This window comes from Catenuloplanes sp. NPDC051500 (assembly GCF_044454585.1).
Lineage (GTDB): Bacteria > Actinomycetota > Actinomycetes > Mycobacteriales > Micromonosporaceae > Catenuloplanes.
Window position 1 is genome coordinate 161,697 of the sequence record NZ_JBITDX010000007.1, and the last position, 57,198, is coordinate 218,894.

Consider the following 57,198-nt stretch of genomic DNA (forward strand, 5'->3'; position numbering starts at 1 on the left):
GCTTTTGGGGTTGGTTGTGGGTGTTGGGGGCGGGGGGGGGGGGGGGGTTGGGGGGGGGGGGGGGCGGGGCCGGCCCCCCCCCCCCCCGACACTGCCGACAGCGGGCAGAGCTCGGTCGGTGGCAGGCCGATCAGCAGGTTATGCGGCCCGAGCCGGTGGTGCAGCAGCACGATCGCCATCACGGGTGACATCCTTGAGCGTTATTGACATCGAGTAGCCCTTATGCAGCAATCGATCGATTGCATTTTCCATACGCGGCTATTCCACTCGCAACCCGGCACGCTGGCACACGGAACGGGGTCGGCCGTTCGCACGCCTTTTCGGAATGAATGAAAGTTTCACGTTTTACGCGAAAGTCGATTTGCATGAGTGTGCTCTTATCCCCTTATGCGAATCGTCCATGAGGCGGCTCACGCAACCTTTACATCGGCCGGTCTCTGCCTACCCGCAGTAGAGATCGACTGGGGAACGGTGAGCGAGATCGGCCAAAGCATCGGCGCACTCGGCACGGTGATCTCCGCGCTCGCGCTGCTCGGCGTGGTGCGCTCCCTGCAGCTGCAGCGGCGCCAGACGCAGGCCTCCGAGGAGGAGGTCGTCCGCGTGATGCGGAACGACCTCATGCTCGTCGCGCTGAAGAACAGAGAATACCTTCCGCTGTGGGGGCTCCCGCCCTCGCCATCCGGCAGGGAGATGGCACTGCGCGCCTATCTCGGGATGGAGTTCAGCTACTTCGAGACCGCGTTGAGGCACGGGCGCATGACCGAGCTGGAGCTGGAGAAGACCTGCGCCAACATATTCCACATCGAGATCGTCCGGGAGTTCTGGCAAGACGCCCGCGTGGTCTACCTGGAGTCCGGAGACGAGTCCGCCGCCATCCTCGCGCGCATCGCGGAGCGGCACTATCGCAACGCGGCGGAGCTGGCGGCGATCGAAGCCTCACCGGCCGCACCGGTAAGGCTTCGCACCAGTCCATATCTGGACTTCGACACCCTGGACGTGGCCGGACTACTTCCCGCACGGCGGCGGCAACGCGTGTTTTCGACCTGCCTCCAGCTGATGCGGATCGCCATCTGGCTGATGTCCAGTGCCGGGCTCAGACGCGGCCCGCTCCGCCGGCCTCTTTCCGGAGGCTCCCGATGAATGCCTGCCAAGACTCAGTCGCGAAACTGAGAACCGCTCCGCGCTCCTCATCCTTGGCGTCTCGGACCAGCATGCCAGCCGGAGAGGTCGCGACCTCCACGCAGTAGCCATCCCTGCATCCGGACGCCCGAAACCACATAGCACGATTGTCTTTCATGTACCGGAACCCTTGCTGTTGAGCCATCACCCCGACGGGCATCGCGCAATTCAAGCATCCGCCCGTGTGACCGCTCCCGTTTGCGAACTCTCAAAAAAACGTGTCGTCAGCCGACCGGGACCGGAGCCTGGCGGGCGCGCTCGTGGTCCGTGTGTTCCGCGACAAGCGGGCCCACATCGAGGATCAGTGCCACGTCGCCGTTGCCCAGGATCGTCGAGCCGCTGACGCACTTCAGGTTGCTGAACAGCGGGCCCAGCGGCTTGATGACAGTCTGGAACTCGCCCATCAGCGCGTCCACCACCAAACCGGTACGCTGCCCGGACTGCTCGACCACCACGACATTCTGGCGGCGCGCCGATTCGCCGGGGACGCCGAAGACCTGGCGGAGGCGGATGAACGGGAGCACCTCGCCGCGGAGGTTCATGCAGTCGCGGCCGCGGGGGCCGGGCGGCAGTTCCACGCACTCGGTCACCCGGTCGAGTGGCACCACGTACGACGACGCTCCCACGCCGACCAGGAAGCCGTCGATGATGGCGAGCGTCAGCGGCAGCCGGATGCGGATCACGGCGCCGTGGCCGCGGACCGACTCGACCTCGATGCTGCCGCGCAGCGCCGCCACGTTCCGGCGGACGACGTCCATGCCCACGCCGCGGCCGGACAGGTTCGACACCGCGTCGGCGGTCGAGAAGCCCGGCTCGAAGATCAGGTCGTAGATCTCCGCGTCCGACAGTGACGCGGACGCCGAAACCAGGCCACGGTCCACCGCTTTGGCCAGGATCTTGTCGCGGTCCAGGCCGCGCCCGTCGTCCGCCACCTCGATCACGATGTTTCCGGCGTCGTGGTAGGCGTGCAGCCGCAGCGTGCCCTGAGCCGGCTTACCGGCCCGTGCGCGTTCGGTGGGCGGCTCGATGCCATGGTCGAGCGAGTTCCGGACGAGGTGCAGCAACGGGTCGCTGATCCGCTCGACGAGCGCCTTGTCCATCTCCGCCTCGCCGCCGGTGATCGTCAGCTGGACCTCTTTGCCGAGGTCCATGCAGACGTCCCGGACGACGCGCTCGAACCGGCGCAGCGTCATGCCGATCGGGACCATGCGCAGCGACAGCGCGCTGTGCCGGACCTCGTCGATCAGGCGGGTGACCTCGCTCTGCGCCTCCGCGCCGTCGCCGGACATGGTGGTGCTGGCCTGGGCGATCACCAGCTCGCCGACCAGGTCGATGAGCCGGTCGAGGCGGGAGGCGTCGATGCGGATGGTCTGGGTGTCGGCGGAGCGGCTGTCCGCGACCTTGCGCTGCCGGCTCAGCGCGGCCTCGACAACTGCCGGGTCCGCCAGACCCTCTTCGATCAAGACCTGGCCGATGGGTACGGTGAGCGACCGCTCCCGCTGGATCCGCAGTGCCTGGTCGATCTCGGACGAGGTGACCGCGCCGCTCTCCAGCAGCACGTCGCCGATCCTGTCCCGTTGCGGCATCGCCTCGATGTAGTCCACGTAGGAGGCGGCGGCCAGCGGTGCGATCCGGATGTCGCTCTCGTCGCGGACGAACTCGAAGACCGACTCGACCTCGGGTTTGGGCGCGTCGGTGATCAGGTCGACCTCGAACGCGAGGTAGCTCGTCTCCGGGTCCAGGTCCGCGGCCTCGGGCAGCCCGGAGTCGTCGACGGTAATCCGGTCGAGCGTGCCGAGCGTGCCCAGGTAGCGCAGGAACGACATCGGGTCCATGCCGTTGCGCAGGCAGTCCGGGCCGAAGCGGAGGTGGAGCCGCCAGCCGCGGGCATCGCCGAGTTCGTCCTCGACGACGGCGGGGGCGGCCACCACGAACGCGCCGGGCAGGAACGGCGCCAGCCGGTCGAGCAGCAGGGCGCCGGCGGTCTCCTCCTCGGGTGAGGCGACGAGGCGCCCGGCCGCCACTCCCTCCACCACCCGCGCGATGTGGTCCGCGCACGGCAGCAGCGCGCTGATCAGCTCCGGTGTGGCCCGCACCTCGCCCTCGCGGACGTGCCCGAGCAGCGTCTCCACCACGTGTGTGAAGCTGACCAGGTGGTTCAGGCCGAACAGCCCGGCCGATCCCTTGAGCGTGTGCGCGGACCGGAAGACCGCGTTCACCGTCTCCGACTCGGAGGGGTCGGCCTCAAGCGACAGCAGGCCCTCCTCGAGCGCTTCGAGCAGTTCCCTGGCCTCGGTGATGAAGATGTCCATCGCCTCGGCGGCATCGTCCTCGAAACTCACGCCAACGCCTCCAACGCCCCGTCCAGGTGTACGACAGCCAGCGCGGCCCGTACCTCCGCGCTCGCGTCCCGGAACTCCACTGTGGTCCCGAGGCGCAGTCCCTCCTGCCTGGCGAGCAGCAGCAACTGCAGGCCGGCCGTGTCCAGCTCGGTGACGCCTGCCAGGCGTACCCGCAGAGTGCTTTTCTCCTCGAGCGCGCCGAGCAGGTGCGGGGCCTGCGACGCCGCGGTGTGGATGGTCAGCTCACCCTCGAGATCGACGCTGCTCATGGCGCGATCAGCTTGCTGACTGCCGCGAGCATCTGCTCCGGCTGGAACGGTTTGGTCACCCACGCCTTCGCCCCCGCGGCCTGCGCCTGGCGCTTCTTGTCCTCCTGGGACTCCGTGGTGAGCATGATGATCGGCGTGAACTTGTACGCGGCAAGCTTCTTCGCCTCGGTCACGAACGTGATGCCGTCCATGTTGGGCATGTTCACGTCCGAGATGATCAGGTGGATGCGGCGGCCGTCCAGCTTCGTGAGCGCGTCCTTGCCGTCCGTGCCGACGAGCACGTCGTATCCGGCGCCCTTGAGCGCGATGCTGACGACCTGGCGCACGGAGGCGGAGTCGTCGACCACGAGAATCGTCTTGCCCATGAGAACCTCCTTTGAACCTAGAAGAACGTGATCTCCGATTCGCGTACCGTGGCGGCCGACTTGGACCTGTGGGACTGGAGTTCCTCGGCCATCGTGTAGCTGGCCTCCATCTCGCCGAGCACCGCGTCCGGGTCGATCGGCGGCGCGTCGGTGCGGGACCGCTCGTTCGCCTCCTCGACCACGACCGGGAGCCGGTCGATGCTGGCCTGCAGGTGTTCCAGGACCTGGCAGACCCGGTCCTGGAACTGCAGGTTGACGAGTGAGTCGGAGATGTCGCCGCGGATGCCGACGGCCGCGCGCTCCAGGTCGGCGGAGGAGTTGCGGAACCCGCTGACAACTGTCTGCAGGTCGTCGAGCACGGCCTGGACCTCCGCGTTCGCGCCGGCGACCGCCTCGTTCTCGTGTTCGGCGGTCTGTTCGGCGTGGTCGAGCAGCGTGTTGATCGTGGAGTCGATCCGGCCGACCTTCTCGGCCATCCGCTCGCTGGTCCCGGCGGACCGGTCGGCGAGTTGCCGCACCTCGTCCGCGACCACGCCGAACGCGGCGCCGGCCCGCCCGATCCTGGCCGCCTCGATCGAGGCGTTGAGCGCGAGCAGGTTGGTCATCGCCGCGATCGCGGTCACCTCACCTGACATCTGGCGCAGTTCGTCGTTGAAGGCGAGCAGCGTGCGGAGTTCCGCGACGGTCTCGCGTTTGGTGGCGAGCGCGTCGTCGAGCGTGCCGACGACGCCGCCGAGCCGTTCCCGGCTCCTGTCGAACGTGCCGGACCCGCCTTCCCGGAGCGCGCCGGCCGACGAGGCGAGCACGGTGTCCAGGTTCTCGACGATCTCGCCGAACCGTTCGGTGAGCGTGCCGACCGCGGTTTCCATCTGGGCGCGGGACGACACGATCTGCGCGGACCAGACCGGCGCGAGCGACCCGGTGAGCCGGCTGACGCTGTGCAGATGCGGGTCGCCGGTGGCGTGGTGGGATGGAGCGACGATCGCACGCCGCCGGCCGAGGCCGAACCCGGCCCCACCGCCCACGACGATCCCGAGCAGAATCCAGAGCACCTCAGCCATACCTGTGGATCACCTCCGCGATGGACCCGAGCGGCGCCTCCCGGTCGACGGCGCCGAGCTGGACGGCCTCGTGCGGCATGCCGTGCACGACGCAGGTCGCCTCGTCCTGGGCGATTGTGAACGCGCCGGCCGTCCGCATCTCCAGCAGTCCGCGCGCGCCGTCGTCACCCATGCCCGTCATGATCACGCCGAGCGCGGCCGCGCCGGCCGCCTTGGCGACGGACCGGAACAGCACGTCGACCGAGGGCCGGTGCCGGTTGACCGGCGGCCCGTCGAAGACGCGCACCCGGTACCCGTTACCCATTTTGATCAACTCCATGTGCCGTCCCCCCGGCGCGACGAGCACGTTTCCGGGCAGCACCTCGTCGCCGTCCGCCGCCTCGGTGACGTGCATCCGGCACATGGCGTCCAGTCGCTGCGCGAACGCGGCGGTGAACCGCTCCGGCATGTGCTGCACGATCACCACGCCGGGCGTGGAGCGTGGCAGCGCCGGCAGCACCACCTCGAGCGCGCGGGTGCCGCCGGTCGACGTGCCGATCGCGACCACCCGTTCCGCGCTGACGACCGCGCGGTTCGGCTTCTGGCCCACGGCGTCGGGCGGGCGGTGGTCCCGGGACCGCCCGGACGGCACCGCCGGTCCGGGCACCCTGGCCGGTCCGGGGACGGTGAGCAGCCCCGCCGGCACCACCCGCAAATCAAGATCAAGATCAGGGGCCCTCGACGGTACGGGTACCCGCGCCCGCATCCCGGCCGAGGCCGCCGACCGCACCGCCGCCACGATGTCCGAGGCCTGCGTCTCGACGAACTCCCGCAGCCCGGTAAGCGGCCGCGGGATCACCGTCACCGCGCCGGCCGCGAGCGCTTCCATGGCGGTCTCCGCACCTCGCCCGGTGAGCGCCGAGCAGACGACGACAGGCGTCGGGCGTACCGCCATCAGCTTCTTGAGGAACGTCAGCCCGTCCATCCGGGGCATCTCCAGGTCGAGCACCACCACGTCCGGCCAGACCTTGTTCATGTGCTGCATGGCGAAGATCGGGTCGGCGACCGCGCCGATCACCTCGATTCCCGCGCTGTCCCTCAGCCGCGCGGTCAGCACCTGCCGCACCACCGCGGAGTCGTCCACGATGAGCACGCCGATCATGCCGCCGGTCATGACACCTGCTGCGCGGCCGAGTGGAGCGCCACGTCGCCGGTGGCGATGTCGAACGTGAGCCGCCTTGCACCGCGCCCGCCCAGGTGCGTCTCGGCCAGGTGGAAGCCGTGCCGGTCGAGCAGCGCCAGCCCGGCCGCGATGTTGTCGCGTGCGATGTCCGGCGCGCGGCCTCTGCGCTGTGCGGGTGGAAACTGGTTGCCGCCGCCGAACATCCTGGCCACGTACTCGGAGGGGCGGGTGCCCTGCCTCTCGATCTCGTGGAGGAACATCCGGACCGCGTGGTCCGCGTAGCGCCCGTCGAGCCGGTGCAGCGTGCCGGGCAGCCGCCGTGTCGGGAGCATGTAGTGGCACATCCCGCCGACCTGCCGGCGCGGGTGCCAGAGCGTGATCGACACGCACGACCCCAGCAGCGTGTGGATGCGGGTGTCGGCGCCGCCGAAGTAGAACTCCCCGGGGTTGAGCACCACCTCTGCGACACTAGCCACGCTGCTGCCCGGGGATCCGGTAAATCGAGGGTTCGACCATGACCAGCCGTGACGGGATCGCGTTGAGCGACTCGGAGCGGCCGACGATGAAGAATCCGCCCGGGTGCAGCATCTCCTGCAGCCGGCCGACGAGCTGCCGCTTGGTCTCCGGATCAAAGTAGATCATGACGTTGCGCAGCATGATCACGTCGAATCTGCCCAGGTGCCCGAGGTTCTCCATCAGGTTGTGCCGGAGGAAGTTCACCCGCTGCCGCAGCGGCCGGCCGACCGCCATGCTGCCGTCGAACTCGTCGCGTCCGCGCAGGCAGTACTTGCGCAGCAGCTGACGCGGGATCTTGTCCGCCGCGGTGAGCGGGTAGATGCCGAGCTGCGCGCCCTCGACGACGCGGGAGGAGATGTCGGTGCCGACGATCTCCCAGCGGTCGTCCGGCAGCGCCTCGGAGAGCACCATCGCTGCGGTGTACGCCTCCTCGCCGGTCGAGCTGGCCGCGCTCCACAGCCGGAACAGCCGGGTGCGCTCGCGGGCCGGCAGCACCGTGTCGCGGAGGAAGTCGAAGTGCTGCTGCTCGCGGAAGAAGAACGTCTCGTTCGTGGTGAGCAGGTTGATCAGCTGGCGCAGCTCCGGCGAGCCGTCCGGCTGGCCCTTGAGGTACCGCACGTACTCCGGGTATCCGGGCAGGCCGAGCGCGCGCAGCCGCTTGTCGAGGCGGCCGGAGACAAGCGCCTCCTTGCCCGGCATCATCCTGATTCCGGTCTCCCGGCACAGCACGCCGGTGATGTAGGCGAACTCCTCCGGGCCCAGGGTGCACTGGGGTCGGCTGGTGAGCGACTGCTGCATCAGATTCCTTCGTCGGCGGGGGCATCGTCGGCGGTGGCCTGGCCACGGTCCCGGACGGCGTCGCCCAGGCTGACCATGTCACTGATCGACAGCACGTTGCCGACATCCAGCAGAATCAGAAAGTCTCCGTCGCGGCGGGCCATGCCGCTGATGTAGTCGGCCCGGATCCCGGAGCCGAAGCTCGGCGCCGGCTCGATGTCGTGCCCGCCGAGCGCCACCACCTTGTTGACGCTGTCGACGAGGATGCCGATGTCCTGGCCGCCGTCGCCGTCGGTGCCGCCGGGTCCCGGTTCGAGACCGGACTCCGCGATGTGCACGATGATGATGCTGGTCCGGCGCCGGACCGTGGTGGCACCACGGTCGAACCGGATGGCGAGGTCGATGACCGGCACCGCACGCCCGCGCAGGTTGATCACGCCGCGGATGAACGGCGGCATCATCGGCACCACAGTCAGGTTGCGGTACTCAAGGATCTCCAGCACATGGAAGATGTCGAGCGCGTAGGCCTCGTCGTTGAGCGTGAACGTGAGGTAGCGGCCCATGGTCATCGTCTTCGTGGATACGTCGCTCACCGCTGCCCACTCCCCCGTCGCGCTTCCCTCCACCTCATCGGATCATGCTTAAGCCCAAGAAAAGGGCAGATATGAGTTTTTGTCGCTTGCGCCCGGTAGGCGGGTCCTAGGCTGGTCAGGAGCCAGATGATCAACCGAGGAGTCTCGCAACCATGGCGGACAAGACGCATACCCAGCCCTCGTCGTCGGGGTTCTCGTTCAAGAACCTCTCCGTCGCCTGGAAGCTGCGCTGGCTGGCCGTGATCACCTGCGTCATGCTGGCCGTGCTGGGCGTGGTCGGCGTCCTGCAGCTCGGCACCACGCAGAGCCGGCTTGAGGACATGTACAACGTCCACCTGCACAACACCAAGGCGCTCGACACCATCGCGGTCAACTACCGGGATCTACGCCTCGGGTCCCGGGCGCTGGCGCTGGCCCAGACCGAGGCGGAGAACGACGCCGCGACCACCCGTGTGCAGAAGGCCCAGACCGAGCTCAACGGGGCGTGGGAGCGGGTGGCCGGGTTGGACATCGCGGGCACCGACCAGGACCGGGCCGCGGTCGGCGACGGTTTCACCACCTACGAGCAGGTACTCACGACCAAGCTGATCCCGGCCGCGGAGTCCGCCGACTACGCGCAGTTCAATGCGATCACCGCGGCCGAGGTCACGCCCGTCTCGAACACGATCGACGAGGCACTCGGCCGCCTGCTCGCCGCGGAGGACTCCGCCGCCAAGGAGTCGATCGACACGTCCTCCGCCGCCTACGACACGGCCCGCATCACCATGTTCGGGCTGATCGCGTTCGCGCTGGTGTTCACGTTCGTCATGGTGCAGCTGATCAGCCGGGCCATCTCGCAACCGCTTGAGCAGACGGTCAACGTGCTGACCGGGCTCGCGGCCGGCCGGCTTGACCAGCGTCTCGAGGTCAGCAGCCGCGACGAGGTGGGCCGGATGGGTGTGGCGCTCAACAGCGCGCTGGACCGGCTCTCCGAGACCGTCAGCACCGTGATCGACTCGTCCGCGCAGATCAACAATGCGGCCGGCCAGATCAGCGGCGCGTCGCAGAGCCTCTCCCAGGCCGCGACCGAGCAGGCGTCGAGCATCGAGGAGACCACCTCCAGCCTCGAGGAGATGACCGCCGGCATCGCGCAGAACAGCGAGAACGCGACAGCGACCGAGGAGATGGCCGCCCAGGCGCGCGCGGAGGCACTCGAGGGCGGCGAGGCGGTGCAGAAGACCGTGAACGCGATGAAGGAGATCACCAGCAAGATCGGGATCATCGACGACATCGCGTTCCAGACCAACATGCTTGCGCTCAACGCGACGATCGAGGCCGCCCGGGCCGGCGAGCACGGCAAGGGCTTCGCGGTGGTGGCCACCGAGGTCGGCAAGCTCGCCGAGCGCAGTCAGGTCGCGGCGCAGGAGATCAGCGAGCTGGCGTCTGGAAGCGTGGAGACCGCGGAACGGGCCGGCAACCTGCTCAACACGATCATCCCAAGCATCATCCGCACCTCCGATCTGGTGCAGGAGATCGCTGCGGCGAGCGGCGAGCAGTCCACGGGCGTCCGCCAGATCAACATCGCGATGAACCAGATCGGCAAGGTCACCGAGCAGACCGCGTCGTCGAGCGAGGAACTTGCCGCGACCGCGGAGGAGATGTCCGCGCAGACCACACAGCTGCAGCAGATGATGGACTTCTTCGTGGTCGGCGCCCCCGGCCGCCGGGCCCGTCCGGACTACGCGAGCACCGACTACTCCGGCCGCGAGCACGGCGGGCGGATGTCCGCGAACGGCCCCGGCTACTACTCCGCCCAGGGCGCCTCCGCCGCGTCCGGCCCGTCCTTCTCGCGGCGGGACCAGGACGCCTTCGCCCCCGAGATCGAGGCCAAGTTCGACCGCTTTTAACGATCACGAACATTCGGCGGTACGGCCTGTACGCCGTACCGCCGAATGTTTGTCGATCTTGGCTCCTGGTGTCCGGATCGTGCCTAACGTCGCTTGTGGCCCGCCGTGATCCACATGGCGGGCGCGCATGTGACAGGGGGAAAGTCATGCTGAAGACACGGAACCGGATCGGCGGCCTGATCGCGGCCGTCGCCATGGCCACCACCGGCGGGGTCCTCGCGGCGCCCGCGGCGGCACAGGCCGAGGAGAAGCCGGCGTACTTCGCGTTCACCGACTACAGCGGCAAAGAGTTCATCTTCAAGCTGACGAACGACGCCCGGATCGCGGAGGCTCGGGCGATCCTCAACGGCGACGAGCAGAACCAGACCCACGTGATCGGCCGGATCAGGAAGGTCTCAAGCGACTACAACCGGGGCTGGAGCTACCACCTGGACCCGGACACGGTCTCGTTCTTCTCGATGGCGATCGAGGTCTGCGACTCCTCGATCACCTACGCGGAGGACCACCTGGACGAGGCCGGCGGCGCGTTCCTGCCCGGCCTGTTCTGGTGCCCGTGGTCCTCGAAGCTCACCCGCGAGGTCACCTTCGACTGATGCCGGTCACCCGGCTGGACGCTGCCCCCGGACGGCGTCCAGTCGGCGTCCAGCGCGCGTCCCGTACCCCCGCATAGCTTTTGCCTCGCCATTCGAAATGGGGAGGACATCATGAACTGGCGAATCAAGAAGATCGTCGCGGCGGCGGCGCTGACGGTGGCCGCGACAGTCACTGTCGTCGCGAGCGGGCCGGCCGCCGGGCAGGCCGCGGTGCCGCAGATCCAGGGCTTCGGCATCACCGCGAACGGCCTCACCATGCTGGCGTTCAAGTCGCAGACGCCGAACGTGAGCGACTGGGTGCAGGACATCGTCGGGTTCACCGGCCACGACTACTACGCGGTCGGCCTCGACACCCGGCCGGCGAACGGCCTGACCTACGTGGTCGCCAACGCCGGCGGCATCTACACCGTCAACCAGTGGTACCTGACCAAGGTCGGCCAGCTGACCGTGTCGCTGAGCGGCCAGTCGTTCGGCGTCGACTTCAACCCGGCGGCGGACCGGCTGCGGATCATCAGCGACACCGGGCAGAACCTCAGCCACGACGTCGACGGCAACGTCACCACGGCGCAGAACGCGCTTACCGACGGCGCCACAGGCAAGTCCGTGACCGGGGTGACAGGCGCCGCGTACACGAACAACGACAAGAGCGGGGTCACCGGCACGCTGCTGTTCGACCTCGACACCGTCGCGAACCAGATCTCGCTGCAGAACCCGCCGGCGGCCGGCACGCTCTTCCCGCAGGGCGCGCTCGGTGCCGACCCGGCGCTCCCGTCGAGCCTTGACATCTACAGCACGCTGAGCAACGGCCGGGCCGTCACCAACACCGCGTTCGCCGCGATCATCGACCCGGTGACAGGCCGCAGCACGCTCTACTCGGTGGACCTGCTGTCCGGGTTCGCCACGGCGGTCGGCACGTTCCCGTCGGTGCTCCAGGTCGGCTCGATCACCTTCGCACTCTGACCCGCGGCAAGGCCCGCCACCTCGACGGGAGGGTGGCGGGCCTTGTCGTGTCACGCGGCCAGGTTGGTGGGCAGGCCGTGGTGGTTGGTGTGGGCGAGACGGCTGTTCAGCGTGCCCTTGCTGGCGATCTGCTCGAAGTACGAGGCACGGCGGCGGTTCACGCAGCCGTCCGGGCGGCCCGCGGGCTTGACCTGCTCCGGGTCGAGGTGCGAGTTCAGGCCGTCCTTGAGCAGCGTCAGCGCCTCCGCGCGCAGCTGGGAGATGCGCGACTCGGTCACGTTCAGCTCGGCCGCGATCACCGACATCGGCTCCTCGCGGAGGAAGTAGCGGGTGATGACGATCCGCAGCCGCTCCGGCAGCGCCTCGATCGCGTTGTGCAGGTAACCGATCCGCTCGCGGTGCAGCAGCATGTCCTCCGGGCCCATTGTCGACTCGGTGACCATGTCGTCCGCGCTGCCGGTGGTGAAGCCCTGCAGCGACAGCACGACGGCCCGCTGTACGTCGTCAGCCGTCGAGTTGATCTCCGACACCGGGACACCCAGGTACTCGGCCAGCTCGTTCGGCGTGGGCGTGCGGCCGAGCGTGGCGGTCAGCGCCTGGCGCCCGGCGTCCGCCTGACGGGCGCGGGAGCGCACCGAGCGGGACGCCCAGTCAAGGCCGCGCAGCTCGTCAAGCAGCGCGCCGCGGATCCGGGTCGCCGCGAACCTGTGGAACGGGATGCCGCGCTCCGGGTCGAAGCCGCGGGCCGCGGTCACCAGCGCGGCCAGGCCGGCCGAGGTGAGGTCGTCGCGGTTGACGTGCGCCGGGACGCGTCCGAGCATGTCACGCACCAGGTGACCGACCAGCGGCATGTTGGCGCGGATGAGATCCTCGCGCTCACGGTCGTTCATCGCAACCGGCGCGGTCGTCGTCGTGGTGGTGATGCTCATATGCGGTTTCCCCCCGTTGGAAACGCCAGCACGTCGCTGACCAGGGAAACTCTCCGGTGCGGCGGGTGCACCGCCGGGTGCGCTGAGTTGCGATCCGGGTGTACCGGGCCGGGAATGCCTCAGCCACCGGCAAAATGAGAAAACACAAGCCTTTGGGGGTACGAAACGGACCGCGCGAAACAATTGCTGCGACCGGCACTGCTGGTGGTGCTCGGCGCCGCCGCGGTGTTCCTGCTCCGTGACCGCCTGCCGGACGCGGGCGAGGTCTGGTTCGCGATCACCACCGCGAGCCCGTGGTGGCTACTGCTCGGCCTGGTCGCGGAGTGGGTGTCGCTGGCGATGTTCGCCCGGCAGCAGATGTGGCTGCTCCGGGGCCTGGGCGTGGCGGTCGGGATCGGTCCGGCGCTGGCCATGACGTACAGCCGCTCCGCGATCGCGATCACCATGCCCGCCGGGTCCGCGATGTCCGCCGGGTTCGCCTACCAGACGTTCCGGCGGTGGGGCGCGAGCCGGGAGGCGGCCACCACGGTGATGGTGCTGTCCGGCGCGTTCTCCCTGCTTGGCCTGGTCGTGCTCTTCGTCCTCGGGTACGTGGTGATCGTGCTCGAGGACCCGGGCGCGGCGTGGTCCGCGCACCCGGTGGCCACAGTCGGCGCGGCACTCGGCGTGCTGGCCCTGATCGCGATGATCACGGCGAGCGTGCTGCGCGACAGGCGTCGTACCCCGGTGGCGGTTCCTGCCGTTGAACTCGGGGAGGTTCCGGCCGGCCGGATCGCCTCGATGATCGCCACGCTGCGTGCGGTCAGGCCGGTCGCGCTCGGCATGCACGGGCGCTACCGGCGGATCGCGCTGCTGTTCGCGGTGGTCAACTGGTTCACCGACCTGTGCTGCCTGGCCGCGGTCGCCCACGCGTTCCACCTGCCGCTCACGTTCGTGCAGCTCGGCGCCGTCTACGTGGTGGTGCAGCTGGTCCGGCAGATCCCGGTCACGCCCGGCGGCATCGGCGTGATCGAGGCGAGCCTCCTGGCCGCGATGGTCTCCGCGGGCGCGGCGCAGGGCCCGGCCGCGGCCGCGGTGCTCGGCTACCGGCTCTTCTCCTGCTGGCTGATCATCCCGGCCGGGCTGTTCACCTGGGCCCTGCTGCGCCGATCGTCCTCCGGCGTCACCGTTCCGGCGCGATGAGACCGAGGACACCTTCCGTTTGCTCAGGCCGGCGGGGCGCGCGCCGAAAGGGCAGCCACGCGATCCGTACCGTTAAGTTACGGAGAGCGACACAGACCGGGTGAGCGGGGAGGAGGATGAGCCATGGTGTCAGCAACCATGAGCGATACGGCGCGCCTGCGGGCGCTGGTCGGGATCGCGCGGGCGGCGAACAACGCGCTCGCCGACCCCGCCCGACTCGCCGCCGTCGTGGTCGGGGCCGCCGTCCTCGTCGCGGACAGCGCCTCGGTCTGGACGCAGTCGAGCACGCACCGCACGCTCAACCGGGTCGGCGCCACCCACCGCGACCCGGACGCGGAGGAGGCGCTGCGGCAGATGCCGGGCAGCATCACTATCGGTGACTACGACGGGTTGGTCACCGCGGTCACCGACAGCGGGGTGGCGGCCGTGCTCGATCCGGCGGAGGTCCGTACCCACCTGGACGCCCTTGATCCGGCTCTTGTCGCGGGCCTGTCCATCCGTGGCATCAGCGCGGTCTCGATCCAGCCACTGCGCGCCGAGGGTCACCCGACCGGCATCCTGGTCGTCACCCGCGATGAGGGCGGCGACGCGTTCTCCGAGTCCGACCTCGCGTTCCTGCAGGCCGTGGCGGACATGGCCGCGAACAGCCTCTCCACCGTCGACCTGATCAACGGCTCGGTGGTCGCGTTCGAGGAGATGCGGGCGCAGGCCGAGATCGTCAACCAGGTCTCCGACGTGATCGTCTCCTGGGACGGCGACGGGCGCATCGTCACCTGGAACACCGCGGCCGAGGGCGTCTACTTCTACAGCCTCGCGGACGCGGTCGGCTGCGACGCGCACGCACTGCTCGACACCCGGTTCCTCAGCGAGGACGGCGAGCCGCTGACGTTCGAGGACGTCATCCCGTCGATCCGCGACGCCGGCGTCTGGACCGGCGAACTCCGCCAGCGCCGCGCGGACGGCGAAGAGGTGGAGATCGTCTGCTCGCTCACCGGCCTGCCCGAACAGTCCGGCAGCTCATACGCCGCGATCATGGTCAACCACGACGTGACCGAGCAGCGGCGCAAGGAACGGCTGGCGCTCAACGACGCGCTCACCGGCCTGCCCAACCGCCGCTTCCTCACCCACCACCTCGCCCAGACGCTCAAGCGCTGGCGACCCGGCACACCGCCGATGGGCGTCTACTTCCTGGACCTGGACGGGTTCAAGAAGGTCAACGACACCATGGGCCACGACGCCGGGGACGAGGTCCTCCGTGTCACCGCCGCGCGGCTCACCGAAGTGCTGCGCGGCGGTGACGTGGTGGCCCGGCTCGGCGGCGACGAGTTCGTGGTCGTCTGCCACGCGGTCGGCGACCGGGACGCGGCCAAGGCGGTCGCGGACCGCCTGATCGAGAGCTGCGGCATTCCGATCCCGGTCGGCGGCGACGAGAACGCCCACGTGGTGCCGAGCATCGGCATCGCCATGGTCGACGACAGTTCCGCGCCGCCGGACGGCCAGGAGTTCGAGGCCGACGAGGTGCTCAAACTCGCGGACGGCGCCATGTACGAGGCCAAGCGCGGCAAGGACGGGCCGGTCTTCGCCTGACCGGTTCAGGTAGACGGCGTCACGCCTCGATCCGGTAGGACTCCGGCCGGTGCCGGTCGCGCGCCGGGACTGCCCGTCGCACCCACAGCGTCCGTGAAAAGGACTCTCGTCACGGGCGGTCGCCTGCGACGCGCAGCACGACCTTGCCACGGGTGTGACCCTGTTCGGCGTCGCGGTGGGCGGTGGCGACCTCGGCAAGCGGCAGCTCCGCAGCCACCTCGACCCGGACCGCGCCGCCGTCGATCAGCGCGGCGATCCGGGCCAGCGCCGGGCCGTCCGGCTCGACAAGGAACGCGGTCGCGCGCACGCCCGCGGCCCGCGCGGCAGCGGCCAGCTCAGGGGAGACGCCGGCCGGCACCGCGATCAGCAGCCCGCCGGGCCGGAGCGTCTCGATGGAACGGGTGCTCGTCGAGTCGTACGCGTCACCGACCAGGTCGAGCACCACGTCGACGTTCCCGGCCTCCTTCTCGAACCGGCCGGCCGTGTAGTCCACGACCTGATCCGCGCCCAGCTCGGTAAGCCACCGCTGGTTGCGCGGACCGGCCACCGCGATCACGTGCGCGCCGAGGTGCTTGGCGAACTGGACCGCCAGGTGCCCGACGCCGCCGGCCGCCGCAGTGATCAGCACGCGCTGTCCCGGCTGCACCGCCGCCGTGTCGACAAGCGCCTGCCACGCGGTCAACCCGGCCAGCGGTACGGCCGCCGCCTCCGCGAACGTGGCACTCGACGGCTTACGGGTGAAGTGGCGGGCCGGCGCGGTGACGAACTCGCCGTAAGCGCCGGCCGCGCGCGGGAACCACGGCATGCCGTAGACCTCGTCGCCCGGCGCGAGCGTGGTGACGCCGAACCCGGTCTCCTCCACCACGCCGGCCACGTCCCAGCCGAGGACGAAGGGCGGCTCGCCGAGCACGCCGGCCATGCCGGTGCCGCCGCGGGTCTTCCAGTCGACCGGGTTGACGCCGGCCGCGTACACCCGGACGAGCACCTCGGTGGGGAGTGGGACCGGGCGCGGGACGCGCTCGACTGTCAGCACCCCGGGGCCGCCGAAGGAGTGCTGGCGGACCGCGTTCATCAGGATGTTCTCGCTCATGGGGACAAGTCTCACCGTTCCGATCATCCACCGACAGCGGCACGAATGACATCGCGCGTAAGATTCGTGCCATGGCCCATCGCGTTGCCGTCCTCGCCCTGGACGGCGTCATCCCGTTCGATCTCGGCATCCCGGCCCGGGTGCTCAACGAGGCGTGCGACACCGCCGGACACCGGTTCTACGACGTCGTCGTCTGCTCACTCGACGGCAGGCCGGTCGCCACCAACGCCGGGTTCTCGATCGAGGTCCAGCACGACCGGCACGCACTCCTCGACGCGGACACCGTGGTCATCGCCACCCAGGAGCCGACCGCCGCCATGCTCGCATCCGGCGAGGCCGACCCGGCCGTGGTCGAGGCGCTGCGGTCGATCCGGGCAGACGCGCGTGTGGTGAGCACCTGCACATCCGCGTTCGTACTGGCCGCCGCCGGGCTGCTGGACGGGCGGGCAGCGACCACACACTGGGCCTTGAGCGCGCGGTTCGCCGCGCTGTTCCCGGCCGTCGAGGTCCGGCCGGACGTGCTGTTCGTCGACTCCGGCCGCGTACTGACCTCGGCCGGGGCCGCGGCAGGCATCGACCTGTTCGTCCACATCGTCCGCTCCGACCACGGCGCCGCGGTCGCGAACGACGCGGCGCGCCGCTGCGTGGTCGCGCCCTGGCGGGACGGCGGGCAGGCCCAGTTCATCGCCCACCCGACACCGCCGGAGTCCTCGATGGGCACCGGGCCGACCCGGGCGTGGGCGCTGGGGCGGCTGCGGGAGCCGCTGACGCTTGCCGATCTGGCGGCGCACGCGGCCATGGGGAAGCGAACGTTCAGCCGCCGGTTCGTGGCAGAGGTGGGGGTCACGCCGCTGCAGTGGCTGATCGGGCAGCGGGTCGACCGAGCCCGGACGCTTCTGGAGAGCAGCGACCTGCCGGTGGAACGGGTGGCGACGGAGGCCGGCTTCGGCAGCGCGACGTTGCTGCGGCAACACATGCATGCGCTTCTGGGCGTGACGCCACAGCACTATCGGCGTACGTTCCAGGCCCCGGGAGCCGACGAGTCGCCGCTTCTGGGGCGGGCGTCCGGTGGGTGAGTGCCCGCAACGGCAGTTGCGATCCGCCGACCGGACACAGCCTTGTTAGCCGTCGCCGGGCGGTACGGCGGCGGCCGGCCGGACACAGCCTCGTCAGCCGTCGCCGGGCGGTACGGCGGCGGCCGGCCGGACACAGCCTCGTCAGCCGTCGCCGAGCGGTACAGCGGCGGCCGGCCGGACACAGCCTCGTCAGCCGTCGCCGGGCGGTATGGCGGCGGCCGGGTGGTCGCAAGGACCGGCAGCGGAGCCGGAGTGCCGTGGAGATCCAGTGGTCTTGGCTCTTCCGATTTTTGGGCGGTGCGCTCTACGCGCCCAAAATGCGAAAGCAAGCCGCCCACATGGCGGGACTGAAGATCGTTGCGGCCCTGAGTGCCCTTATTGAGGCGCGATAAGGGCACTCAGGGCCGCAAGGATCTTGAGCACAGACAGCGAACGGCCGCTGCGGACGGCGATATCGAAAATGGGCACGACGGCGCCAGCGCGCCGGAGTGCCGTGGAGATCCAGTCGGACTCGGCTGTTCCGATTTCCGGGCCGTGCGCTCTACGCGCCCAAAATGCGAAAGCAAGCCGCCCACATGGCGGGACTGAAGATCGTTGCGGCCCTGAGTGCCCTTATTGAGGCACGATAAGGGCACTCAGGCCCGCAAGGATCTTGAGCACAGACAGCGAACGGCCGCTGCGGACGGCGATATCGGAAATGGGGCACGACGGCGCCTGCGCACCGGCCTCAAGCCGACGTGAGCGGAAGAGCCGAGATCACGCGGCACCGTCGGTACCGGGGGCTCTTGCAGTCGGCCGACGGCACCCGCGCCGATGATCCGCCGCTGACGCGACACCGGCCGCGTGTCGGCGGCGCGCATCCGGTCGACACGGGCGTGCGTGCGTGGTGCCGTCCCGCCGGTCCGGCTCTTGGGCCAGCCCTCCACAGACGCGCGTGGCGGCCACCAACCCGAGCGGCAGATTCTCCGGTCTTCGATGCCGGCTCTTGCGGCCGCCCAAGCGCAACGGCACCACCCGACCGCCGCTGACGCGACTCCAGGACAGCCGTTACGCGCGGCCGCTGCACGAGCCGGCCGCTACCAGCGCGAGTTCTCGGCATCGATGCCAGCCTTTGCCGCCACCCGGCAGCAGCAGCACCAGACCGGCGCTGACGCGGGATTCGGCACTGCTGAGTTCTCACGGTTAGGGCGAGCGCGCGTCAGAGGCGTCTATATCAATATATATCGGGCGCTGAGTGCCTGCGCTGCCCGTGCTGCCTGCGCCGCCCGTGCTGCCCGTACTGCCTGCGCCGCCCGTGCTGCCCGTGCTGCCTGCACCGCCCGTGCTGCCTGCACCGCCCGTGCTGCCCGTGCTGCCTGCACCGCCCGTGCTGCCCGTGCTGCCTGCGCCGCCCGTGCTGCCCGTACTGCCTGCGCCGCCCGTGCTGCCCGCGCTGCCCGTGCTGCCTGCGCTGCCCGCGCTGCCTGCGATGCCCGTGTCGAGCGAGACGACGACGGGCAAGTCGGGAGGAGCAACCGACTCCGCGGGCAGGTGGAGGGGTCTCTCCGCCGCTGCCGGATGGGCAACAGAGTCGGGAGCGACTCTGTTGCCCATCCGGAGGCGCAGGGGCGAGGTTCGGGCGCAACTCGCCCGAAATTTCGTGACTTTTGAGCTTCGCGGTCAGGCCCAGCGTGGGCCACTGCGCGGCATCGGGCTGCTATGCAGACCTGTGCGACGTGCTGGTCGGCGGCGGCGTGCTGGCCGACGGCGACGTGCTGGCCGACGGCGACATGCGCTCCGCCTCGGCATGCCTGTCTGATGGTGGCGCGGGGCGGGTTGACTCCGGTGCTGTTGCCTCCGGCGGCCCTCCGGGGGGAGCGCTCCGGCTCCGCGGCAACCGAAAGCACTTTCAGCTGCGCTGCTAAAGCCTGTCTGTGGTCGGGTTTCGAGTGGCCTGTCTGCCCCGTCTGTCATCGAACCGGGCAGAGCCGAGCAGATCATCGGCAGGGCCGCCAGCCTTGGTCTGATTGGTACCGGTTCGGGGTACCTCACGAGTCTGCTGGTCACGCTGGGCGCGCCGGGCTCAGGTCTCGTGGGTGGGCGCGTGCCTCTGGTCGCGCCTGGTGGTGTCGGTATCTGCCCGTTGGTGGCGGCCCTGCCGATGATCTGCTCCCCGAAGGGCGGGTCGATGGCAGACGGGGCAGCCAGGCGGTCACCTTTGTGTGCTGCGCACACGACATCAAGGTCAAAGGCAGGGCGGCGCGGCGGGGATATGGGTGAAATGTGAGGAAACAGCGAGAGTGGGAGGCGTCAGGTGAGGCGTGTGCACGCTATTCGGGGCGAATGACGTGCACATGCCTCACCTGGCCGTTGATCTATCGACTGTTGGCGGTTGATTTCGCCGGCAACGCGCCAGAAGCAGGGCGACTTGCCCGATATTTCCGACAGATGCCGGGCCCTCCCAGGCAATAGCCGAGCGACCGGCACGGCACAGAGGCGGGAGCGGGCGATCCAGATCACCGCGAAAACGGGGAATCGGCATTTATCGCGATTTAAGGGTTAGCGGAAGCCTCCCATCAGGCGGCGGAAGAAGCCGCCCTCAGGGGGTAGGGCCGGGCCGGTGAGTGGTGGGGTTGGGGCGCGGCGGGCGATCGGGCGGTCGTAGTCGGTGTGGGCGATGGCGTCGACCGCCTGTTCGGGGGTGAAATGGTCGGAGCCCTCGATGACCGGTACGAAGCCGACAAGCACGCCGTTGCGGAGCACCTGGGCCTCCAGGCCGGCGGTGCCGTCCGTGTCCCAGATTGCCTCGCGGCCGTCGGGGAGGTTGATTCTGACGCCGTACTGGGTCTGGCCGGCGCGGGCGAGCTGCAGGTGTGCCGGCACACCGCGGGCCCGGAGCTGGTCGACCGCCCATCGTGCTCTGTGTTCGTCCACCCCCCGGACCGTAACGCAGGGTGCTGAAAGGAAACTGTAGATCTACGTGGCCCGGACGAACGCGGTGACAGTGACGCCGTCGCTCAGTTCGCGGATCAGCGCCTCGATGTGGTGGTCGGGGGCGGGGCTGGCGGTGTGCAGGACGAAGCCGGCGTTCGGGTCGATGGTCCAGCCGAGCGCTGTGGCCCGGTCGTCGGTGGCCCAGCCGGGGAGCGCTCCTGGCGGGTTCTCGCCGGTCAGTGTGTTGAGCGCGATGAAACGGTCCATGCACGGCTTGGAGCCGTCAAGCTCCAGGTACAGGTCGTGGGACGGGCCGGGGACGGCGTAGCGCAGGTCCGGGGTGAGGCAGTCCGGGATGACCACGTGTGCGCGGGCCAGCGCGCCGGTGAGCGAGATCGTGCCGCGGTCGGCCGGGTAGGCGCGGGCGTCCGGGCCGGGGCCGGACGCCCGGGACAGCGCGAACAGGATGCCGACGATCAGCACCGCGACCACCGCCACAGTGGCGAGCGCGGTGGCTCTTTCCGGTGTTGCGCGTACCCCCATGATCTTCATAGTGCCGCATGGCGGGCCTGTTGGTGTGTGCGGCGTGGGGGGATCAGGTGGAGGAGAAGAACGCCCACAGTTCGGCGGTGGCGTCGAGCGCGCTCGACGGCGGGTCCAGATCGAGCAGGAGTTCCGCACCGGGTTTGGCTGCGGAGCCGGGCCACTGGTGGCCGGCGCCGGCCACCGTGATCAGCCCGGCGCGGCGGCCGGACGCGCAGTCGGCAATCGAGCGGGTGACCGAGCCGTCGACTGTGACGGACGGCGGGGCGCAGTCGTCGCGCGCCTGCCACTGCGCGTGCAGTTCCGGGATCGGCGGGCCCTCGATGACGACGTCACGTTTCCCGTCGCTGCCGTCGTACGGGATGGTGCGGTCCGCGTCGCCGTGGATGTGCAGCACGGAGATCGGGTCCGGGGCCGGGCAGTCGCCGGTGCGGGTGGCCGCGACCGGGCCGATCGCCGCGAAGACGCCGTGGGTGTCGCAGGCCAGGCGGTAGGCGAGCATCCCGCCGTTGGAGATGCCCGTCGCGTAGACGCGGGCCGGGTCGGCGCCGGGCACGTCCGCGACCACCGCGGTGATGAACGCGACGTCGTCGACGCCGTCCCGGCCGGGTGCGCCGCAGCACTCGCCGCTGACCGCCCAGGCCCGGTTGAGGCCGTCGGGATACGCGACGAGCACCCCCTCCCGGTCGGCAAGCGCGTCCCAGCCGTACGTCTCCTGCGCCTGCCGCCCCGAGCCCGCGCCACCGTGCAGCATGACCACAAGCGGTGCGGGGCCGTCGGGCAGGCTCGCGGGCCGGTAGAGGCGGTAGGTCCGGTCGCCGATCGTGCGTTCCTCGGTCGTGCCGGCGTCGCCGTCAGGGGCGCTGCAGCCGGTGAGCAGCAGGATCAGGACCAGCAGCCGGGTCAGCGGGGCCATGACAGCCCGAGCCGAGGGAAGACGTGGGACAGCACGGCGTCGTAGTGGTCCGCCCAGTTCATGCCGGGCAGGTCGGCGATCGGGGTGAAGACCATCGCGGCGCCCTCGTTGCACTGCACCTGGTCCTGGCCGGCGGTGGTACGGCCGAGGAAGATCGCGTACCTGGTGAGTGTGCCGGGGTCGCGGACGGACGCGGCCGTGCCCTGCCAGATCGGTTCGAGGTCGCCGTCCGCGCGCAGGCCGGTCTCCTCCTCCAGCTCACGCACGGCCGCCTCGGCCAGGGACTCGCCGTCCTCGACCGCACCGCCGGGGAAACACCAGCGGTGCGGCGCGACAGTCGTGTTGCCGTCCCGCAGCTGCAGCAGCACGCGGTCCCGCGGGTCGCGCAGCACCACACCTGCGACGGTCAGGGAGATCTCGCTCATGGTCACGAGCGTACGAGTGCGACCTCGTCGAGGAAGGCCCGGAACCGGGTCCAGCTGCGTGCGTCAGCCTTCGGCCGGTACATCGGGATCTCCGGCAGCGTGAACGCGTGCGGCGCGCCCGCGTAGCTGACGATCTCGAAGTCCACGTCCGCGTCGCGCAGTTCCGCCTGGAACGAGACGACGTCGGCGTCCGGCACGACCGGGTCGGACGCGCCGGTCAGGATCAGGAGCGGGGTGGCGATCGCGGCCGCGTCGGACGGCTCGTGGGTGATCAGCGCGCCGTGGAACGAGACGACGCCGGCGAGAGCGGCCCCGGTCCGGGCGAATTCCAGCGCGGCCGACCCACCGAAGCAGTACCCGATCACCACGATCGCCGAGGCGTCGACCCGCGGGTCCGCGGCGAGCACGTCGTAGGCGGCCTGCACGCGGGCGCGCATCAGCGGCAGGTCGCCGTAGAACTTGCCGGCCTCCGCCTGGCAGTCCTCCTGCGAGGTCGGCCGGACGCCGGCGCCGTAGAGGTCGGCGGCGAACGCGACGTACCCGAGGCGGGCGATCATGTGGGTGCGCAGGCGGGTGTACTCCTGCGGCCCGGTCCAGTCGTGAAGCACGAGCACCGCCGGGCGCGGGCCGTCCACTGCGGCGTCGACGGCCAGGTAGCCCTCGAGCGCCACCCCGTCGTGCGCGTAGTTCACGACCTCGTCCGACAGCTCCCCGTCGAACGGCACGGTCTCCAGCAGCGCGGCATGCTTCTCAGAAAAGGTGATCACCCGAGCCACCCTAGGCGGTCGCCAGGTCCAGGTTGGCCCCGGATCCGGCCGGATGCGTGCGGAGCCACTCGGACAGCGGGCCGGGCATCGCGATGCCGTACCCCTGGGCGTAGTCCACGCCGATCTCCTGCAACCGCAGCAGCGTCGCCTGGTCCTCGACGAACTCCGCGACAGTGGACAGCCCCATCTGGTGCCCGAGGTCGTTGATGGTCCGGGTCATCACCCGGTCCAGCTCGTCGCGTTCCAGGTTCTTGATGAACGCGCCGTCGATCTTCAGGAAGTCGACGGGCAGGTTCTTCAGGTAGGTGAACGAGGACAGCCCGGTGCCGAAGTCGTCGAGCGCGAACCGGAAGCCCAGGTTGCGCAGCTGCGAGATGAACTCGGCCGCCGCCCGCAGGTCCGTGATCGCCACCGACTCGGTGATCTCGAAACAGATCAGCTCCGCCGGGATGCCGGAGAGCGCCAGCTGCGCCTGCACGTAGTCGGTGAACTCGGCGTCGCCGATCGACGGCCCGGACAGGTTGATCGACCAGTGATCGCCGATCGTGCCCTCCGGCGCCGCCGCCGCGTAGCCGTGATAGTGCGCCGCCAGCACCTCGAACGCGTGCGCCACCACCCAGCGGTCCACGGCCGGGAGCAGGTCGTACCGCTCCGCCGCCGGCAGGAACAGGCCCGGCGGGACGATCTTGCCGTCCTCGGTGCGCATGCGCAGCAGCAGCTCGCCGAACTGGTAGTCGCCGTCGTGCACGCGCGCGCCGGGCACCCGGGCGATCGGCTGGTAGAACAGCTCGAACCGGTCGTCCCGCAGCGCGGTCACCAGCCGGCCCGCCCAGTCCATCTCCTCCTGGTGCTTGGCCAGCGCCGCGTTGTCCGCCCGGTACAGCTCCACCCGGTCCCGGCCGCGCTCCTTGGCCGTGTAGCAGGCCGCCTCCGCCGCGATGATCAGCTCTTCCGGCCCGACCGCGAGCGGCGTCACCGGCACCACGCCGATGCTTGCCGTCAGCGCGACCGCCTGGCCGTCGACCTGGAACGCGAGGTCCGCGACGGCGCGCCGCAGCCGTTCCGCGACGGCCGCGCCCGCGTCCGAGGCGGCCGGGAGCAGCACCGCGAACCGGTCGCCCCGCAACCGCGCCACCTGCGCGTCGTCACCGGCCAGACCGGAGATCAGCTCCGCCACCCGGCGCAGCAGCTCATCGCCCTGGGTGTGCCGCCCGGCCTCGCTGATCAGCCGGAAGCGGTCCAGGTTGGCCATGCACAGCGTGCGCGGCTCGGTCGCGGACACGGTGATCGCCTCGGCCAGACGGCGGTCGAAGCCGGCCCGGTTGAGCAACCCGGTGAGCGCGTCGTGGCTGGCTTGGTGGGCGAGCTCGTCGGCGGCGGCCTTGCCCATGTCCTGCGCGGACTCGGTCATCCGCCAGTTGGCGATTGCGGCCGCACCGGCGCCGGCGATGAACAGCGCGTGGATCGCGGCCCACTTGATCGGCTCGGCGGTGGCGGCGTCGTGCGCGTAGACGTCGTGCGGCGCGAAGACGCCGACGACCGCGTGCTCGACGAGCACGAACCCGGTGGCAAGCAGGAACGTGATCCACTCCTGGTAGAGGACGATCACGAAGAGCATGACGAAGAAGTGGAAGTGCGCCTCGGTCTGACCGTCGGCCAGCCCGACCAGCACCGCGGACGAGCCCATCAGGCCGAGCGTGGTGATCGACGCCCGCCAGCGGCGGGACAGGCCGCGGTAACCGCCGAGCGCCACCGCGACGACAAGCGGGAACACGATGACGAGCGCGTCCGCCGGGTCGCGTCCGCGCAGCACGCCGTAGACGTAGAGGGCGACCGCGTGGAGCCCGAGCACCCACAGGATGGCGCGATGCCGCCGCTCCCAGGCTTCTCCGGGAAGCGGCCGCCCCTGCGGCAGCACGGACCGCACGGCCCGCAGCCAAGCTTTCAGCACGTCACTCCCATCGGCCGCCCTCCCCAGAACCTGAGACCCACCACACCACAAACCATCAGGGGGTACGGGCCGGAAGCGTGAATACGATCGTGGTGCCGCCGCCCGGGGTCTCCTCAGCCCAGATCCGCCCGCCGTGCCGCTGCACGATCCGCAGGCAGGTGGAGAGCCCGATGCCGTGCCCGGTCGCCTTCGACGGTTCGACCATTGCGAACATGTCGAACACCCGCTCCCGGTGCTCCTGCGGAATGCCGATGCCGTTGTCCGCGATCCGGATCAGCACGCCGTCGCCGGTCTCCTCGCCGCTTACCTCGATCACCGGCAGGCGGTCCGGGTGCCGGTACTTGATCGCGTTGCCGATCAGGTTCTGCAGCAGCTGGCGGGCGAGCGTCGGGTCGCAGTCCACCGAGGGGAGCGCGTCGGCGCCGCGTACCGTGGCCTGGTTGTCCCTGATCGTGGTGCGCAGGTCCACCATGGCGTGGCCGAGCACCTCCGCGACGTCGGTGGGCCGGCGGACCGTGGGCGCGTTCCCGACCCGCGCGTAGGTGAGCAGCGCCTGGATCAGCCCCTGCATACGGATCACCGACCGCGAGGCCGTGCCGATCCAGCCGCGCGCCTGCTCGTCAAGCTGCCCGCTGTAGAGATCGGCCAGCAGTTCCAGGTAGCCGGCGACCACGGCCAGCGGCGACACCAGATCGTGGCCGGCGACCGCGGCGAAGTGGGTCAGTTCGGCATTGGAGCGCTCCAGATCAGCGACCGTGGCGTTCAGCGCGGTGTGCGCGGCGTCAAGCGCGGCGAGGTGCGCCCGGTCCGCGGTCACGTCAGTCATCGCCACGACCGCGCCGAGCGGGATACCGTCCGCGGCAGTCATCCGGCGGCCGGTCACGGTCACCCAGCGGGCCGGGCGCCCCGACGGCTGGATCACCATCTCCGCGTGGTCGACCGCACCGTCCCGCAGCGCCCGCAGCACCGGGATGTTCTCCGAGGTCAGCGGGGTGCAGCCGTCCGTCTCGAAGAGCGCGTACGACGCGGACAGGTCGTCTTGGTCGATCGAGCCGTCCGCATCAAGCCCGTGCCACTGCGAGGCGGCACGGTTGAACAACGTCAGCCGCCCGAACGGGTCGACCGCCACGATCGCCACGTCCACGCTGTCAAGCACCGCGTCGAGCAGCTGCTGCCGGCTCTCGATCTCGCGCAGCGCGCGCTGCGCCACCGCGCGCGCCGCGTCCGCCTCCGCGGCCAGCTCGGTGCGCATCCGGGTCTCACGGCGGCGCTCGAACAGCGCGAGGATCACCCCGGCCAGGTCCTCCAGGCGGGCGACCTGCTCGCCGGCGAGAGTGCCCGGCCGGTCGTCGAAGACGCAGAGCGTGCCGAGCGCGTGCCCCTCCGGCGTGACAAGCGGAATTGACGCGTAGAAGCGCACGCAGGCCCGCAGCCCGGTCACCCACGGATTGTCCCGGTAGTCCGGGTGGACGCCGGCGTCCGGCACCACGACCGTGCGGCCCTCGATCAGCCGGATCGCGCACATCGACTCGGTGCGCGGGGAGTCCGCACCGTCGAAGCCGGTGGTGGTCAGCTGACACTGCCGGTTCTCGTCGATCAGGTTGAGCGTGGCGGTCGGCACGCCCGCGACCAGGGCGGCGACGCGGACCACGGCCTCCAGCTCGTCGTCGGCGGGCGCGTCGAGCAGGCCGTACTCGTGCAGCGCGGCCAGGCGCAGCCGCTCGTGGTCCTCGCTCATGCGAGCACTGTCGGCAGCGCGGGCGTTGAGCTGAGGCGGTGGAGCCGAACACGACTTCGGTGAACACGTAACCCATGTGTGTCGGCTGCTGGACACCATGCGTCACCGTCTGCTGGGACCATTGCGCGGTTCCACAACAGACCTGTCACTCACCGCCGACTTTGCGAAGAGGCCTCGGCCATGTCCGATTACACACCCCCGCCGTCCAACCCTCCCCCGCCTCCCCCGGCGAACAATCCCCCTCCGGCGTACGGCGCGGGCGGTGCCGGTGGCGGCCGGCGCCGGGCCACCTGGATCACCGTGGCGGGCGTGATTCTGCTGCTCCTGCTGTTGCTGCTCCTGCTGGCCTTCTGCCGCGGCGGCGACAACGACCCGGTGGCCTACCCACCGGCCTCCCCGACACCCGGCGTCACCACCGGCGCGACAGGCACACCGGGCACCCCGGGCACCTCGGGCACGCCGGGCACCTCGGTCACACCTGCCACGCCCGGCACGACCACAGGTCCGCCGGCCGGCCCGACGCCGACCTCGACCGTCCCCGGCGGCTACCCGGGCACGTCGGGCCAGCCCTCGACGCCGGTCAGCCCGACCGGCAATCCCACCGGAAGCCCCACAGCGAACCCCACCGCAGGCCCCACGGGTACGCCGACCGGCGGCCCGGCAGGTAATCCCACGGGTGTTCCGCCGACGTCGGGTCCCGGTGGCGGCAGCACGGTCGCGCCCTACCCGAGCGGCGGCCCGGACACCGGTGTGGGTACGGCCGGTGGCGGCATGAACGGCACGTTGCTTGCCGGTCTGGTGCTGCTGGCGGCCGCCGGTCTCGCCACGATCGCCGCGGTTCGGCGCCGGCCACGCACCTGATCGGACGCACGTGACCACCGAGGTACGGGCACGGCTGCGACCCCGCATGGCGGTGGTCGCGGCCGTGCTCGCGCTGGCCGGCACCGCGCTGACCGTCCAGGGCGCCCGCCAGGAGGCCGCGGCGGACACGGCCGAGTCGGCACGCACGCACGCGACCGGCTACCCCGAGTCTCCCGGCCCCGAGTCGCCCGGCCCCGAGTCGCCCAGCCTTCAGCCGCCCGGCCCTCAGTCAACCGGCCCTCAGTCAACCGGCCCTCAGTCAACCGGCCCTCAGTCGACCGGCCGCGAGCCGCCCCGGGGCGCGCCGTCGGAGGCGACAGGTAGGACGGGCGTGGTACCGGCGCCGACCGCGTCCGGTGGAGGCGATGACGGCCGGGCCGCCGTCCCCGCCCTGCCCGCGACCGGCTCGCCCGCCGCGCGTCTCGGCGGCGCTCCACGCCTGACGGTCCTCCCCCGCAGCCTGCCCGCCACGCTCGACATCCCGTCGATCGGTGTGCACGCGCCGCTGCTCTCGCTGGGCCTGAAGCCGGACGGCACCGTCGAGGTCCCGCCGCTGACCGGCCGCGCCGACCCCGGCTGGTACCGCCACTCCGTCACCCCTGGCGAGACCGGCCCGGCCGTGATCCTCGGCCACGTCGACTCGATGGAGACCGGCCGCGGCGTCTTCTACCGGCTGACCGAGCTGACCCGGGGCGCCGAGATCCGGGTCACCCGCGCGGACGGCTCCACCGCCGTGTTCGCGGTCACCGGCCTGGAACGCTATCCGAAGGCCGAGTTCCCGGCCGCGCGCGTCTACGGCCCGACCGACGCCCCGACGATCCGCCTGGTGACCTGCGGCGGCGCCTACGACCAGGTGACCCGCACCTACGTGGACAACGTCGTCGTCTACGCCACCGCCCTCCCTGCCACCAGCGCCGCGCCGGAACAGGGTGAGCGGCCGGTCCACTGACTCCTTGGGGTCTTCTCAGCAACAGGCGACGATGCTGGCAGGGAGGAGCGCAAGCGACGACCGTTGCCCGCGGGAGCAAACGGGCAGTTACCACGACGGATGTGGGAAAAAGGTCTCAAGGCATTTGACCTTGGGAAGTAGATGGGTATCCGCCCATCCGCGGACGGGGAGACCGTAACGTGAGCGGGGATGCGTTGGGGTCTTCGGGGGAAAGGGGAGTTCCATGAGTGAGCAACATCGGGTTGTCGTCGTGGGTGCCGGGTTCGGCGGGCTCTTCGCCACGAAGGCGTTGAAGCGCGCGGACGTGCACGTCACATTGATCAACGGAACCACCCATCACCTGTTCCAGCCGCTGCTCTACCAGGTGGCCACCGGGATCCTGTCCGAAGGGGAGATCGCGCCACCGGTGCGGGAGATCCTGAAGAAGCAGGAGAACGTGGAGGTGCTGCTCGGGTGGGCGCACGAGGTGGACGTCGAGCGGCGGATAGTGACCGCGACCGCGACCACCGGGATCGAGTACCAGGTGCCCTACGACTCGCTGATCGTGGCGGCGGGGGCGTCCCAGTCGTACTTCGGTAACGACCACTTCGCGGAGAACGCGCCGGGCATGAAGAGCATCGACGACGCGCTCGAGCTGCGTGGGCGGATCTTCGGCGCGTTCGAGATGGCGGAGCTGGAGACCGATCAGGAGGCGATCGACCGCTGGCTCACGTTCGTCGTGGTCGGCGCCGGGCCGACCGGTGTGGAGATGGCCGGGCAGATCGCCGAGCTGGCGCACCGCACGCTGCCGGGGGAGTACCGGAGGATCGATCCGAAGCGGGCGCGGGTGATACTCGTTGACGCGGTCGACGCGGTGCTGCCGAGCTTCGGCGACCACCTGTCCACTCAGGCGCTGCGGCAGCTTCACAAGATCGGCGTCGAGGTCGAGCTGGGCACGAAGGTGGTCGGCGTCGACGAGGGCGGCATCGACGTGGAGACCGCCCGCGGCGCGCAGCGCATCGAGGCCGCCACCAAGATCTGGGCCGCCGGGGTGGCCGCGCCGCCGCTTGCCAAGAAGCTCGCGGAGGCCGCGGGCGCGGAGACGGACCGGGCCGGGCGCATCCTTGTCAACCCGGACTGCACAGTTCCCGGCCACCCGGAGATCTTCGCGCTCGGCGACATGATGTCGCTCAACCGGCTGCCCGGCGTGGCCCAGGTCGCCATCCAGAGCGGCCGGTACGCCGCCGAGACGATCAAGCGCCGGCTGGCGGGCAAGCCCGCGCAGGAGCCGTTCAAGTACCACGACAAGGGAAGCATGGCCACGATCTCCCGGTTCTCGGCCGTGGCAAGCACCGGGAAGATGCACTTCACAGGCGTCCTCGGCTGGTTCATGTGGCTTGCCGTGCACCTGCTCTACCTGGTCGGCTTCAAGAACCGGGTGTCCACGATCGGCCACTGGTTCGTCTCGTTCGTCGGCAACGGCCGCTCGGAGCGGGTGACGACCACGCAGCAGGTGGTGGCGCGCAGCGCGATCCGGCGGCTGGGCCTGCTTGACACGTCCGTCCCGGCGAACGAGGGCGTTCCCGCGCCGGTCGCGGTCTCCAAGCTCGGCTCCCCGGTCGCCCGCGGCTGACAACCTCCGGGTGGGCGGGCCGCGGGGTCCGCCCACTACCGTGGACGTATGAGCGATGATCTCCACGTCTCCGACCGGCTGGTCATCCCGGCCGCGGAGCTGAGCTGGCGGTTCTCCCGCTCGAGCGGGCCGGGCGGCCAAGGCGTCAACACCACTGACAGCCGCGTCGAGCTGAGCTGGGACGTCACCGGGTCCGCGGTCCTGCCCCCGATGCTGCGTGACCGCGCGATCCAGCGGCTCGGCGCCCGGCTGGTCGACGGCGTGATCACCATCGTGGCGTCCGAGCAGCGGTCCCAGCTGCGAAACCGCGACGCCGCCCGGGCGCGGCTGGCCGAGCTGATAGCCCGCGCGGTGGCGCCGCCGCCCCGCCAGCGCCGCGCGACGAAGCCGACGAAGGGCTCGGTCGAGCGGCGTCTGACGGCCAAGAAGCAGCGCGGGGCGATCAAGCGCGGCCGCCGCGGGGACTCGGACTGACCACGGCTTCCAGGCGCGGTGCCGGCCGGCCCGGTGGACCGCATCACTGATCACGCGTCGTCGAGCACCTCGGCGATGATCCGGCGCTGCACGGCGGCCTCGGCGCCGTCCGGGTCGTGCACCTCGGTGAGGACCAGCACGGCCTTCCACAGCGCCCAGCCGCGCGCCCGCGCCCACGCGCCGTCGTCCTGGCCGGCCGCCATGCGGAAGGCCCGGCGGGCGTCACCCGTGAACACCGTGTAGGCGATCACCAGGTCGCACGCCGGATCGCCGACGCCTGACGTGCCGAAGTCGATCACCGCGGCCAGGCGGCCGGCCCGGAGCAGCAGGTTTCCGGGCGCGATGTCGCCGTGGAACCAGACCGGGACGCCGGTGAAGGCCGCGGCGAGCGCGTCCTCCCAGACCGCTGTGGCCCGCACGGTGTCGATCCGGCCGGTCAGGCGGCGCAGGCAGCGGCGGGTTTCGTCGTCGTAGTAGGCGGGCGGGGCGCCGCGGTGCCAGCTGTGCGCGCCGGCGGGCGGGCCGTCCGCGGTGTCGCAGGCCTGGAGCGCGCGCACGAACCCGGCGACCTCCTCCGCGAAGACAGTCAGGTCGGGAGGCCGGACCGCGAGCGCGGTCTCGCCGGGCAGCCAGGAGCGGACCGACCAGGGGTGGGGATAGCCCTCGCCCGGCCGCCCCACGCCGAGCACGGACGGGATCGGCAGTGGCAGCTGCGGCGCGAGGCGGGGCAGCCACTCGTTCTCCTTGGCGACCGCGGGGACGTACCCGGCGGCGGTCGGCAGGCGCACGCTCATCGCCTCGCCGAGCCGGTAAGTCCGGTTGTCCCAGCCGTCGACCGGGACCGGCGTGATCGGCAGCCCGGCCCACCGCGGGAACTGTGCCGTGAGCAGCCGTCGCACAAGTGCGGCGTCGATGCCGGCGCGACCGTCGATCACTGACGGGCCGCCACCCGGGCGCCGGGCGCCACGGACCGCGCGGCGACCACGATCACGGCGGCCAGCAGGACCGGGATCAGCAACGCCACCCGCAGGCTCGTGGTGGCGGCGACCCCGCCGATCAGCACCGGGCCGGCGAAGAAGCCGAGCCAGCCGATGCTTGCCGCGCGGGCGATGGCACGGGCGGGGCGATCGGGGTTGCGGGCGCCGGCGGCGGAGAAGACCTGGGGCGCGATCGAGGAGAGGCCGGCGCCGAGGAAGCCGAAACCGATCACGCCGGCGACCGGGTGGGCGATCAGCAGCCCGAGGGCCAGTCCGGCCGCGGCGAGCAGGCCACCGGCGCGCACCACCGCGACCGGGCCGTAGCGCGCGGTCAGCGGGTCACCGGCGAGGCGGCCCACAGTCATCGCGGCGAAGAACGCGGCGTAGGCGCCGGCGGCGAGCGCCGGGGAACCGCCGAGCGTCTCCCGGACGTAGACGGTGCTCCAGTCCGCGGCCGCGCCCTCCCCGATCAGCGCGCAGAAGGCCAGGGCACCCAGCAGGAGTACGCCACGCAGCGGGCCGGGATTTTGTCGTACCCCCGTGGCAGGGTGGGGTTGCGGGGTGAACGGGACCGCGACGGCCCAGGCGGCGACGCCGGCGAGCACCACGGCGACCGAGGCGAAGGTGACGGCCGGCCCGGCCCCCGCCGCGGCGAACGCGCCACCCACGGCCGCGCCGAGGAAACCGCCGATGCTGTAGGCGGCGTGGAAGGAGGACATGATTGGCGAGCCCCAGGCGCGTTCGACCTCGACGCCGCGCGCGTTCATCGCCACGTTGAGCGTGCCGTGCACCACGCCGAAGGCGAAGAGGGCGAGGGCGAGGGTGGCCAGGTTCGGTGCGAGTGCGACCGGGAGCAGCAGAAACCCGTCCACGACCGCGACAGGTGTGAGCACCCGGCGGGTGCCGTGCCGGTCGACGAGCGTGCCGACGACCTGCATGCCGACGATCGCGCCTGCGGCAAGCGCGAGGAGTGCGAGGCTGAGCAGGCCGTCGCTGAGGCCCAGGCGCTCCTTGACGGCGGGGATGCGGGCGGTCCAGACGCCGATCAGCGTGCCGTAGAGCAGGAACAACAGCGCGGTGGCGAGGCGGGCTTTCGTCACACGATGAACAATATCGAAGGAGAGGACACAGTGGAGGTCACGCGGGAGCAGGTGCTCGGGTTCCGGATCCGGGCGCAGCAGCTCGGCCGGGCCGCCGGGTCCGGCACGGTCGCGGACACGGCGGTGCTTGACTACGGCGTGCAGGACACCGGGCCGGACGGTGCCGCGTGGGCGTTGACGATCCGCGGCCTGGACGATCACGACCCGCTGAGCATGCTGTGGACGCTTCGTGGCGGCCCGCACCTCTACCGGCGCGCCGACCTTGCGGACGTGGCCGCGGCCGTGGCGCCGTTCTCGGACGAGGACGCGGCAAAGCGCATCTACGACGCGGCGAAACCGTTGCGCGAGGCCGGGATCGGCGCGCTCGACGGGCTCGACCAGGTCGCGGCCGCGCTGCGGACGATCGTCACGAAACCGACCGTGAAGGGTGACGTCTCCGGCCGGTTGAGCGCGGTGCTCGACCCGCCGCACCTGCGGTTCTGCAAGCCGTGCGGCGTCACGCACGCCTGGGAGATGCCGTTCCGGCTGGCCGCGGTCCGGGCCGGGCTGGAGCTGCAGCCGGGCACGTCACCGCCGGTGCTGCAGCGCATCCCCGGCTTCACGAGGCCGGCGCGCACCGTGCCGCCGCGCTTCGACGTGATCCGGTCCTATCTGCGGCTGCTCGGGCCGGCCACGCCGAAACAGGTGGCCGCGTTCCTGGACGCGCCGGTCAAGGCCGTCACCGCGCGCTGGCCGTCCGACGTCACCGAGGTGACGGTGAACGGCCGGTCCGCGTCGCTGCTCACCGAGGACGTGGACGCGCTGGTCCCGGCCACGACCACGCGCCTACTCGGCCCCTACGACCTCTTCGTCCAGGCCAAGGACCGGGACCTGCTGATCGACGACCCGGCGCGGGCGAAGGCGGTGTGGCCGGTGCTCGGCCGGCCCGGCGTGGTGCTCGCCGACGGCGATCTGGCCGGCACCTGGCGCCCCCGCAAGCAGGGAAAGAGGTTCCGGCTGGAGGTCGACCTGTGGGCTCCTGTGGACCGGGCGGCGATCGAGGAGCAGGCCGAGCGGCTGGCCGCCTTCCGCGGCGTACAGCTGACCGGCCTGGACCTCACCGACTAGAACTCACCCGGCCGCGTTCCCGGTGTAGTTCCACGACGCCAGCCGCAGCGCCGGCGCGCGGAACGCGGTGCCGAGCCGGTCCGCGGGCAGCCCGGTCGCGGTCGCTCCCACGCCGAGCACCGCGCCCGGCCCGAGCGCCTGCGGATACGACTGGGTGAACCGCAGGTTCTGCACCGGCCGGGTCACCCGGCCGTCCTCGATCAGCCACAGCCCGTTGCGGGTCAGCCCGGTCATCACGAGCGTCTTCGGGTCGAGCACCCGGGTGTACCAGTTGTCGGTGACCAGCAGCCCGCGCCCGACCTGCGCGACGAGTGCGGCGACGTGCGAGTCCGCCTCCGGGCCGTCGACCTCGTCGGCCGGCTGCCGGGTCGGCGCCTGCAGGTGCAGGCAGGCGCCCAGCACGCCGAACCCGGCGTCGTTGTAGTGCCCGGTGGAGACGCCGCCGGTGAGCGCCGCGGTGTGCCGGTCGTGCAGCACCGCGCGCACGACACCGTCTGCGACAAGCGTCAGTCTGTCCCGCGGCGTGCCCTCGTCGTCGAACGGGAGCCCGCCGCCGCCCGGCCCGAGCGGGTCGTCGAGGAGCGTGATCGCGGGGTCGAGCTGGGCCTCTCCGATCCGGGCGAACGACAGGCCCTCCGCGAAACCGCGCCCGTTGAAGCCGTAGTAGCCGAAGCAGGTCAGCATGTCGGTGACCGCGGCCGGTTCCAGCACCACCTCGTACCGGCCGGGCGGCAGCGGCTCCGGCCGTTCCGACGCCCGCGCCTTCGCGGACGCCCGCGCGCCGAGCCGGGTCCCATCGACCTCGCCGAGGCGCACCGACGCGAACCGGGCCAGGCCGTCGGACGTGCCGGTACGCGCGATGCCGTCCATCGCGGCCTCGGTGGCACCGCCGTCCAGCGCGTGGCCGAGCGTGTTCGCATAGGACGCCCGGACCGTCGTGGTCGACACGTAGCCGGCCGTCTCAAGCCCGCCGGCCGCCCGCACGAAGTCCCGGACCCGGGCGGCCCGGTCCGCGGGCGTGGCACCGGCGGTCTCCGGGTCCTCGTTGCCGCCGCCCGACAATGGCGAGGGCGGCGTCAGGCCCGGCCACGCCCGATCGGCCGGTGCATCGGCAAGCGCGGCGAGCGCCCGCTCGGCAAGCGTCCCGGCATCACGACCTGCCACCGTCACGGTCCGCCCGTCACGGTGCACCCGCAGACGCACCTGATCGGTCTCAGTCGCGACGTTCTGGTGGATCGCGGAGCCGGCGAACCGGGTCAGCCCGCGCGTCGTCCGGCGCACGGTGACCTCCGCCTCCGCGCCCGGCAGCGCCGCCGCCACCGCCTCCACGAGGTCAGACGCGATCATCCCCGCACCCCCACCCGCACGTTCTGGAACCGGGCCGGCGCGGCCGGATGCCCGGTGTGCCCGACCTGCATCGGCTGGCCCTTGCCACAGTTCGGCGTACCCCAGGAGACGACCTCCGAGGAGAGCATGTCCATCGAGCCCCAGAACGACGGGCCGATCCCGGTGTACGTGGGATTGCGCAGCATCCGGCCGAGCCTGCCGCGCTTCACCTCGTACCCGATCTCCGTGCCGAACTGGAAGTTGAGCCGCTTGTCGTCGATCGACCAGGACCGGTTCGTCTCCATCAGGATGCCGTCGTCGGTGGCCGCGATGATCTCGTCGAGCGTGTGCGGGCCCGGTTCGAGGCCGACGTTCGTCATCCGGACCATCGGCAGCGACTGCCACCCGTCCGCGCGCACGCTGCCGCCGTACGGCAGCCCGGCCACGCTCGCCGAGTCGCGGCCCGCCAGCACGCCGACCCAGATGCCGTCCCGGACCGCGTCGCGTGCCACGGCCGGCGAACCCTCGTCGTCGTAGCCGAACGAGCCGAGCGAACCCGGGAGCGTCGGGTCGATCACGATGTTGAGCAGCGGCGAGCCGTACCTGAGCGTGCCCAGCTGGGCCAGGTCCAGCCAGCTCGTCCCGGCGAACGCGGCCTCCCAGCCGAGGATCCGGTCCAGCTCGATCGCGTGCCCGATCGACTCGTGGATCTGCAGCGACAACTGCTCGTCACCGAGGATGAGCGTGGTCTCGCCGGCCGGGCAGAGCGGCGCGGTGAGCAGCGCACGGGCCTCGTCCGCGATCCGCTCCGCGTGCGCGCCCAGGTCCAGCTCGTGGACGAGTTCCCAGCCGCGGGTGCCGTACTGGCCGCGGTGTGAGGGGTAGGAGCGGCGCTGGGTCTCGCCGTCGCCGATCACGGTCGCCCAGATGCCGCCGCCGCACTTGCGGATCCGCTGGTCGATGCGGTGCCCCTCGGACGAAACGAAGAACGTGCTGGTGTCCCAGATCTGGTAGACGCCCTCGGCCAGGTCCGCACCGGCCGCATGCGCGGTCTTGGTGGCGCCGGAGAGCAGGTCGCCCTTGCCGGAGAGCGGGACGGCCAGCGGATCGATCTCGCACCCGCTGGCCCAACTGTCGATCGAGACGGCCGCCGGGGTGAGCTGGACCGGGCGGCCCGGCACGGTCGCGGAGGCCTCGGCGATCTCGGCGGCGATCCGGCCGGCCTTGCGCGCCGCGATGTCCGTCAGGTCGGAGATCGCGTAGAAGCCCCAGGCGTCGCCGACAAGCGCACGCACGCCCAGACCGGCGTCCTCACGCTGGGTCAGCTCCTCGATCTCACCGTTGCGCGCGTGCATCGACTCGTACCGCCGCTGCATCACCCGCACATCCGCATACCTGGCACCGGCGGCCAACGCCGCCTCGACCGCGGACTGTGCCTCGTCGAACTCGCTCATGGACCCCAGGCTATTGGTTCCCGGTGTCGTTCCCGTCCTCCGCCGCGCCCTGATCCTCGGCTCCTTCACCACACCTGTTCATGCTCTCGAGCCGGAAGAAGCCGCCCGGCTTCTTCGGCGGCGTATGCGTGAACTCGACACAGTCCCCCACGTCCACACCCGGAACCTTGCGCTGCACGACGATCTGCTCGAAGCAGTAGTCCGCGCCGGTGTCCGCCTCCACGCAGACCTTCGGGTCGATCGAGATCACCGACCCGGTGCTGGCGAGCGGGGTGGGCGCGCAGGCCGTGAGCGCGGCCCCGGCGAGCGTGAGGGCCAGCAGGCGGGCGACGTGATGTCCAGCGGACAAGGCTTTCCTCTCAGCGACGTGCCACAACGGGCGGATCCGGCCACGTGGACCGGCCCACCGCCGATGATCGTGACCCGGCGGTGTTCCGCAACCCGTCATACGCACGCCGGGGCCTCCACGGATGAGTGCTCGTCCCGGAAATTTCCGCAGACGGTGCGCCTGCACCTGACACTCGTCGTCAGCGGCGGCCGAGGTGGTTCCACGCTGCTGTCCCGGATCCTGCGCGGCCGTCCCGGCCTGCTCACCCTGTTCACCGCGCTGGAGCCGGTCGTCCGCGCTCCCTCCCGCCCGATGACCTGGCCGCCTGCGCCCCGGCATGAAGGCTCTGGGCCTGACCCCCTGACAGCAAGATCAAATGCTTGCTATCCCACACCCGCCGTGGTCCGGCCCGCACGCTCCCGACGCTGTTGCCCATTCACGTCCGGCCGTCTGGGAGCGACGACCGAATGGGCTGGGGCGTGGTGAGTGGTTTGGGCTGGTCGTTATGGTCGCGCAGCACTGCCGTCGTCTCGGCGGCTGGCGGTCGAGGCGGCCGCGGGTCGAAGCGGCCGCGGGTCGAAGCGGCCGCGGTCTGCGCGGTCGCAAAGGCCGGCACCGAGGCCGAGAGTTTCGCAGGTGCGCGGGCCGGTCGCGGCACTCCGGCAGGCCTCAGGCCGGGCATGAAGTCGGAGCCATTACCGGATCCGTATATGTCAGGACGCAGCCGACGCTCATGACCCGGCTCATCTGGAGATCCGCGGTCAGTGTCCAGGTTCGAGCGCTACGCGCCCGACATTTCATCATCTGGGTACCTCCCTCTGCGTTTCGTTCTGACGCCGAAGGGTCAGGAAGGCCCACGTCAAGATCCTTGCGGCTCTGGTGGCCCTTATCGCGCTCGGATAAGGGCCACCAGAGCCGCAAGGATCTTGCATCCCGCTAGATGGACGCGAGATCCCGCACAACGAACCCATCTCGGCGCGGAGCGCCCGAGCTGCCACTGTCTATGGCGCGGCGGCACGCGAAAGCCAAGATCGACTAACCCTTCGGCAGCTCCCGGCTTCGGTGCAAGCCCTTGCGACCACCCAAGGCAAGCTCGACCGGCTTACCCAGCCACGCCCGCTCTCTCGGTGCCCGCCCTTGCGACAGTCCAGACCGCAGCCGCCCAGACCAGCCGCCGCGTAGACGATGACCGTGCTGCCCCCGCAGGCCGCGAGACCGCCGACCAGCCGGAACCACCCGCCAAACTCTCGGCTCGCTGCCAGCCCTTCGATCGTGAGGCCCCAGACCGCCGCACGCGAATGGGCAACAGAGTCGCTCCCGCGGGTAAACCTCGCGTCGGGCTCCGCTGGCGCTTCGCTCGTCGCTCGGAGCCGGTCCCGCGTCACCCGAGAGGCCACACCACCGACGGGTGTCCATAAGCGATACTGCCGGTCATGGCCCGGGACCTCAGCTATGACGACGCCGTCAGACTCCTCGGCGGCGACCACGGCAAGCTCGTCAAGGTACTCGACACGCTGCTTGGCGTCGGCATGCTCGCGCTGGTCGGGCCGTTCCGTGACGTGCTCGGCTGGTTCGACGCCAAGGCCGAGCTCAGCCGGGTCACGGCGGACCTGGTCACAAGGCTTGCGGAAAAGCGGTCGGGTCTGGCCCGCTACGAACGATCGGAGCGCCTGGAAGCCGCGCACGTGGTCATCGCGGTGACCGCGTTCTTCGAGGCGCTCGCGGAGGCCGGCTCGCCGCTGCCCCACGGCGACCTCGAGCTGACGGCCGACGAGCGGACGTCGCTGTCCGGCGGCACGGCCGGGGCGCCCGGTCCGCTGGGCGGCCGGTCGGCGCCCGTGCCCGGCCCGGCGCAACCGCACGAGGAGTTCCTAAACGACCTGTCGGCCTATTACCGCGACGCGGCCGCCACGATCATCGAGTTCGTGCGCGGCCTCGCCGCCTTCGAGCGCCTCGACGAGACGGCCCGGTCCCACGCGTGCGACGCGATCGCCGCGGTGCCACGGCCGGCGCTCGACAGGTACCGGAGTCTGCTCGGCCGTCTGGCGGCCGACTTTCCCGAGGTGGCGTTCTGGGCCGGCCTGCGCGAGCACGCTGCCACCCACGACCGCCTGCGCGCGGTCACCACCGGCCTGGGCGCGCTCAGCGACACGCTTGACGCGATCGCGGCCGGCCGGGTCCCCGACGACCGCCGTCTGGGCCTGGCCCGCTCCTACCGGGCGGCGATGCGCCTGCCGATCGCGCCGTCCGGCGAGATCCCCGCGGGCCTGCGGGTGCCGACGCTCGCCGAGGCCTTCATCCCGCAGCTCCTCCGGGTCGCCGCCGTCACCGCGCGGTCCGCGCTGAGCAGCGAGGACTGGTGGGAGAAGCAGCCGGTCCGGGACGATCTCCTCGCGTTCCTCACCGCGCATCTCACCTCGCCGCACGCGGTCACCGGGCCGCTGCTGATCCTCGGCCAGCCGGGCTCCGGCAAGTCCGTCGTGACCCGGGTCCTCGCCGCCCAACTGCCGCCCACCGACTTCCTGCCGGTGCTGGTAGTGCTGCGCGCGGTCCCGGCCGCCGCGGACCTCCAAGACCAGATCGAACACGCGATCCGGGACGCGATCGGCGACCGGGTCGAGTGTCCGGCGCTGTCCCGCTCGGCCGGCGGCGCGCTGCCGCTGATCATCCTGGACGGCTTCGACGAGCTGCTCCAGGCCTCCGGCGTCAGCCAGACCGACTACCTGCAGCGGGTGGCACGCTTCCAGCGACGCGAGGCCGGTCAGGGCCGCCCGGTCGCGATCATCGTCACCAGCAGGACCAGCGTCGCCGACCGGGCGCAGACCCCGGACGGCACTGTCGCGCTCCGACTCGAGCCGTTCGACGAGCCTCGCGTCGCCGCCTGGCTCGACGTCTGGAACAGGGCGAACGCGGCCCGGTTCGCCGGTGACGTGGCGCCGATCTCGCTTGCGACAGTCATGCGCCATCCGCAACTCGCCTCCCAGCCGCTGCTGCTGCTCATGCTCGCGCTCTACGACGCCGAGGAGAACGCGCTGCGGTCCGCGGGCGAGCTGCGGGCGGACGAGCTCTATGAACGGCTGCTCGCCCGGTTCGCCCTGCGCGAGGTGGAAAAGCTCGCGCACGGGCTGCCGCCCCGCGAGATGTCCCGGCGGGTGGAGTCCGAGCTGCGGCGCCTCAGCGTGGTCGCGCTCGCCATGTTCAACCGCGGCGCGCAGTGGGTCACGCAGGAGCAGCTGGAGACGGACCTGCGGGCGCTGCCCGGCTTCACCGGCGCCGCGCCGGCGAGCGCGGATAACGGGCTGCGGGCACCCCTGCTGGCCTCGGAGCTGGCACTCGGCGCGTTCTTCTTCGTGCACCGCGCCCGCGCCACTCTCGATCTCACCCAGCTGGAGACCTACGAATTCCTGCATGCCACCTTCGGCGAGTTCCTTGTCGCGCGCGTCATCCACGGCATCGTCGCGGAGCTTGTCGCGCGCGAGCGGGTCACCACGTTCCACACCGGCAACGCGGTCGATGATGACCTGCTGCACGCGCTGCTGTCGTTCGCGCCGCTCGCCGGGCGCCGCCAGGTGGTGGTGTTCCTGCGCGACCTGGCTTCCACGCTCGGCGGCGAGGACCGCGCGGAGTGGTCGGACCTGCTGGTCCGCGTCTACCGGTCCGCGCAGATGCCGCGGTCGTCGCGGGCGTTCGGCGGGTACGCGCCGGAGCTGCTCACCGTGCCCGCGCGAGTCGCCGCCTACACCGCCAACCTGCTGCTGCTCATCCTCGCGATCGCACCGGTGACCGCCTCGCGCCTGGCCGCGGGCGACCCGGCCCGAGGGCGGGACTCGACGATCCGCGCCTGGCGTCAGGACAGCAGGCTGTGGCGCTCCCAGGGCATGGCCAGCGGCTTCAGCGCCATGATCGATCTGATCGCGCTCGACCGCATCGTCGACGAGCACGGAAGCCGGGACGTGGCGCTGCGCCTCACCGACACGGTGGTGGCGCCGCCGCGCAGTGTCGATCTGGCGTGGGTGATCCGGGAGATGCCGCCGAAGGGCAGCTCGATGTCGCACCTGCGGCGGGAGGCCCACTTCATCTGCCACGACGATGACGACCTGCAACAGCATCTGAACGATCCGCTGTTCGAGGCGGGGCTCCAGCGGCGCAGCAGCACGGTCGAGCGGCTGGGTGACGGCGGCGCCACGCCGACCGGCATGCTGCTGCGGCTGCTCTTCTCGGAGGAGCTGTCATCCCGGGCGCGCGCGGACGCCTTTGCGCGATGGGCCCCGAGCTCCGGACCGGTGCGAAGACTGCTGCTCGGCGCGCTGGCGGACGATCTTGACCTTGAGCCCCACATGGTGCGGTCGCTGATCGGCCTGTTCAAGAACGGACCGCTCGACGGCGCGCTGGCGCGGTGCATCAGCGCGCACCTCGGCCGGGACCACAGCCTGGACGACACATTGCGCACGCTCGTGCAGATGGCCGTCTCCACGAACGCGGTCATCTGGACCAGGGAGCACCTGGACCTGCTGTTCCGCATGCACGGGGAGGTCTCGCGCGGCATCACGATCGGGGCGGAAGCCGCCGATTTCCTCGTGGCCCGGTTCGCCGCCGCGGATCCCCGTCTGGCCGCCCGCATCCGGGCCCTCGTCAGCGCACCGTCCAGCTGACAAGCGGCGGCCGGACCGTGGCGCAGATCGGGCCGCCCTTCGCATCCGTCAGCCGCAGCCGGGCGACCAGCACACCACCGGCGACCGCGGCCGTCACCAGGTCCGCCCCCGCGTCCGCCGGATGGATCTTCACGCGCCGGAAGCCGTGAAACGCCCCGCCCGCTCCCACGCTCCCCCACGACAGATAGACGAACCGGGCGCCGCGCTTACCGTGGATGAACGGGCCGCCGAAGTCCGGGCCGTCCTTCACCGCCACCTCGGCCTCCCACACCGCCGACTCCGCATCCGCCGGCACGAGCGAGATCACCTCGTCGCGGCGCTGAATGCCGACGTGGACGTTCACATACGCCGGACCGGACGGGTTCGTGTCTGCCACCCGCCCCGGCAGGTCGACGCCTTCGATCCGCAGCAGCATCAGCCCACAATCGCACTCCCGCGGTGTGGAGACACACGACACGACAGCGGGACACGCGACATGACCACGACCACAGCGCGTCGCGCCCGTACGCGCCTAGGCTGATCCCGTGGAGCCCATCGAGATCGACCGGGACGGCACCCGGCTGCACGCGCTCTGGCAGCAGGGCACCGGGACGCCGCTGGTGATCGTGCCCGGCGTGCTTGCGGACGCGAAGAGCTGGCGGCGGGCGGCCGCCGCGATCGACCGGCCCGAGCCGATCCTCGTGGTGAACCGCCGGGGCCGGGAGCCGAGCGGCCCGCTCGGCGACGATTACGGCGTCGACACCGAGGTGCTTGATCTTTTCGCCTGGCTGCACCATCTGAAGGAGCCGGTGCGCCTGTTCGGCTGGAGCTTCGGCGGCCTGATCGCGATCGAGACGGCGAACCGGACCAGGTCCGTCGACCGGGTCATCGCCTACGAGCCGATCATGCGCCCGTTCGGCGCGCACGCGCTCCCGGCGTTACGCGCGGCCGAGGGCGACCCGGACCGCATCCTCGACGTGGCCCTGCGGGACATCGCCGGCACCCCGCCGGAGCAGGTCCCCGCACCGGCCCGGGAGCTGTTGCGCACCTGGGCCGCGCCGGTCCCGCAGGAGACCGCCGCGCTGAACATGTTCGCCCCGGCCTGGGAGGATCTCACCGCCCCGGTCGATCTGATCGTCGGCGAGAATAGCCGGAACACGCCCTACGGCGACACGTTCGACGCCGTCGCCTCGCTGCTCCCGGCCGCGGGCCTGCACGTGCTGAAGGGGCAGGGCCACCTCGCGCACGCGGAGGACCCCGAGGCGCTGGGCGCGACGATCACCGGGCTCATAGCCGCTCGCGCAGCGTGACCCCCGGGTTGAGGTGCTCCCACTCGCGGACCACCTCGTTCGGCACGGCGGCGATGCGGATCCGGTCGCCGCGGACCAGGCGCGGGTACTGCTTGGGGATCAGGTACTCGCCGATGAGCAGGTTGACCAGGAGCAGGAGCACCACTGCGAACATCGCGCTCGGCCCGATCACGTCGGTCCGGCCGGGGCGCGCGATGAGCGACCAGCCGATCCAGGTGAGCGCGCTGACCCCGACCACAAGCATCAGCGGTACGACGACCCGGCTCCGGAACCGCTCGAGCGCGTAGCTGCGCTGCAGCACCTGCGCCTCCGACTCGGTGACCGGCAGGTTCATCACTGCCGTGCCCGCACTGCGCCACAGCGGCAGGCAGGAGATCTCCGCGGTGTCCGCCGCGAATTCCCCGTCGAAGATCGAGCGCGGTGGCAGGTGCAGGTGCGACAGGTCGGTCCGCGAGATGACCACTGTGGCGGTGTCCATGGAATCTCCCTGATCGTCGCGGGAGACCTCACTGTAAGCATGATGAGAGCGGTAGTGCGGCGGATCGGGAGGAGTGGGGGTCGGGCGCGTCCGCGCTGACGCCGTGCGTGCCGAGCGTGCTGACCGGCGCCAACTCGTGCCGCCTAGCGAAGGCGGGCGACCCGCCCCGCCTCTCCTGACGCCCAGCAGACCGGCCCGCGCGCGCAGTCGACCGCGTCGAAGCTACCCCCGTCGAACTCGGTCCAGATCCGCCCACCGTCCCGGCTGATCGAGCTGCCGGTCGGCCCGACGGCCAGCGCGGCGGAACCCGCCCAGGCCGCGCCCGAGCGGTACTCCCCCGGTGGCACGGCCGCGGTCGCCCAGCGGTGGCCTCGCGTCACGGCCGCGCCGCCCGGCGCCGACTCCGGTGTCAGGTAGTCGCCGCCCACGGCCAGCCCGGCGCCGTCCTCCCGGAACGCCAGCGAGTAGATGCCCGCGGACGGCCCGGACGGCACCGGCGTCTCCGTCACCCGCCAGCTGCGGCCGAAGTCGGTGGACGAGAACACGCGCGCGGCGGCCCCGCCACCGGTGGCGAACCAGTAGCGGCCGGCGGACCCCGCGACCAGGCAGGTGCCGCTGGCCGCGAACGCGAACTCGCCCTCCAGCGCGGCCGGCATGCGAGCGGGAAGCACCGACCAGGTCCGCCCACCGTCCGACGTGGACAGGATCCGGAACGCGCCGTCCACCGGGTCGGACAGCGCCAGCCCGTGCCGCTCGTCGGTGAACGCCAGGCAGTCGTAGAACGCGGCCTCGTCCGGGTTGCGGAACGTCTCGGTCCAGCTGCGGCCGCCGTCGGCGGTGCGGTAGACGCGCGACTCCGCGCCGGCGCCGATGGAGAGCGCGACGGCCCGACGCGCGTCGAACGCCTCGATGTCGCGGAACTGCAGCGTCTCCGCGCCGGCCGGGCCGACGGACGCCCAATGCCGGCCGGCGTCGGTGGTGCGCAGCACGGTCCCGGCGCTGCCGCTGGCCCAGACGACCTGCGGCGACACCACGGACAGGCCGCGCAGCCGCGCGGTGCTGCCGGTCTCGGTGAGCTGCCAGGACGGCGTGCTTGGCGCGCCGAGCGTGGACATCGCGACGGCGACGGCGAGAACCGGATTCATGCCGCCGAACCTAACACCGAGATCAATCGATGGACAGCCCGCTCGGCACACCTGCGACGGCGCTCAGGTGTTGAGCGGCCGGCGCGCGATAAGCAGCACGTGGGTGACCGGCCAGTCCAGCGCGGTCCCGTCCGGCCTGGTCAGCGACGCGACCGGGGCCAGCCGGTTCGCCACGATCCACTCGTTGCGGGTGGTGTGCGAGGCCGCGTCCACCTCGAACCCGACGTCGGTCAGCAGGCTCTTCCAGTCCGCCATCTCCAGCCCGCAGAACTGCTCCTGCGTCTCGGAGAGCCAGTTGTCCGTGTAGTCCTTCCGGGTGAGGAAGTCCATCGCGTCGCCGAGCGTCAGCTCCACCTCGCCGTCGCCCACGTCAGTGAAGCTGAACGGGAACCGGAAGTCCGCCGCGAACCGGTCGAGGCGTGCGCGGGTGGACAGCCCGCCGACGTACCCGGCCACATCCGCGGGAAGGTCCTCGAGCGGCGGGTTCGCTCCGTCGGTGGTCGACAGCCGCAGCCGTACCGGCCGGTCCTTCCCGTCCGGCCCGCACACGTCGCTGTTGATCCACACCCCGCCCGGGACGGTGTGCTCGTAGATCGCGGCCACGAACCGCCGCAGCGACTCCATCCGCGCGCCGTAGGACCAGATCTCGTGGGTGAGCGCGAACGTCATGGTCGTGTCGATCGACCGCGGCGCGAACACCGCCCCGCCGAGCACGTTGCGGTGGTAGAAGAACACGTTCGGATTCTCGAACGCGCCCTGCGCCTTCTTGTGCACGCACTCCTCGAACAGGTGCCGCGCCACCTCCACGCCGATCAGGTCGCTCTCCCGCAGCGCCGGGTCCCGGTCCGCCATCTCCAGCACCGCGCCCGCGCCGCACCCGACGTCGACGATCCTGCCCGGCCGCACGTGCTCGCGGACCAGCTGCCACTTCCGCTCCGCGCCGGCGGCGAACGCCTCCACGTACGTCCGGTAGTCACGCGTCGCGGTCAGCCCGCCCTCGTCCCCGACCACCGGATCGTTCACCACCGCCTGCACGGACTCCACGAGCCGGTAGCGGGCGAACACGTCCACGGTCGCCGGGTGTGCCAGCTCCTGCCAGCTCTCGTCGCCGGCGGCCAGCCGCATCAGCACGTCCCACGGCCGCTCCGGCGCCACGTCGAGCGCGGGATCGTCCTCGACGGGCACGATCGTGAAGCCAAGCGCCGCGTACATCGCCGCCACCGCCGGCGTCGAGCACCCCACCACCGTGTTCTCCGGCGTCAGCGCGAGCCCGGTCGCCACCTCGACATTCTTGACTGTCACCGCCGCGAACCGGTCCGTGCGCGCGGTGTCGAACACCGGCACCACGAGCGACCGCAGGCCCTCCTGCGCGCTCAGCCGCTCGATCGCGGCCTCCCGCCGGTGGAACGGCACCGGGTTCCGCTTCGTGTTCTCATGGTTGGCCGACGTCACCGCCCACACCACTGTCGCGTCCCGCGCCTGCCGCGTCAGGAACTCGGCCTGAAACCGGGTCAGCAGGTGGTGCCGCCCGGGAAACAGCAGGTAGTCGGTCTCCATCCGACCTTCTTACTGCACAGGCGTTGCCACCCGAAGATCAACCCCGCCATTTCCCACTTCCAGCGTGGCCCGGTTCCGCGGCTCCCGCGGCCGCGGGCCCGCGGGTGGTCCCGGCCATGAGGACCCGCCCGCGCGGTTCAGAGCCGTCCGGAACCGCTGATGATCCGGCACGCGTACGGCAGCGAGTACGACCCGTCCGCCCGGCGGTAGTCGGCGAGCAGCCTGTCGAACTCGACGCGCGCGGACGCGAGCTGCTCCTCGCCGAGCCCGCCCAGCACCGCGCCGAGCATCGCCGGCCCGGTCGCCAGCTCCCACAGGCTGTCGCCGTCCGGGAACTCGACGTCCCAGGCGAACAGCTCGCTGGTCACGCCGGACAGCCCGGCCGCGGTCAGCCACGCCTCACGGCGGCCCGGCATGGCGAGCTGTTCCTGACGGCGCATCGCCGCGTGCAGCGGCGGCGGGAGCAGGTCGTGCACGGCCGAGGCCATCACGAACGTAAGCGTGTTCTTGCTTGTCGCGTCCCAGGTCGCGATCGTGAACGTGCCGCCGGGGCGCAGCACCCGCGCCACCTCGCGCGCCTCGGCCGCGGAGTCGCCGAAAGACAGCAGCCCGAAGCGGGAGACGACCACGTCGGCGTCGTCGTCAGCCACCGCGAGCGCCTCGCTGTCCATCACCTCGTAGCCGGCTTCCAGGCCGCGTTGCTCCGCCTTACGACGCGCGACCGAGATCATCGTCTCGGCCCGGTCGACGCCGCGCAGGCGTACCCCCGGATGACTCGCGGCGATGGTGAGGCCGGGCTCGCCGGTCCCGCACGCGATGTCGAGCACGGACGTGCCCGCCGCGATGCCGGTCGTAAGCTCCAGCATGCGGGCGGTCACCGGTGCGGTCAGCGGCAGGACCTGGTCGTACGCCGCCGCAAGCCGATCGAAGTCGAAGTCTTTCGTAGAGGCCACGCCCGCGACGCTACCGAGCACCGCGTGCCCGTCCCGCGCGGGGACCGCCTGTGCAGGCCATCGGCTCATCCGATCACGGGCTGACACCGCCCACGGTCCACAATAGAAAACAGGCCCCCGCGCCGCTCGATCAGCAGCACGGGGACCTGCGTCAGTAGCCAGGGTCAGAACTGTCCCTGCGCGTTGCACTTCGCGTGCTGGTTGATGCAGTTGCGGACACGCTCGGCCAGCGCCTGCGGCACCCAGGCGTTGACGAAGTCGCCGTGCATGGAGAAGCCGGTACCGGACGAGAGCTTGACGCCCTCGGTGTCCGTGTTCAGCGGGTACGGCAGCATGTACGAGATCGACGGGATCGCGACCGGGAACTTGCCGGAGCACGCGCCGTTGTTGCCGGCCGGGCCGACGTGCGACTTGTGGTCCGGGCTGTCCAGGTGAACGCCGTCCCAGCAGTCCGGGAAGGTCAGCTGGCGGATCAGCTCGGCGGTCGGTGCGCAGACCGGCCACTCACCGTTCGCGGTCCGGCCGGTCTCGCCGCCGTTGCCCGCGCACCAGAACTGGTTGCTGTCACCGGTCTGCTGCTTGGCGTCGCCGACGATCATGCGGAAGCCGGACGGGAACGGCACGGTCGCGGCGTAGTCCTTGAGACGGGAGCCGTAGTAGACAGTGACCTCCTTCGGCGCGATCGGCTTGCCGTCCTTGAGAAGCGTGGGCACCCAGTAGGCGGAGAAGTCCTCGCTGGAGGGCTCACACGACGTGGTCTTCGCGGCGAGCAGCGACTCGGGCGTGGACGCCGCGCCGGTGGTCTTGTTGCCCCAGAACGTGTGGTCGTGGGAGGCGCCGGCCATGCCGGGGAAGACGATCGGGTCGTCCGGCTTGGTGTGGCTGATCTTGCAGGACGCGTGGAACTCCGGGACCATCCGCTCCTTCGGCGTCTTCGGCGTGATCGCGCGGAACGCGGCCAGCTCCTGGGCCCACTTCGCCTGGTCCATCACGACCCAGCCGTTGCCGGTCTGCGGCGTGGTCCCGGTCGGCGTCGGCGAGACGGACACGGACGGCGAGACCGAGGCGGAGGCCGAGACGGACGCGGACGGCGACGCGGAGCCCGGCACCGATGCGGAGGCGCTGGGCGTGCCCGGCAGGCCGCCGCCGCGGGTGAACCGCAGCCAGTTGATGTTCACGAAGTCGCTGCGGCTCTTGCTGACCAGGTTGACCACGATGGTCTGCGGGCCGCTGAGCGTGGTCGGGCTGTTCGCGGTGCCGGTGACCCAGCTCTGCCAGTTGCCGGTCTTGGTGATCGGGAACGCGGCCAGCAGCTCGCCGGTCTGGCTGCCCTGGCGGACCTCGACCGTGCCGCCCTCGGAGTTCGCGGACGAGACGCGCGCCTCGATTGTCAGCGGGCTGCCCGCCGCACCGAGGTCGGCGGCGTCGTAGCGCATCCAGTCGCCGTTGCTGAGCCAGCCGACGTTCCGGCCGCCGCCAGCGTCGCTCGTGCCCTCGGTCTGCGCGCCGTTGTTCGCGGCGTACGACTCGGCCTCGATGACGCCGGGGATCGGGGTGCCGCTCCCCGCGTTCGCGGTGGCGACGAGCACGCCGCTGCCGACGACCGCCGCCGCGACCGGAACGGCGAGCAGGAACCACCGCTTCTTACTCTTTTTTACCGCTTCATCCGGTACAGGCAGCGGAGCCGAGGGGTCGCTCTGCATAGTAAATGGCCTCCAGGCCGGTATAAGGTGTGGGCGACGCGGGGAAGCAGGTCGCGCGCGGGTGTTCCGGACGGAACTCTAGGGCCCGAGAGAGCGCTCTCACAAGCTGTGACGCCCGCCTTAAGAAAAACCTAAGACACACGTCGGCCCGGCCGCCGTTCCGTGTAGAGAACGACAACCGGGCCGGGTGGAAAAGTCCGCGCGGGCAGATCCGGGCTGGATCCGGTCCCACCCGCACGGAGCCCTACCGGGTGCGCAGCACCGCGACTGCCCGGGGAGCGAGCGGCGTGATACTGCCCAGCAGCGCCTCCCCCTCGACCCCCGGCAGCTCCACAGGCACATCAGTCCGGTTGATCAGGAACCAGAACTCCCGGTCATCGCCGGTACGTACGGCCAGCTCCACCTGCCCTCGCGCCTCCTCCGGCAGCGGACTTGCGACACCCGCGGCCCGCAGCAGGTCGGCAAGCAGCGGCGTGAGCCCGTCCGCCCCCAGCCGCGTGGACACGTAGGTCGCCGACCCGGCCGGCCCGCCACCTGGCACACCGTCGTCCGCGCCCGCGGCAGACCGGCGGGTGATGGCCGCCCGCCCCGCGTGCTCGCCGGTCTTGTACCAGGCCAGCACCTCGACGTCGGATGCGACCACGTCGATCCGGTCGGTCCAGAGCGTGCCGTCCGCGCCGTTGTCGAGCGTGACGCTGTCGCCGTCGAGAAGCGGGCCGAACTCCTCGATCCGGATGCCGAGCAGGTCGCGCAGCGCGCCCGGGTAGCCGCCGAGCCAGATGTGGTCGTCCTCGTTCACGATGCCGGAGAAGTACGTCGTGACCAGGTGGCCCCCGCCGGCGACGTACTCGGACAGCCTGGAGGCCAGCGAGGCCGGCACCACGTGCAGGATCGGCGCCACGACCAGGTCGTAGCCCTCCAGCGAGGTGGCCACCGGCACCACGTCCACAGGCACGCCGTTCGCAAGGAACGCCGTGTACCAGTCCAGCGCCTCCTGCCGGTAGCGCAGCTTGTCGGTCGGGTGCGAGTCGAGCTCGCTCGCCCACCACGAGTCCCAGTCGAAGAGGATCGCCGCGCGCGACGGCAGCTGACCCGTACCCGCGACGGGTTGAATGGTGTTGAGGTCCTTGCCCAGCTGGGCGACCGCGCGGAAGACCGCGCTGTCGGTGCCCGCGTGCGGAAGCATCGCGGAGTGGTACTTCTCCGCGCCGGCCCGCGACTGCCGCCACTGGAAGAAGCAGACCGCGTCCGCGCCGTGCGCGACGTGGATGAGCGAGTCGCGGCCCAGCTCGCCGGGGCGCTTCGCCAGGTTGATCGGCTGCCAGTTGACCGCGCTCGTGGAGTGCTCCATCAGGAACCACGGGCGGCCGGCCGCGATGTGGCCGGTCAGGTTCGCGGAGAAGGACAGCTCGTCGAGGCCCTGCGGGCCGGGCATGAAGTAGTGGTCGTTCGAGACGAAGTCCACCTCGGACGCCCAGTCCGCGTAGTTCATGCCCTTGGTCTCGCCCATCACCATGAAGTTCGTGGTGATCGGGACGTCCGGGGTGATCGCGCGCAGCAGTTCCCGCTCCGCGACCAGGTAGTCCTTGAGCGCATCCGAGCTGAAGCGCTTGAAGTCCAGCTGCTGCGTCGGGTTCGGGTAGCTGGCGGCCTGGCGCGGCGGGAGGATCTGGCCCCACGCGCTGTACCGCTGCGACCAGAACGCGGTGCCCCAGGCCTCGTTCAGCCCGTCGATCGTGCCGTAGCGGGCCTTGAGCCAGGTACGGAACGCGCTCGCCGCGTCGTCGGAGAAGTCGTAGACGTTGTGGCAGCCCAGCTCGTTGCTGACGTGCCAGGCGGTCAGCGCCGGGTGGTTCGCGTACCGCTTGGCGAGCTCGCGGACCAGCGTGAGGGCGTACGACCGGAAGATCGGCGAGGTGGGCCGCCAGTGCTGCCGGGCGCCGGGCCAGAGCGTCGCGCCACCGTTGTCGACCGGGAGGATCTCCGGGTGCGACGTGGTCAGCCACGGCGGCGGCGAGGCGGTGGCGGTGGCGAGGTCGACCGCGATGCCGTTCGCGTGCAGCAGGTCCATCGCGTCGTCGAGCCAGGCCCAGTCGTACGTGTCCGCGCTCGGCTGGATCCGCGCCCAGGAGAAGATCGCGAGCGAGACGATGTTGACGCCGGCCTCGCGCATGGCGGCGACGTCCTCGTCCCAGACCTCACGGGGCCACTGGTCGGGGTTGTAGTCGGCGCCGAACGCCATCCGCGGGCCGGCCTCGGTGGTGGAGGGCCAGCGCAGCCACCGGTGTTCCACGTGTGTTGCTCCCTTGTGGTGGGTGGAGTTCATGGCCGCGCCGGGCCCGTGGCGGACCCGGCGCGGAATGCACGAGGCGGGCTTACTTGGCGGAGAAGCCCTGCTCGTTGCCGTACTTGATTGATGCGTCCTGCCACGCCTTCAGGCCGTCGGCCAGCTTGGTGGGCGTGATGTACGCCTGACCGGCCGTGTCCTTGAAGATCGAGTTCGCGTACACCTGGAACGGCAGGTACTGCCAGCCGGGCACGACGGCCGCGGACGACGCCGCGAACAGCTCGTTGATCTTCTGGCCGCCGAAGTACTCGAACTCCTTGGCCTGGAACTCGGGCGAGTTGAGGTCCGCGGTGGTGGCCGGGAACGCGCCGTTGTCGATGCGGGTCTTCACGCCCTCGCCGTTGGTGAGGTACTCCAGGAAGCCGTAGGCGAGCGCCTTGCGGGTGGACGCCTCCATGACGGACATCGCGGAGCCGCCGTTCTCGGCGGTGGCGTTGCCGCCCGCCTCCCACTGCGGCATCTTGGCGACGCGCCACTTGCCGGCGCCGTTCGGCGAGCCGGAGACCAGGTTGCTCGGCATCCAGGCGCCGACCACAAGGGTGGCGAGCGTGCCGTTGCCGAGCGCCTGGAACCACTCGTCGGACCAGCCGGAGATGCTCGACAGCAGCTTCTCGTCGATCATCTTCTGCCAGAGCGCCGTGTACTTCTGCGCGCCGGCGTCCGCGAAGTTGATCGTGACGTCCTTCTCGCCGCTGACCTGGTACGGCTTGCCACCGGCCTGCCAGATCATCGACGTGGTCGAGCCGGCGTCACCGGAGTCGGCGGCGATGTAGACGTTCGGGTCGGCGGCGCGCAGCTTCTTCGCGGCCTCGTAGTACTGCTCCCAGGTCTCCGGCACGGCGATGCTGTGCTTGTCGAAGACCTCCTTGTTGTAGTAGAGCACCATCGGGCCGGAGTCGAGCGGCAGGCCGTAGACGCCGCCGTTGGGGGTGACGCCGTTCCACGGGCCGGGGGCGAACTTGTCCTTCAGCCCGGTGGCACCGAATCCGCTGATGTTCGCCACCTGCTTCTGCAGTGCGAACTGGGAGAGCGCGTAGTACTCGATGTGCGCGAGGTCCGGCACGCCCTTGTTCGCCTGCAGCGCGTTCTGAAGCGCGACGTACTGATCCGCGTTCGTACCCGCGTTGACGACGTTGATCTTGACCTTGGGGTACTTGGCCATGAACGCGTCGGCGGCCGGCTTGATCGTGGTGTCCCACGACCAGATCAGCAGCTCGCCGCCGTCCGTGAGCGCCTTGGTGACGTCGTCCGCGGAGACGGTCTCGCCGGCCGGGGCGTCGTCGTCGCTGCCGCAGGCCGAGAGCGCCACCGTGGCGAAGGCCGCGGCGCCCGCAAGGCGCAGGAGGTTGCGCCGAGAGGTGTACATCATTCCAGTGTTCCTTCCGAATTTTTTGTAGCGGTGCCCTTGCGGAAAGTCAATGAGCAGTTCTCCACCTGTCGCCCGGTAGTCCTTTGCGTGGGTGTGGTGGAGAACCGCTCACTCTTTGACGCTGCCGGCGGCCAGGCCCGACTGCCAGTAGCGCTGAAGGAGCAGGAAAGCGGCGATCAGCGGAATGATCATGAGGAGCGATCCGGTGATCACCAGGTGGAAGATGACCTCTCCGCCGTTCGTCGTCGCCTGCGCGTTCCACGAGTTCAGGCCGAGCGTGAGCGGGTACCAGTCCGGGTCTTTCAGCATGATCAGCGGCAGGAAGTAATTGTTCCAGGTGGCGACCGTGGTGAAGAGCAGAACCGTGACGATGCCGGGGGCGAGGAGAGGGATGCCGACCTGGAAGAACGTGCGGAACTCGCCGGACCCGTCCACCCGCGCCGCTTCAAGCAGTTCGGTCGGGATCGCGTCGTTGGCGAACGTCCACATCAGGTACAGGCCGAACGGTGAGATCAGCGACGGGATGATGATGGCCCAGGGGGTGTCGGTCAGGCCCATCTCGCTGAACATCAGGAAGGTCGGGACCGCGAGCGCCGTACCCGGCACCGCGACCGCACCGATCACGACCGCGAAGACCGCGCCGCGTCCGGGGAAGGTGAACTTCGACAGGCCGTAACCGCCGAGCACGGCCAGGAACGTGGCGCCACCCGCACCGGCCACCACGTAGAGCAGCGTGTTGAGGAACCAACGACCGAAGATCCCGTCGTTGTACGTGAGCGTCTGCACGATGTTGTCCCAGAGCAGGAACTCACCGTCCGCGAACCACAGGCCGAACGAGTTCGTCAGGCCCGCGCGGCTCTTCGTCGCGTTCACGATGAGCCAGAACAGCGGCACGATGCTGTAGAGCAGGATGATTCCGGTGGCAAGCGTGAGCGCGATGCTCTTCTTCGGCTTCGTGCTGTACCGCTTGAGTTTCTTCGGGGCCTGCGTCTTCTGGAGAGTAGTCGTCACCGCTCAGCTCCCCTTCCGCATGCCGCGAAGCTGGATCACGTAGGCGATGACCATGGTGACCAGGCCCATGATGATCGCGATGGTCGCCGAGTAGTTGTACTGCTGGCCGTTGAAGCTCAGCGAGTACGCGTAGTAGTTCGGCGTGAAGAAGGTGGTGATCGCGTTCGGCGCCAGCTTCTGCAGGATCGACGGCTCGGTGAAGAGCTGGAAGCTGCCGATGATGGAGAAGATCGTGGCGATGACCAGCGCGCCCCGGATCGCCGGCAGCTTGATCGAGCGGATGATCCGGAACTGGCCGGCACCGTCGATCTCCGCGGCCTCGTACAGCGAGTTCGGGATGACCCGCAGCGCGCTGTAGAAGATCAGCATGTTGTAACCCACGAACTCCCAGGTCACGATGTTGCCGATGCTGGCCAGGATCCAGTCCGGGCCGAGCGGCGCCGGGATGTTCGTGCCGAACGCGTCGTTGATGTTGCCGACCAGGCCGAACTGGTTGCCGTACATGAAGCCCCACATGATCGCGGCGACCACGGCCGGGACCGCGTAGGGCAGGAAGATCGCGATGCGGAAGAAGTTCGCACCGTGCAGGCGGCCGCTGTCGATGGCAAGCGCGGCGAGCAGCGCGATGCCCAGCATGATCGGGACCTGCACGACCAGGAAGATCGCCACCCGGAGCAAGCCGTCCCAGAAGTTCGGGTCGGACAGCGCCTGCTGGTAGTTCTCCAGGCCGACGAACGAGGTGCCGCCGATCAGCCGGGTCTTGAACAGGCTGATGTAGATCGAATATGCGATCGGAGCGAGGAACACGAGCGTGAAGACGGCCATGAACGGCCCCACGAACTGCCACCCGGTCCACGACCGCCGCCGGCGCGGCTTGACAAACGCCGCTTGCGCCGTAGTCATCCCATGTACCCCCTAGCAACACTGCTATGTTTGCGCAAACATACAGCTCAGTCCGGCGCAGCTGACCCCGGGTCGAGTGTTTCGATCCGATAAAGCTGGTGACCGGAGTGCAATGTTTACGTAAACATCGTGGCGGTGATAGTTTCACCACGTTAACGGCGCGTCAAGAGTAAGGCGGCAGGGTTGTTGCCCTCGGAAAATCCTTCCCCGCGGCGCAAACGAGGTGTCTCGATGGCCGACGTGGCCCGTCTCGCCGGCGTCTCCGCCCAGACGGTCTCCCGCGTCTCCACCGGGCACCCCGGCGTGATCGACTCGACCCGCGCACAGGTGCTCGCCGCCATGAAGGAACTGGGCTACCGGCCAAACAGCGCGGCCCGCGCACTCAAACGCGGCGAGTTCCGCACCATCGGCGTCCTGCTCTTCACGCTCGCCACCACGGGCAACAGCCGCACCGTCGAGGCGATCGCCAACCACGCCGCCCGCGAGGGCTACGCGATCACCATCATCCCGGTCGCGGAACCCACCCAGGACGGCGTGCTCGGCGCGTTCACCCGCCTCGGTGAGCTGGGTGTGGACGGCGCCATCGTGATCCTCGAGGTCCACCTGCTCGACTCCACCCGGATCACGCTCCCGCCCGGCGTCCAGGTCGTGGTCGTCGACTCCGACGCCGGCGACACCTACACGGTCGTCGACACCGACCAGGCCGACGGCGCCCGCCAGGCCGTCCGGCATCTGCTCGCACTCGGCCACCGCACCGTCCACCACGTGACCGGCCCCGAGTCGTCCTTCGCAAGCGAACGCCGCGCCGACGCCTGGCGCTCCGTCCTGGCCGACGCCGGCATCACCGCCCCCGCACCGATGATCGGCGACTGGTCCGCCGACTCCGGATACGCCGCAGGCCTCCGGCTCGCGGACGACCCCACCTGCACCGCGGTCTTCGCCTCGAACGACCAGATGGCGCTCGGGCTGCTCCGCGCGTTCCGCGAGCGCGGCCGGGACGTACCAGGTGAGATCAGCGTGGTCGGCTTCGACGACATCCCCGAGGCCCGCAACTTCATCCCGCCACTGACCACAGTGCACCAGGACTTCGCGGAAATGGGACGCCGCTGCGTCCAGACCGTCCTCCGCCAGATCCGCAACGAGGTCACCACCCCCGGCACCACCCTCGTCCCGACGCGCCTCGTCGAACGCTCCAGCACCGCCCGGCCACAATCCCTTTAGGACCGATTTTCCCACTCCCGCCGCGGTCCGGCCCGCACGCTCCCGCGGGCCGCGGCCCCGTCGCCGGTCCCGAAAACTCACCACCACTCCCACCGCCGACGATGCCGTCGACGTCAGATCTGGATGATCGGCGCGCCACCGTCGAGAACGATCTTCACCGCCCCGTCGATCACGTGGCGGTGCCGCGGCCGAGCATGGCGCGCAGAGCGGCACGGCGCTCCGGCGTCCACCAGGCTTCCGCGGCAAGGCGCCGAGCTCGCGCGCGCCGCTTGCCCTCCTCGGTCACGGTGATGCCTGCGGCGGCCAGCAGGTCGTCGGCGCCATTGGCGGGTCGGTGCTCCCCGGGCGTGGGCGAAAGGTGGTGGTCCGGTGGACGGGACATGCGCGCTCCTTGGGATCTAACGAATGTCGCCAACATAATCGACTATGTGGACACCGTCTGCCCCTGGTCACCCGGACGACTGACGCCGGAAGGTGCCATTGCGCGGCCCGGCGTGATCGCCGCCTCATCGGGCTCCAGGATTAGACAGATCGGTCTAGTGTGAGATGGCGACTAGATAGATCGGTCTACTCAAAGAGGTAGAAGATGGTGAGCACGGGAACGCTTGAACGGGCCGGAACGGCGGAGGCGCCAATCGCGCGGCGGGCCGGTATGGGGACGTTGGTGCTGCTGGGGTCGATCGTGGTGTCGTTCCTGGCGGCGTCGAGCGCGCCGACGCCGCTCTACGCGGTCTACGCCGGGCGGTGGGGGTTCTCGCCGATCACCACCACCGTGATCTTCGGGGTCTACGCGATCGCGGTGCTGCTGGCGCTGCTGATGCTCGGGCGGCTGTCGGACCGGATCGGGCGGCGGCCGGTGCTGCTCGCGGGGCTGGCGTTGCAGGGCGCGGCCATGCTGCTGTTCATCGCGGCGGACGGGCTCGGTGCGCTGATCGCCGGGCGCGTGTTGCAGGGCATCGCCACCGGCGGCGCGCTCGGCACGCTCGGCGCCGCGATGATCGACGTGCACCGTACCCGCGGCACGCTCGCCAACGCGGTCTCGCCCACGCTCGGCACCGGCTTCGGCGCGCTCGCCTCCGGGCTTGTCGTGCAGTTCCTGCCCGCGCCCACCCGGGCGATCTACGCGTTGCTCGTCGCGGTCTTCGTGGTGCAGGCGGCCGGCGTGCTGCTGCTCACGCCGGGCCGGACCGGCACCGGGGTGCGCGGCCTGCGCGGCGCGTTCGTCCCGCAGATCGGCGTGCCCCGGCACCTGCGGGCACACGTGCTCACGGCCGTGCCGGCGCTGCTCGCGGTCTGGTCGCTCGGCGGCTTCTACGGCTCGCTGGCTCCCGCGCTGGTGCGGCACATGTCCGGCTCGGACTCGGCGATCCTCGGCGGGCTCGGGCTGTTCGTGCTGGCGGTCTCCGGTGCGGTCGCCACGCTGCTGCTCGACCGCACTCCCCCGCGTACCGTGATGATGATCGGGATCGGCTTGTTGACTGCCGGCGCGGCCGGCACGCTTGCGGCTGACGGCACCGGATCGGTCGCCGTCTTCCTCGCCGCGACGCTCGTGGCCGGCACCG

General features: G+C 70.7%; 50 protein-coding genes (1 of these 50 cut by a window edge). 16 read left to right on the forward strand and 34 right to left on the reverse strand.

Annotated elements, in window-relative coordinates:
• The first annotated feature begins 471 nt into the window (after positions 1 to 471).
• The gene (locus ACIA8K_RS16540) at positions 472 to 1,140 is read left to right on the forward strand and encodes a DUF6082 family protein (protein ID WP_396059553.1); all 669 of its coding nucleotides are present in this window, start codon (positions 472 to 474) and stop codon (positions 1,138 to 1,140) included.
• Here ACIA8K_RS16540 and ACIA8K_RS16545 read toward each other — a convergent pair.
• From ACIA8K_RS16545 to ACIA8K_RS16585, 9 genes are all read right to left on the reverse strand, one after another.
• The gene (locus ACIA8K_RS16545) at positions 1,094 to 1,339 is read right to left on the reverse strand and encodes a DUF397 domain-containing protein (protein ID WP_396059555.1); all 246 of its coding nucleotides are present in this window, start codon (positions 1,337 to 1,339) and stop codon (positions 1,094 to 1,096) included. The two genes, ACIA8K_RS16540 and ACIA8K_RS16545, sit on opposite strands and share 47 nt — an antisense overlap.
• A gap of 64 nt (positions 1,340 to 1,403) precedes the next feature.
• Positions 1,404 to 3,521, reverse strand: coding sequence for a chemotaxis protein CheW (locus ACIA8K_RS16550; RefSeq protein ID WP_396059557.1), 2,118 nt, complete (start codon positions 3,519 to 3,521; stop codon positions 1,404 to 1,406).
• A complete protein-coding gene (locus ACIA8K_RS16555; RefSeq protein ID WP_396059559.1) occupies positions 3,518 to 3,790 on the reverse strand; it encodes a lipid asymmetry maintenance protein MlaB in 273 nt (90 codons plus the stop codon). The genes ACIA8K_RS16550 and ACIA8K_RS16555 overlap by 4 nt, the downstream gene beginning before the upstream one ends.
• Positions 3,787 to 4,155: a response regulator gene (locus ACIA8K_RS16560; RefSeq protein ID WP_396059561.1), complete on the reverse strand. Its 369-nt coding sequence runs from the start codon at positions 4,153 to 4,155 to the stop codon at positions 3,787 to 3,789. Before ACIA8K_RS16560 ends, ACIA8K_RS16555 begins: the two co-directional genes overlap by 4 nt.
• Before the next feature lie 17 nt (positions 4,156 to 4,172).
• Positions 4,173 to 5,216 carry a methyl-accepting chemotaxis protein gene (locus tag ACIA8K_RS16565; RefSeq protein WP_396059563.1) on the reverse strand — a complete coding sequence of 348 codons (1,044 nt, stop codon included), beginning with the start codon at positions 5,214 to 5,216 and terminating at the stop codon, positions 4,173 to 4,175.
• On the reverse strand, positions 5,209 to 6,369 hold the full coding sequence (locus tag ACIA8K_RS16570) for a chemotaxis response regulator protein-glutamate methylesterase (RefSeq protein ID WP_396059565.1): 1,161 nt from the start codon (positions 6,367 to 6,369) through the stop codon (positions 5,209 to 5,211). The genes ACIA8K_RS16565 and ACIA8K_RS16570 overlap by 8 nt, the downstream gene beginning before the upstream one ends.
• Positions 6,366 to 6,854, reverse strand: a complete 489-nt coding sequence (locus tag ACIA8K_RS16575; protein WP_396059567.1) for a chemotaxis protein CheD — start codon at positions 6,852 to 6,854, stop codon at positions 6,366 to 6,368. Before ACIA8K_RS16575 ends, ACIA8K_RS16570 begins: the two co-directional genes overlap by 4 nt.
• Positions 6,847 to 7,692 carry a CheR family methyltransferase gene (locus tag ACIA8K_RS16580; RefSeq protein WP_396059569.1) on the reverse strand — a complete coding sequence of 282 codons (846 nt, stop codon included), beginning with the start codon at positions 7,690 to 7,692 and terminating at the stop codon, positions 6,847 to 6,849. Before ACIA8K_RS16580 ends, ACIA8K_RS16575 begins: the two co-directional genes overlap by 8 nt.
• The gene (locus ACIA8K_RS16585) at positions 7,692 to 8,264 is read right to left on the reverse strand and encodes a chemotaxis protein CheW (protein WP_396059571.1); all 573 of its coding nucleotides are present in this window, start codon (positions 8,262 to 8,264) and stop codon (positions 7,692 to 7,694) included. The genes ACIA8K_RS16580 and ACIA8K_RS16585 overlap by 1 nt, the downstream gene beginning before the upstream one ends.
• Before the next feature lie 152 nt (positions 8,265 to 8,416).
• On the opposite strand from ACIA8K_RS16585, the gene ACIA8K_RS16590 reads away from it, so the two are divergent.
• From ACIA8K_RS16590 to ACIA8K_RS16600, 3 genes are all read left to right on the forward strand, one after another.
• Positions 8,417 to 10,150: a methyl-accepting chemotaxis protein gene (locus tag ACIA8K_RS16590; RefSeq protein WP_396059573.1), complete on the forward strand. Its 1,734-nt coding sequence runs from the start codon at positions 8,417 to 8,419 to the stop codon at positions 10,148 to 10,150.
• Positions 10,151 to 10,296: 146 nt separating this feature from the next.
• Positions 10,297 to 10,743 (forward strand): hypothetical protein, encoded by a 447-nt coding sequence (locus ACIA8K_RS16595; protein ID WP_396059575.1) that lies wholly within the window; start codon positions 10,297 to 10,299, stop codon positions 10,741 to 10,743.
• Between the two features lie 111 nt (positions 10,744 to 10,854).
• On the forward strand, positions 10,855 to 11,703 hold the full coding sequence (locus ACIA8K_RS16600; protein ID WP_396059577.1) for a DUF4394 domain-containing protein: 849 nt from the start codon (positions 10,855 to 10,857) through the stop codon (positions 11,701 to 11,703).
• Between the two features lie 50 nt (positions 11,704 to 11,753).
• Here ACIA8K_RS16600 and ACIA8K_RS16605 read toward each other — a convergent pair whose 3' ends face one another.
• Positions 11,754 to 12,632 carry a sigma-70 family RNA polymerase sigma factor gene (locus ACIA8K_RS16605; protein WP_396059579.1) on the reverse strand — a complete coding sequence of 293 codons (879 nt, stop codon included), beginning with the start codon at positions 12,630 to 12,632 and terminating at the stop codon, positions 11,754 to 11,756.
• A 183-nt stretch (positions 12,633 to 12,815) separates the two neighbouring features.
• On the opposite strand from ACIA8K_RS16605, the gene ACIA8K_RS16610 reads away from it, so the two are divergent.
• Both ACIA8K_RS16610 and ACIA8K_RS16615 read left to right on the forward strand, forming a co-directional pair.
• The gene (locus ACIA8K_RS16610) at positions 12,816 to 13,814 is read left to right on the forward strand and encodes a YbhN family protein (RefSeq protein WP_396059581.1); all 999 of its coding nucleotides are present in this window, start codon (positions 12,816 to 12,818) and stop codon (positions 13,812 to 13,814) included.
• Positions 13,815 to 13,952: 138 nt separating this feature from the next.
• A complete protein-coding gene (locus ACIA8K_RS16615; RefSeq protein WP_396059583.1) occupies positions 13,953 to 15,401 on the forward strand; it encodes a diguanylate cyclase domain-containing protein in 1,449 nt (482 codons plus the stop codon).
• A 109-nt stretch (positions 15,402 to 15,510) separates the two neighbouring features.
• Here the strand turns inward: ACIA8K_RS16615 and ACIA8K_RS16620 are convergent, their stop codons facing one another.
• A complete protein-coding gene (locus ACIA8K_RS16620; protein WP_396059585.1) occupies positions 15,511 to 16,491 on the reverse strand; it encodes an NADP-dependent oxidoreductase in 981 nt (326 codons plus the stop codon).
• Between the two features lie 71 nt (positions 16,492 to 16,562).
• On the opposite strand from ACIA8K_RS16620, the gene ACIA8K_RS16625 reads away from it, so the two are divergent.
• Positions 16,563 to 17,567, forward strand: coding sequence for a GlxA family transcriptional regulator (locus ACIA8K_RS16625; RefSeq protein ID WP_396059587.1), 1,005 nt, complete (start codon positions 16,563 to 16,565; stop codon positions 17,565 to 17,567).
• 2,538 nt (positions 17,568 to 20,105) lie between these two features.
• Here the strand turns inward: ACIA8K_RS16625 and ACIA8K_RS16630 are convergent.
• The 7 genes from ACIA8K_RS16630 to ACIA8K_RS16660 are packed head-to-tail and all read right to left on the reverse strand — an operon-like array spanning position 20,106 to position 26,820.
• On the reverse strand, positions 20,106 to 20,480 hold the full coding sequence (locus ACIA8K_RS16630; RefSeq protein ID WP_396059589.1) for a hypothetical protein: 375 nt from the start codon (positions 20,478 to 20,480) through the stop codon (positions 20,106 to 20,108).
• 42 nt (positions 20,481 to 20,522) lie between these two features.
• A complete protein-coding gene (locus ACIA8K_RS16635) occupies positions 20,523 to 21,023 on the reverse strand; it encodes a hypothetical protein (protein WP_396059591.1) in 501 nt (166 codons plus the stop codon).
• A gap of 52 nt (positions 21,024 to 21,075) precedes the next feature.
• Positions 21,076 to 21,939, reverse strand: coding sequence for an alpha/beta hydrolase family esterase (locus tag ACIA8K_RS16640; RefSeq protein WP_396059593.1), 864 nt, complete (start codon positions 21,937 to 21,939; stop codon positions 21,076 to 21,078).
• The gene (locus tag ACIA8K_RS16645) at positions 21,927 to 22,364 is read right to left on the reverse strand and encodes an NUDIX domain-containing protein (RefSeq protein ID WP_396059595.1); all 438 of its coding nucleotides are present in this window, start codon (positions 22,362 to 22,364) and stop codon (positions 21,927 to 21,929) included. The genes ACIA8K_RS16640 and ACIA8K_RS16645 overlap by 13 nt, the downstream gene beginning before the upstream one ends.
• Before the next feature lie 2 nt (positions 22,365 to 22,366).
• A complete protein-coding gene (locus tag ACIA8K_RS16650; protein WP_396059597.1) occupies positions 22,367 to 23,131 on the reverse strand; it encodes a dienelactone hydrolase family protein in 765 nt (254 codons plus the stop codon).
• 10 nt (positions 23,132 to 23,141) lie between these two features.
• Positions 23,142 to 25,082, reverse strand: coding sequence for a putative bifunctional diguanylate cyclase/phosphodiesterase (locus tag ACIA8K_RS16655; RefSeq protein WP_396059599.1), 1,941 nt, complete (start codon positions 25,080 to 25,082; stop codon positions 23,142 to 23,144).
• Between the two features lie 55 nt (positions 25,083 to 25,137).
• Positions 25,138 to 26,820 carry an ATP-binding protein gene (locus ACIA8K_RS16660; protein ID WP_396059601.1) on the reverse strand — a complete coding sequence of 561 codons (1,683 nt, stop codon included), beginning with the start codon at positions 26,818 to 26,820 and terminating at the stop codon, positions 25,138 to 25,140.
• Between the two features lie 309 nt (positions 26,821 to 27,129).
• Between ACIA8K_RS16660 and ACIA8K_RS16665 the strand changes: the two genes are divergently transcribed.
• The 4 genes from ACIA8K_RS16665 (at position 27,130) to arfB (ending at position 30,716) form a co-directional block, all read left to right on the forward strand.
• Positions 27,130 to 27,681, forward strand: coding sequence for a hypothetical protein (locus ACIA8K_RS16665; RefSeq protein ID WP_396059603.1), 552 nt, complete (start codon positions 27,130 to 27,132; stop codon positions 27,679 to 27,681).
• Between the two features lie 10 nt (positions 27,682 to 27,691).
• Positions 27,692 to 28,630, forward strand: a complete 939-nt coding sequence (locus ACIA8K_RS16670) for a class F sortase (protein ID WP_396059605.1) — start codon at positions 27,692 to 27,694, stop codon at positions 28,628 to 28,630.
• A gap of 223 nt (positions 28,631 to 28,853) precedes the next feature.
• Positions 28,854 to 30,242: an NAD(P)/FAD-dependent oxidoreductase gene (locus ACIA8K_RS16675; RefSeq protein ID WP_396059607.1), complete on the forward strand. Its 1,389-nt coding sequence runs from the start codon at positions 28,854 to 28,856 to the stop codon at positions 30,240 to 30,242.
• 48 nt (positions 30,243 to 30,290) lie between these two features.
• Entirely contained in the window at positions 30,291 to 30,716 is a 426-nt protein-coding gene (gene arfB, locus ACIA8K_RS16680; RefSeq protein WP_396059609.1) for an alternative ribosome rescue aminoacyl-tRNA hydrolase ArfB, read from the forward strand.
• A gap of 50 nt (positions 30,717 to 30,766) precedes the next feature.
• On the opposite strand, the gene ACIA8K_RS16685 is transcribed toward arfB, so the two are convergent.
• Positions 30,767 to 31,651 (reverse strand): aminoglycoside phosphotransferase family protein, encoded by an 885-nt coding sequence (locus tag ACIA8K_RS16685; RefSeq protein WP_396059611.1) that lies wholly within the window; start codon positions 31,649 to 31,651, stop codon positions 30,767 to 30,769.
• Positions 31,648 to 32,793 carry an MFS transporter gene (locus tag ACIA8K_RS16690; RefSeq protein WP_396059613.1) on the reverse strand — a complete coding sequence of 382 codons (1,146 nt, stop codon included), beginning with the start codon at positions 32,791 to 32,793 and terminating at the stop codon, positions 31,648 to 31,650. Before ACIA8K_RS16690 ends, ACIA8K_RS16685 begins: the two co-directional genes overlap by 4 nt.
• A gap of 30 nt (positions 32,794 to 32,823) precedes the next feature.
• Here ACIA8K_RS16690 and ACIA8K_RS16695 point away from each other — a divergent pair, with 30 nt between their 5' ends.
• Positions 32,824 to 33,900 (forward strand): DNA glycosylase AlkZ-like family protein, encoded by a 1,077-nt coding sequence (locus ACIA8K_RS16695; RefSeq protein ID WP_396059615.1) that lies wholly within the window; start codon positions 32,824 to 32,826, stop codon positions 33,898 to 33,900.
• A gap of 3 nt (positions 33,901 to 33,903) precedes the next feature.
• Here the strand turns inward: ACIA8K_RS16695 and ACIA8K_RS16700 are convergent, their stop codons facing one another.
• From ACIA8K_RS16700 to ACIA8K_RS16710, 3 genes are read right to left on the reverse strand one after another with little or no spacing between them, the layout of a single operon-like run.
• The gene (locus ACIA8K_RS16700) at positions 33,904 to 35,247 is read right to left on the reverse strand and encodes a metallopeptidase TldD-related protein (RefSeq protein WP_396059617.1); all 1,344 of its coding nucleotides are present in this window, start codon (positions 35,245 to 35,247) and stop codon (positions 33,904 to 33,906) included.
• Entirely contained in the window at positions 35,244 to 36,680 is a 1,437-nt protein-coding gene (locus tag ACIA8K_RS16705) for a TldD/PmbA family protein (RefSeq protein ID WP_396059619.1), read from the reverse strand. The genes ACIA8K_RS16700 and ACIA8K_RS16705 overlap by 4 nt, the downstream gene beginning before the upstream one ends.
• A gap of 10 nt (positions 36,681 to 36,690) precedes the next feature.
• Complete coding sequence (locus ACIA8K_RS16710) at positions 36,691 to 37,029, reverse strand: hypothetical protein (protein WP_396059621.1); 339 nt, start codon at positions 37,027 to 37,029, stop codon at positions 36,691 to 36,693.
• A gap of 1,412 nt (positions 37,030 to 38,441) precedes the next feature.
• Between ACIA8K_RS16710 and ACIA8K_RS16715 the strand changes: the two genes are divergently transcribed.
• Positions 38,442 to 41,660 (forward strand): NACHT domain-containing protein, encoded by a 3,219-nt coding sequence (locus ACIA8K_RS16715; RefSeq protein WP_396059623.1) that lies wholly within the window; start codon positions 38,442 to 38,444, stop codon positions 41,658 to 41,660.
• Here ACIA8K_RS16715 and ACIA8K_RS16720 read toward each other — a convergent pair.
• A complete protein-coding gene (locus tag ACIA8K_RS16720) occupies positions 41,641 to 42,075 on the reverse strand; it encodes a DUF5990 family protein (protein WP_396059625.1) in 435 nt (144 codons plus the stop codon). The two genes, ACIA8K_RS16715 and ACIA8K_RS16720, sit on opposite strands and share 20 nt — an antisense overlap.
• A gap of 109 nt (positions 42,076 to 42,184) precedes the next feature.
• Between ACIA8K_RS16720 and ACIA8K_RS16725 the strand changes: the two genes are divergently transcribed.
• Entirely contained in the window at positions 42,185 to 42,949 is a 765-nt protein-coding gene (locus ACIA8K_RS16725) for an alpha/beta fold hydrolase (protein WP_396059627.1), read from the forward strand.
• On the opposite strand, the gene ACIA8K_RS16730 is transcribed toward ACIA8K_RS16725, so the two are convergent.
• The 9 genes from ACIA8K_RS16730 to ACIA8K_RS16770 all read right to left on the reverse strand — a co-directional run bounded on the left by ACIA8K_RS16730 (position 42,927) and on the right by ACIA8K_RS16770 (position 54,415).
• Entirely contained in the window at positions 42,927 to 43,427 is a 501-nt protein-coding gene (locus ACIA8K_RS16730; RefSeq protein ID WP_396059629.1) for a hypothetical protein, read from the reverse strand. The two genes, ACIA8K_RS16725 and ACIA8K_RS16730, sit on opposite strands and share 23 nt — an antisense overlap.
• A 143-nt stretch (positions 43,428 to 43,570) precedes the next feature.
• Positions 43,571 to 44,572: a WD40/YVTN/BNR-like repeat-containing protein gene (locus tag ACIA8K_RS16735; protein ID WP_396059631.1), complete on the reverse strand. Its 1,002-nt coding sequence runs from the start codon at positions 44,570 to 44,572 to the stop codon at positions 43,571 to 43,573.
• Between the two features lie 63 nt (positions 44,573 to 44,635).
• Entirely contained in the window at positions 44,636 to 46,129 is a 1,494-nt protein-coding gene (locus ACIA8K_RS16740; protein ID WP_396059633.1) for a class I SAM-dependent methyltransferase, read from the reverse strand.
• A gap of 137 nt (positions 46,130 to 46,266) precedes the next feature.
• Positions 46,267 to 47,082, reverse strand: coding sequence for a class I SAM-dependent methyltransferase (locus tag ACIA8K_RS16745; RefSeq protein WP_396059635.1), 816 nt, complete (start codon positions 47,080 to 47,082; stop codon positions 46,267 to 46,269).
• A gap of 164 nt (positions 47,083 to 47,246) precedes the next feature.
• The gene (locus ACIA8K_RS16750) at positions 47,247 to 48,785 is read right to left on the reverse strand and encodes a DUF1996 domain-containing protein (protein WP_396059637.1); all 1,539 of its coding nucleotides are present in this window, start codon (positions 48,783 to 48,785) and stop codon (positions 47,247 to 47,249) included.
• 244 nt (positions 48,786 to 49,029) lie between these two features.
• On the reverse strand, positions 49,030 to 51,078 hold the full coding sequence (locus ACIA8K_RS16755) for a beta-galactosidase (protein ID WP_396059639.1): 2,049 nt from the start codon (positions 51,076 to 51,078) through the stop codon (positions 49,030 to 49,032).
• Positions 51,079 to 51,160: 82 nt separating this feature from the next.
• Positions 51,161 to 52,498: an ABC transporter substrate-binding protein gene (locus ACIA8K_RS16760; RefSeq protein ID WP_396059641.1), complete on the reverse strand. Its 1,338-nt coding sequence runs from the start codon at positions 52,496 to 52,498 to the stop codon at positions 51,161 to 51,163.
• Between the two features lie 111 nt (positions 52,499 to 52,609).
• On the reverse strand, positions 52,610 to 53,512 hold the full coding sequence (locus tag ACIA8K_RS16765) for a carbohydrate ABC transporter permease (protein ID WP_396059643.1): 903 nt from the start codon (positions 53,510 to 53,512) through the stop codon (positions 52,610 to 52,612).
• Between the two features lie 3 nt (positions 53,513 to 53,515).
• Positions 53,516 to 54,415: a carbohydrate ABC transporter permease gene (locus ACIA8K_RS16770; protein WP_396059645.1), complete on the reverse strand. Its 900-nt coding sequence runs from the start codon at positions 54,413 to 54,415 to the stop codon at positions 53,516 to 53,518.
• Positions 54,416 to 54,646: 231 nt separating this feature from the next.
• On the opposite strand from ACIA8K_RS16770, the gene ACIA8K_RS16775 reads away from it, so the two are divergent.
• Positions 54,647 to 55,636, forward strand: coding sequence for a LacI family DNA-binding transcriptional regulator (locus ACIA8K_RS16775; RefSeq protein ID WP_396059647.1), 990 nt, complete (start codon positions 54,647 to 54,649; stop codon positions 55,634 to 55,636).
• Between the two features lie 169 nt (positions 55,637 to 55,805).
• On the opposite strand, the gene ACIA8K_RS16780 is transcribed toward ACIA8K_RS16775, so the two are convergent.
• The gene (locus tag ACIA8K_RS16780; RefSeq protein ID WP_396059649.1) at positions 55,806 to 56,018 is read right to left on the reverse strand and encodes a hypothetical protein; all 213 of its coding nucleotides are present in this window, start codon (positions 56,016 to 56,018) and stop codon (positions 55,806 to 55,808) included.
• 204 nt (positions 56,019 to 56,222) lie between these two features.
• Between ACIA8K_RS16780 and ACIA8K_RS16785 the strand changes: the two genes are divergently transcribed.
• Positions 56,223 to 57,198, forward strand: partial view of an MFS transporter gene (locus ACIA8K_RS16785; RefSeq protein ID WP_396059651.1) — the 5' portion only. 269 nt of this gene lie beyond the right edge of the window; 976 of the gene's 1,245 nt are visible here — the first part of the coding sequence; the start codon lies at positions 56,223 to 56,225; the stop codon falls past the right edge of the window.

Bases quoted from the DNA above. Each gene is read 5' to 3' on its own strand.
- ACIA8K_RS16735 (WP_396059631.1), bottom strand. From the start codon at position 44,572: ATGAATCCGGTTCTCGCCGTCGCCGTCGCGATGTCCACGCTCGGCGCG.
- ACIA8K_RS16620 (WP_396059585.1), bottom strand. From the start codon at position 16,491: ATGAGCGAGAACATCCTGATGAACGCGGTCCGCCAGCACTCCTTCGGC.
- ACIA8K_RS16730 (WP_396059629.1), bottom strand. From the start codon at position 43,427: ATGGACACCGCCACAGTGGTCATCTCGCGGACCGACCTGTCGCACCTG.
- ACIA8K_RS16590 (WP_396059573.1), top strand. From the start codon at position 8,417: ATGGCGGACAAGACGCATACCCAGCCCTCGTCGTCGGGGTTCTCGTTC.
- ACIA8K_RS16660 (WP_396059601.1), bottom strand. From the start codon at position 26,820: ATGAGCGAGGACCACGAGCGGCTGCGCCTGGCCGCGCTGCACGAGTAC.
- ACIA8K_RS16570 (WP_396059565.1), bottom strand. From the start codon at position 6,369: ATGACCGGCGGCATGATCGGCGTGCTCATCGTGGACGACTCCGCGGTG.
- ACIA8K_RS16750 (WP_396059637.1), bottom strand. From the start codon at position 48,785: ATGCAGAGCGACCCCTCGGCTCCGCTGCCTGTACCGGATGAAGCGGTA.
- ACIA8K_RS16565 (WP_396059563.1), bottom strand. From the start codon at position 5,216: ATGGCTGAGGTGCTCTGGATTCTGCTCGGGATCGTCGTGGGCGGTGGG.
- ACIA8K_RS16555 (WP_396059559.1), bottom strand. From the start codon at position 3,790: ATGAGCAGCGTCGATCTCGAGGGTGAGCTGACCATCCACACCGCGGCG.
- ACIA8K_RS16600 (WP_396059577.1), top strand. From the start codon at position 10,855: ATGAACTGGCGAATCAAGAAGATCGTCGCGGCGGCGGCGCTGACGGTG.
- ACIA8K_RS16760 (WP_396059641.1), bottom strand. From the start codon at position 52,498: ATGTACACCTCTCGGCGCAACCTCCTGCGCCTTGCGGGCGCCGCGGCC.
- ACIA8K_RS16640 (WP_396059593.1), bottom strand. From the start codon at position 21,939: ATGGCCCCGCTGACCCGGCTGCTGGTCCTGATCCTGCTGCTCACCGGC.
- ACIA8K_RS16580 (WP_396059569.1), bottom strand. From the start codon at position 7,692: ATGCAGCAGTCGCTCACCAGCCGACCCCAGTGCACCCTGGGCCCGGAG.
- ACIA8K_RS16770 (WP_396059645.1), bottom strand. From the start codon at position 54,415: ATGACTACGGCGCAAGCGGCGTTTGTCAAGCCGCGCCGGCGGCGGTCG.
- ACIA8K_RS16715 (WP_396059623.1), top strand. From the start codon at position 38,442: ATGGCCCGGGACCTCAGCTATGACGACGCCGTCAGACTCCTCGGCGGC.
- ACIA8K_RS16775 (WP_396059647.1), top strand. From the start codon at position 54,647: ATGGCCGACGTGGCCCGTCTCGCCGGCGTCTCCGCCCAGACGGTCTCC.
- ACIA8K_RS16560 (WP_396059561.1), bottom strand. From the start codon at position 4,155: ATGGGCAAGACGATTCTCGTGGTCGACGACTCCGCCTCCGTGCGCCAG.
- ACIA8K_RS16625 (WP_396059587.1), top strand. From the start codon at position 16,563: ATGGCCCATCGCGTTGCCGTCCTCGCCCTGGACGGCGTCATCCCGTTC.
- ACIA8K_RS16780 (WP_396059649.1), bottom strand. From the start codon at position 56,018: ATGTCCCGTCCACCGGACCACCACCTTTCGCCCACGCCCGGGGAGCAC.
- ACIA8K_RS16700 (WP_396059617.1), bottom strand. From the start codon at position 35,247: ATGATCGCGTCTGACCTCGTGGAGGCGGTGGCGGCGGCGCTGCCGGGC.
- ACIA8K_RS16705 (WP_396059619.1), bottom strand. From the start codon at position 36,680: ATGAGCGAGTTCGACGAGGCACAGTCCGCGGTCGAGGCGGCGTTGGCC.
- ACIA8K_RS16675 (WP_396059607.1), top strand. From the start codon at position 28,854: ATGAGTGAGCAACATCGGGTTGTCGTCGTGGGTGCCGGGTTCGGCGGG.
- ACIA8K_RS16615 (WP_396059583.1), top strand. From the start codon at position 13,953: ATGAGCGATACGGCGCGCCTGCGGGCGCTGGTCGGGATCGCGCGGGCG.
- ACIA8K_RS16740 (WP_396059633.1), bottom strand. From the start codon at position 46,129: ATGGAGACCGACTACCTGCTGTTTCCCGGGCGGCACCACCTGCTGACC.
- ACIA8K_RS16595 (WP_396059575.1), top strand. From the start codon at position 10,297: ATGCTGAAGACACGGAACCGGATCGGCGGCCTGATCGCGGCCGTCGCC.
- ACIA8K_RS16720 (WP_396059625.1), bottom strand. From the start codon at position 42,075: ATGCTGCTGCGGATCGAAGGCGTCGACCTGCCGGGGCGGGTGGCAGAC.
- ACIA8K_RS16545 (WP_396059555.1), bottom strand. From the start codon at position 1,339: ATGCCCGTCGGGGTGATGGCTCAACAGCAAGGGTTCCGGTACATGAAA.
- ACIA8K_RS16605 (WP_396059579.1), bottom strand. From the start codon at position 12,632: ATGAGCATCACCACCACGACGACGACCGCGCCGGTTGCGATGAACGAC.
- arfB (WP_396059609.1), top strand. From the start codon at position 30,291: ATGAGCGATGATCTCCACGTCTCCGACCGGCTGGTCATCCCGGCCGCG.
- ACIA8K_RS16645 (WP_396059595.1), bottom strand. From the start codon at position 22,364: ATGAGCGAGATCTCCCTGACCGTCGCAGGTGTGGTGCTGCGCGACCCG.
- ACIA8K_RS16635 (WP_396059591.1), bottom strand. From the start codon at position 21,023: ATGGGGGTACGCGCAACACCGGAAAGAGCCACCGCGCTCGCCACTGTG.